The 57671-nt window shown below is 61.3% G+C and carries 46 protein-coding genes (2 of these 46 only partly in view); 27 read left to right on the forward strand and 19 right to left on the reverse strand.

Annotation, left to right across the window (positions count from 1 at the left end; all coding sequences use genetic code 11):
• Both AD665_RS20465 and AD665_RS20470 read left to right on the forward strand, forming a co-directional pair.
• Nucleotides 1–453, forward strand: the 3' portion of a protein-coding gene (locus tag AD665_RS20465) for a PilZ domain-containing protein (RefSeq protein ID WP_024778207.1). Its footprint begins 144 nt before the window's first position; 453 of the gene's 597 nt are visible here — the last part of the coding sequence; its start codon lies off the left edge, out of view; the stop codon is at nucleotides 451–453.
• On the forward strand, nucleotides 450–1172 hold the full coding sequence (locus AD665_RS20470; protein WP_024778206.1) for a glycerophosphodiester phosphodiesterase: 723 nt from the start codon (nucleotides 450–452) through the stop codon (nucleotides 1170–1172). Before AD665_RS20465 ends, AD665_RS20470 begins: the two co-directional genes overlap by 4 nt.
• Nucleotides 1173–1214: 42 nt before the next feature.
• Here AD665_RS20470 and sthA read toward each other — a convergent pair whose 3' ends face one another.
• A complete protein-coding gene (gene sthA / locus AD665_RS20475; protein WP_024778205.1) occupies nucleotides 1215–2609 on the reverse strand; it encodes a Si-specific NAD(P)(+) transhydrogenase in 1395 nt (464 codons plus the stop codon).
• 233 nt (nucleotides 2610–2842) lie between these two features.
• Nucleotides 2843–3892, reverse strand: coding sequence for an FAD:protein FMN transferase (locus AD665_RS20480; protein WP_053193446.1), 1050 nt, complete (start codon nucleotides 3890–3892; stop codon nucleotides 2843–2845).
• Between the two features lie 213 nt (nucleotides 3893–4105).
• On the opposite strand from AD665_RS20480, the gene tcuC reads away from it, so the two are divergent.
• Nucleotides 4106–5404: an MFS transporter gene (tcuC, locus tag AD665_RS20485; RefSeq protein ID WP_024778203.1), complete on the forward strand. Its 1299-nt coding sequence runs from the start codon at nucleotides 4106–4108 to the stop codon at nucleotides 5402–5404.
• 169 nt (nucleotides 5405–5573) lie between these two features.
• Here the strand turns inward: tcuC and AD665_RS20490 are convergent, their stop codons facing one another.
• Nucleotides 5574–7037 (reverse strand): glyceraldehyde-3-phosphate dehydrogenase, encoded by a 1464-nt coding sequence (locus AD665_RS20490; RefSeq protein WP_041020650.1) that lies wholly within the window; start codon nucleotides 7035–7037, stop codon nucleotides 5574–5576.
• A gap of 169 nt (nucleotides 7038–7206) precedes the next feature.
• Between AD665_RS20490 and mfd the strand changes: the two genes are divergently transcribed.
• Genes mfd through AD665_RS20505 form a run of 3 tightly spaced genes read left to right on the forward strand, consistent with a single transcriptional unit; the run spans nucleotide 7207 to nucleotide 13935 of the window.
• Nucleotides 7207–10656 carry a transcription-repair coupling factor gene (gene mfd, locus AD665_RS20495; RefSeq protein ID WP_024778201.1) on the forward strand — a complete coding sequence of 1150 codons (3450 nt, stop codon included), beginning with the start codon at nucleotides 7207–7209 and terminating at the stop codon, nucleotides 10654–10656.
• Between the two features lie 10 nt (nucleotides 10657–10666).
• Entirely contained in the window at nucleotides 10667–11233 is a 567-nt protein-coding gene (locus AD665_RS20500; protein ID WP_053193449.1) for a CsiV family protein, read from the forward strand.
• Between the two features lie 11 nt (nucleotides 11234–11244).
• Nucleotides 11245–13935, forward strand: coding sequence for a DEAD/DEAH box helicase (locus tag AD665_RS20505; RefSeq protein ID WP_053193452.1), 2691 nt, complete (start codon nucleotides 11245–11247; stop codon nucleotides 13933–13935).
• Between the two features lie 453 nt (nucleotides 13936–14388).
• Here AD665_RS20505 and AD665_RS20510 read toward each other — a convergent pair whose 3' ends face one another.
• The 3 genes from AD665_RS20510 to AD665_RS20520 form a co-directional block, all read right to left on the reverse strand.
• Nucleotides 14389–15123, reverse strand: coding sequence for an S-methyl-5'-thioinosine phosphorylase (locus tag AD665_RS20510; RefSeq protein ID WP_053193455.1), 735 nt, complete (start codon nucleotides 15121–15123; stop codon nucleotides 14389–14391).
• A gap of 12 nt (nucleotides 15124–15135) precedes the next feature.
• Nucleotides 15136–16134, reverse strand: a complete 999-nt coding sequence (gene nagZ, locus AD665_RS20515) for a beta-N-acetylhexosaminidase (protein WP_173668667.1) — start codon at nucleotides 16132–16134, stop codon at nucleotides 15136–15138.
• Nucleotides 16135–16313: 179 nt separating this feature from the next.
• Entirely contained in the window at nucleotides 16314–17021 is a 708-nt protein-coding gene (locus AD665_RS20520) for a TetR/AcrR family transcriptional regulator (protein WP_024777919.1), read from the reverse strand.
• 240 nt (nucleotides 17022–17261) lie between these two features.
• On the opposite strand from AD665_RS20520, the gene lexA reads away from it, so the two are divergent.
• Both lexA and sulA read left to right on the forward strand, forming a co-directional pair.
• Nucleotides 17262–17870, forward strand: a complete 609-nt coding sequence (gene lexA / locus AD665_RS20525; RefSeq protein WP_024777918.1) for a transcriptional repressor LexA — start codon at nucleotides 17262–17264, stop codon at nucleotides 17868–17870.
• Between the two features lie 10 nt (nucleotides 17871–17880).
• Nucleotides 17881–18354, forward strand: a complete 474-nt coding sequence (sulA, locus tag AD665_RS20530; protein WP_024777917.1) for an SOS-induced cell division inhibitor SulA — start codon at nucleotides 17881–17883, stop codon at nucleotides 18352–18354.
• 73 nt (nucleotides 18355–18427) lie between these two features.
• On the opposite strand, the gene AD665_RS20535 is transcribed toward sulA, so the two are convergent.
• From AD665_RS20535 to AD665_RS20565, 7 genes are all read right to left on the reverse strand, one after another.
• The gene (locus tag AD665_RS20535) at nucleotides 18428–18667 is read right to left on the reverse strand and encodes a hypothetical protein (protein ID WP_024777916.1); all 240 of its coding nucleotides are present in this window, start codon (nucleotides 18665–18667) and stop codon (nucleotides 18428–18430) included.
• Nucleotides 18668–18773: 106 nt separating this feature from the next.
• Nucleotides 18774–19298 carry a DUF6586 family protein gene (locus tag AD665_RS20540; protein ID WP_024777915.1) on the reverse strand — a complete coding sequence of 175 codons (525 nt, stop codon included), beginning with the start codon at nucleotides 19296–19298 and terminating at the stop codon, nucleotides 18774–18776.
• A gap of 245 nt (nucleotides 19299–19543) precedes the next feature.
• On the reverse strand, nucleotides 19544–22156 hold the full coding sequence (topA, locus tag AD665_RS20545; protein ID WP_053193458.1) for a type I DNA topoisomerase: 2613 nt from the start codon (nucleotides 22154–22156) through the stop codon (nucleotides 19544–19546).
• A 115-nt stretch (nucleotides 22157–22271) separates the two neighbouring features.
• Complete coding sequence (locus tag AD665_RS20550) at nucleotides 22272–22508, reverse strand: DUF1653 domain-containing protein (RefSeq protein ID WP_041020099.1); 237 nt, start codon at nucleotides 22506–22508, stop codon at nucleotides 22272–22274.
• Nucleotides 22509–22616: 108 nt separating this feature from the next.
• Nucleotides 22617–23792, reverse strand: coding sequence for an acetyl-CoA C-acyltransferase FadA (gene fadA / locus AD665_RS20555; RefSeq protein ID WP_053193460.1), 1176 nt, complete (start codon nucleotides 23790–23792; stop codon nucleotides 22617–22619).
• A 30-nt stretch (nucleotides 23793–23822) separates the two neighbouring features.
• A complete protein-coding gene (gene fadB, locus AD665_RS20560) occupies nucleotides 23823–25970 on the reverse strand; it encodes a fatty acid oxidation complex subunit alpha FadB (RefSeq protein WP_053193463.1) in 2148 nt (715 codons plus the stop codon).
• 486 nt (nucleotides 25971–26456) lie between these two features.
• Nucleotides 26457–26894, reverse strand: a complete 438-nt coding sequence (locus tag AD665_RS20565) for a hypothetical protein (protein WP_024777910.1) — start codon at nucleotides 26892–26894, stop codon at nucleotides 26457–26459.
• A 102-nt stretch (nucleotides 26895–26996) separates the two neighbouring features.
• Between AD665_RS20565 and AD665_RS20570 the strand changes: the two genes are divergently transcribed.
• A complete protein-coding gene (locus AD665_RS20570; RefSeq protein ID WP_024777909.1) occupies nucleotides 26997–27437 on the forward strand; it encodes a universal stress protein in 441 nt (146 codons plus the stop codon).
• Nucleotides 27438–27558: 121 nt separating this feature from the next.
• Here AD665_RS20570 and AD665_RS20575 read toward each other — a convergent pair whose 3' ends face one another.
• The gene (locus AD665_RS20575; protein ID WP_053193466.1) at nucleotides 27559–29475 is read right to left on the reverse strand and encodes an ATP-binding cassette domain-containing protein; all 1917 of its coding nucleotides are present in this window, start codon (nucleotides 29473–29475) and stop codon (nucleotides 27559–27561) included.
• A gap of 213 nt (nucleotides 29476–29688) precedes the next feature.
• Here AD665_RS20575 and AD665_RS20580 point away from each other — a divergent pair, with 213 nt between their 5' ends.
• Nucleotides 29689–31617, forward strand: a complete 1929-nt coding sequence (locus AD665_RS20580) for a transglycosylase SLT domain-containing protein (protein ID WP_024777907.1) — start codon at nucleotides 29689–29691, stop codon at nucleotides 31615–31617.
• Between the two features lie 191 nt (nucleotides 31618–31808).
• Here AD665_RS20580 and AD665_RS20585 read toward each other — a convergent pair whose 3' ends face one another.
• Nucleotides 31809–33581, reverse strand: coding sequence for an ABC transporter transmembrane domain-containing protein (locus AD665_RS20585; protein WP_053193469.1), 1773 nt, complete (start codon nucleotides 33579–33581; stop codon nucleotides 31809–31811).
• A gap of 292 nt (nucleotides 33582–33873) precedes the next feature.
• On the opposite strand from AD665_RS20585, the gene AD665_RS20590 reads away from it, so the two are divergent.
• Nucleotides 33874–34053: a PA1571 family protein gene (locus AD665_RS20590; protein WP_024777905.1), complete on the forward strand. Its 180-nt coding sequence runs from the start codon at nucleotides 33874–33876 to the stop codon at nucleotides 34051–34053.
• Nucleotides 34054–34201: 148 nt separating this feature from the next.
• On the opposite strand, the gene pdxB is transcribed toward AD665_RS20590, so the two are convergent.
• Complete coding sequence (gene pdxB, locus AD665_RS20595; protein WP_053193472.1) at nucleotides 34202–35344, reverse strand: 4-phosphoerythronate dehydrogenase PdxB; 1143 nt, start codon at nucleotides 35342–35344, stop codon at nucleotides 34202–34204.
• A gap of 374 nt (nucleotides 35345–35718) precedes the next feature.
• Here pdxB and AD665_RS20600 point away from each other — a divergent pair, with 374 nt between their 5' ends.
• Nucleotides 35719–37122 (forward strand): MATE family efflux transporter, encoded by a 1404-nt coding sequence (locus tag AD665_RS20600; protein WP_053193475.1) that lies wholly within the window; start codon nucleotides 35719–35721, stop codon nucleotides 37120–37122.
• Here AD665_RS20600 and tusA read toward each other — a convergent pair.
• On the reverse strand, nucleotides 37119–37370 hold the full coding sequence (gene tusA / locus AD665_RS20605; RefSeq protein WP_024777902.1) for a sulfurtransferase TusA: 252 nt from the start codon (nucleotides 37368–37370) through the stop codon (nucleotides 37119–37121). The genes AD665_RS20600 and tusA overlap by 4 nt on opposite strands.
• 143 nt (nucleotides 37371–37513) lie before the next feature.
• Nucleotides 37514–38617, reverse strand: coding sequence for a 23S rRNA (cytidine(2498)-2'-O)-methyltransferase RlmM (gene rlmM / locus AD665_RS20610; protein ID WP_024777901.1), 1104 nt, complete (start codon nucleotides 38615–38617; stop codon nucleotides 37514–37516).
• A 172-nt stretch (nucleotides 38618–38789) separates the two neighbouring features.
• Between rlmM and acnA the strand changes: the two genes are divergently transcribed.
• From acnA to AD665_RS20625, 3 genes are all read left to right on the forward strand, one after another.
• Nucleotides 38790–41531 (forward strand): aconitate hydratase AcnA, encoded by a 2742-nt coding sequence (acnA, locus tag AD665_RS20615; protein WP_024777900.1) that lies wholly within the window; start codon nucleotides 38790–38792, stop codon nucleotides 41529–41531.
• Nucleotides 41532–41857: 326 nt separating this feature from the next.
• Nucleotides 41858–42646 carry a CPBP family intramembrane glutamic endopeptidase gene (locus AD665_RS20620; protein WP_024777899.1) on the forward strand — a complete coding sequence of 263 codons (789 nt, stop codon included), beginning with the start codon at nucleotides 41858–41860 and terminating at the stop codon, nucleotides 42644–42646.
• 76 nt (nucleotides 42647–42722) lie between these two features.
• Nucleotides 42723–44288: a methyl-accepting chemotaxis protein gene (locus AD665_RS20625; RefSeq protein ID WP_024777898.1), complete on the forward strand. Its 1566-nt coding sequence runs from the start codon at nucleotides 42723–42725 to the stop codon at nucleotides 44286–44288.
• A 110-nt stretch (nucleotides 44289–44398) separates the two neighbouring features.
• On the opposite strand, the gene AD665_RS20630 is transcribed toward AD665_RS20625, so the two are convergent.
• Nucleotides 44399–45091 (reverse strand): alpha/beta family hydrolase, encoded by a 693-nt coding sequence (locus AD665_RS20630; RefSeq protein ID WP_053193478.1) that lies wholly within the window; start codon nucleotides 45089–45091, stop codon nucleotides 44399–44401.
• Nucleotides 45092–45186: 95 nt separating this feature from the next.
• Here AD665_RS20630 and ccoN (AD665_RS20635) point away from each other — a divergent pair, with 95 nt between their 5' ends.
• From ccoN (AD665_RS20635) to AD665_RS20690, 12 genes are all read left to right on the forward strand, one after another.
• Nucleotides 45187–46611 (forward strand): cytochrome-c oxidase, cbb3-type subunit I, encoded by a 1425-nt coding sequence (gene ccoN, locus AD665_RS20635; protein ID WP_024777896.1) that lies wholly within the window; start codon nucleotides 45187–45189, stop codon nucleotides 46609–46611.
• A gap of 10 nt (nucleotides 46612–46621) precedes the next feature.
• On the forward strand, nucleotides 46622–47230 hold the full coding sequence (ccoO, locus tag AD665_RS20640; RefSeq protein WP_024777895.1) for a cytochrome-c oxidase, cbb3-type subunit II: 609 nt from the start codon (nucleotides 46622–46624) through the stop codon (nucleotides 47228–47230).
• A 5-nt stretch (nucleotides 47231–47235) separates the two neighbouring features.
• Nucleotides 47236–47439, forward strand: a complete 204-nt coding sequence (locus AD665_RS20645; RefSeq protein ID WP_053193481.1) for a cbb3-type cytochrome oxidase subunit 3 — start codon at nucleotides 47236–47238, stop codon at nucleotides 47437–47439.
• Nucleotides 47436–48392: a cytochrome-c oxidase, cbb3-type subunit III gene (ccoP, locus tag AD665_RS20650; RefSeq protein WP_024777893.1), complete on the forward strand. Its 957-nt coding sequence runs from the start codon at nucleotides 47436–47438 to the stop codon at nucleotides 48390–48392. The genes AD665_RS20645 and ccoP (AD665_RS20650) overlap by 4 nt, the downstream gene beginning before the upstream one ends.
• A 488-nt stretch (nucleotides 48393–48880) precedes the next feature.
• Nucleotides 48881–50323 (forward strand): cytochrome-c oxidase, cbb3-type subunit I, encoded by a 1443-nt coding sequence (gene ccoN, locus AD665_RS20655; protein ID WP_024777892.1) that lies wholly within the window; start codon nucleotides 48881–48883, stop codon nucleotides 50321–50323.
• Nucleotides 50323–50931, forward strand: coding sequence for a cytochrome-c oxidase, cbb3-type subunit II (gene ccoO, locus AD665_RS20660; RefSeq protein WP_003199605.1), 609 nt, complete (start codon nucleotides 50323–50325; stop codon nucleotides 50929–50931). The genes ccoN (AD665_RS20655) and ccoO (AD665_RS20660) overlap by 1 nt, the downstream gene beginning before the upstream one ends.
• Nucleotides 50932–50937: 6 nt before the next feature.
• The gene (locus tag AD665_RS20665; RefSeq protein WP_024777891.1) at nucleotides 50938–51123 is read left to right on the forward strand and encodes a CcoQ/FixQ family Cbb3-type cytochrome c oxidase assembly chaperone; all 186 of its coding nucleotides are present in this window, start codon (nucleotides 50938–50940) and stop codon (nucleotides 51121–51123) included.
• Entirely contained in the window at nucleotides 51120–52103 is a 984-nt protein-coding gene (ccoP, locus tag AD665_RS20670; protein ID WP_024777890.1) for a cytochrome-c oxidase, cbb3-type subunit III, read from the forward strand. Before AD665_RS20665 ends, ccoP (AD665_RS20670) begins: the two co-directional genes overlap by 4 nt.
• A 149-nt stretch (nucleotides 52104–52252) precedes the next feature.
• Entirely contained in the window at nucleotides 52253–52507 is a 255-nt protein-coding gene (locus tag AD665_RS20675; RefSeq protein WP_024777889.1) for a type II toxin-antitoxin system Phd/YefM family antitoxin, read from the forward strand.
• The gene (locus AD665_RS20680) at nucleotides 52507–52917 is read left to right on the forward strand and encodes a type II toxin-antitoxin system VapC family toxin (RefSeq protein WP_024777888.1); all 411 of its coding nucleotides are present in this window, start codon (nucleotides 52507–52509) and stop codon (nucleotides 52915–52917) included. The genes AD665_RS20675 and AD665_RS20680 overlap by 1 nt, the downstream gene beginning before the upstream one ends.
• A gap of 180 nt (nucleotides 52918–53097) precedes the next feature.
• Entirely contained in the window at nucleotides 53098–57456 is a 4359-nt protein-coding gene (locus AD665_RS20685) for an RHS repeat-associated core domain-containing protein (RefSeq protein ID WP_080996604.1), read from the forward strand.
• A 1-nt stretch (nucleotide 57457) separates the two neighbouring features.
• Nucleotides 57458–57671, forward strand: the 5' portion of a protein-coding gene (locus tag AD665_RS20690) for a hypothetical protein (RefSeq protein WP_223194630.1). The gene runs 197 nt beyond the window's last position; 214 of the gene's 411 nt are visible here — the first part of the coding sequence; its start codon is at nucleotides 57458–57460; its stop codon lies off the right edge, out of view.

Genomic DNA, 57671 nt, shown 5'->3' on the forward strand with positions numbered 1-57671 from the left:
GAACTGCACTTGAGCGAGTTCGAGTCACAGCACCTGCTGCGCCAGATCAGCGAGCGCGAGCGCAGCATCGCGGCCTATCTCAAGGTCATGAACAGACGTATCGATCTGCTCAGTCAGGTCATTGCCCTGACCGTGCTCGGCGAAATCGGCGAACCGCAGCCGGTGATCATTTCCGAAGGCGGCATCGACTTCCAGTATGCAACCCCCATCGCCATCGGCGCGCACCTGTCGATCAAACTGGTGCTCATGCCCCAGGCCCTGGGGCTGTTGCTGCGAGCGCGGGTCACCCATTGCGACCCCAAGGGCGACGGCTACGACGTGGGCACCGAGTTCGAACGCCCGACCGACGCCCAGCGCCAACTGCTGGCACGCTACATCCTGCAGAAACAGGCGCAAGAACGCCGCCTGGCGCGGGAACTGAACGAATCAGGTATCAATAAGGAAGAACCGTGACCCTCATTTATGGCCACCGCGGCGCCAAGGGCGAAGCACCGGAAAACACCCTGACCGGTTTTCAGGAATGTCTCAAGCACGGTGTGCGCCGTTGCGAGCTGGACCTGCACCTGTCCATGGACGGCGAGTTGATGGTGATCCATGACCCTACCCTCAAGCGCACGACCGATCGCCGGGGCAAGGTGGTGGAGCACTCCGCCGCCGAACTGGTGACCTACGATGCGCGCAAGGGTGGACCGGGCTGGATCACGCCATGCCCGATCCCCCGCCTGGAAGAGTTATTCGAGAAGTGTGATTTCGAGCATTGGCAACTGGAGGTCAAGAGCGCTTCACGCACCCGGGCAGCGGCCACTGTGCTGGGAATCCGCGAGATGGCCCAGCGCTTCGGCCTGCTGGACAGGGTCACCATCACCTCCAGTTCCCGGGAAGTGCTCAAGGCCGCCCTGGAGTTGACGCCGGACATCTCCCGCGGGTTGGTAGCCGAGTACGCCTGGCTCGACCCGCTGAAGGTCGCCCAGAGTTACGGCTGTGAGATTCTGGCGTTGAACTGGACCTTATGCACGCCCGAGCGCCTGATCAAGGCGCAGCGCCAGGGGCTGCATGTGTCGGTGTGGACCGTCAACGAGCCTGCGCTGATGCGCAGACTCGCCGACTTTGGCGCTGACAGCCTGATTACAGACTTTCCCGGTTTGGCCACCGCCACGCTCGAGAATGGCTGAAATCGGTCTCCCCGGCCGGCTCAGGCCACCGGCCGGAGCCGCTCAAAAAAGCCGGTTGAGCCCATCATAGGCCGCTACCCGATAGGCTTCGGCCATGGTCGGGTAGTTGAACGTGGTGTTGACGAAGTACTTCAGCGTGTTCAGCTCACCCGGTTGATTCATGATCGCCTGGCCGATGTGGACGATCTCCGACGCCTGGTAACCGAAGCAGTGCACACCGAGGACTTCCAGCGTCTCGCGGTGGAACAGGATTTTCAACATGCCTTGCGGCTCGCCGGCGATCTGCGCCCGCGCCATGCCCTTGAAGAAGGCCTTGCCCACCTCATAAGGCACTTTGGCCTGGGTCAGTTCCTGCTCGTTCTTGCCGATCGAGCTGATCTCCGGAATGGTATAGATACCGGTCGGCACGTCGTTGACAAAGCGCCAGCTACCGTTGTCGACGATACTGCCGGCGGCCGAACGACCCTGGTCGTGGGCGGCACTGGCCAGGCTCGGCCAGCCGATCACGTCACCTGCACCGTAGATGTTCGGCACACAGGTGCGGTAGTTCTCGTCGACTTCGATCTGGCCGCGGCTGTTGACCTTCACGCCGATGTTTTCCAGGCCCAGGGCATCGGTGTTGCCAGTACGACCGTTGCACCAGAGCAAGGCGTCGGCCTTGATCTTCTTGCCGGACTTGAGGTGCAGGATCACGCCGTTATCCACGCCTTCGACGCGGTCATAATCTTCGTTGTGGCGCACCGTGATGTTGTTGTTGCTGAAGTGATAGCTCAAGGCCTGGGAGATTTCCGAGTCCAGGAAGCTCAGCAACTGGCCACGGTTATCCACCAGTTCCACCAGCACACCCAGACCACTGAAGATCGATGCGTATTCGCAACCGATCACCCCGGCGCCATAGACAATGAGCTTACGCGGGGTGTGCCCCAGGCTGAGGATGGTGTCGCTATCGTAGATACGCGCGTGGCTGAAATCGATGTCGGCAGGACGATAAGGGCGCGAGCCGGTGGCGATGATGATGTGCTTGGCCACCAGTTTTTCCACCACGCCATTGCCGCAAACCACTTCCACGGTCTGCTCGTCGGCAAAGCTGCCGGTCCCGAAGAATACGTCGACACGGTTGCGGGCATAGTAACCGGTGCGCGAGGCCACCTGCTTGGAGATCACCTTCTCGGCGCTCTTGAGCACGTCGGGGAAGGAGAACCAGCGCGGCTCGCCGATGGCCCGGAACATCGGGTTGGTGTTGAACTGCATGATCTGCCGGACCGAGTGACGCAAGGCTTTCGACGGAATGGTACCCAAGTGGGTGCAGTTGCCGCCGACCTGGCGACGACTGTCGACCATCGCCACCTTGCGTCCTGCCTTGGCGGCGTTCATTGCCGCGCCTTCTCCCGCCGGGCCGGAACCCAGTACCACCACGTCGTAGTTGTAGACAGCCATGCGTACTCCTCAGAACAGGCCGCGGCACCCGATATGGCACCGACGGCTAAATCACGCCGGGTTGCGGCATGAAGGAACAATTTTGGGCCGGCTCACGCGCCCGGCCGCAGTCTATCGAAGCGTCAACGCCGCGCACATTACCCCTTGGTCGCGTCGTAGGCTAGTTTTGCCTGCGCTATTTCGCCACACCTAGGCTTTCACCAGCCTGTCATCACTACCCGACATTGTTGTGTTCATTGGGTTTTCCCGCGGCTGATCCGTTCAAACGTCTCATTGCTGCGGGTGACAAAACGATCTTTGTCCCGCAGCACGAAAAACACGCCGATATCGTGTTTCTCGGCATAGTCCCACCCCTGTTCAGGCCCGAGAATCAGCAACAGCGTCGACAGTCCATCGGCCATCATCGCCGAAGGATGAATTACCGTGACTGACGCCAGGTTGTGCAGGACCGGTGCACCGGTCCGTGCGTCGAAGGCGTGGGAATAACGCGTGCCATCCTGTTCGAAATATCGGCGGTAGTCGCCGGATGTTGAAACGCCGTAGCCATCGACTTCGATGACGCGCTCGGCCACCTGCTGGTCATCCCGAGGCGCCTCCAGGGCGACACGCCACGCTGAACCATCAGGTTTGCGCCCGGCCGCCTTGAGTTCTCCGGTGGCTTCGGCCAGGTAACTGTCGATGCCCAAGGCCTGGAACCTCGCGGCGATCCGGTCGACGGCATCACCGGCGGCAATACTGTTGAAATCGACTTCCACCGCGGCGTCCTTGCACAGCCGGTCGCCGTCGATACGCAAATGACCATGGCCGACACGCTGACGCACCTGGGCCAGGGCTTCGACGCCTGGTACCTTCTCTTCCCGGGACTGGGGACCGAAGCCCCACAGGTTCAGCAGCGGTTCCACCGTCAGGTCAAAAGCACCGCCACTTTGCGAGGACAACTGTTCCCCCACGCGAATCAATTCCAGCACCGGATCAGGCATGACCTGACAGCTGTTGGCCGGCAACGCATTGAAACGTTCGATGTCCGAATCGCTGCGATAGGTGGAAAGCTGCCGATCCACGTCGGCAAGGATCTGTTCCACCTCTGCCCGCACCGCTTTCGGGCCGGGCGTGGCCGAATGCCTGACGTACTGAATGGAATAGTGACTGCCCATGGTCGGGCCGCCGAAATGCTCCAGGGTATCGCCGTTGCCGCAGCCAGACATAAGGCCCGCCAGGACCACAAGCACGCCCCATCGTCCAATTAACAAATCTTCACCCCCCCTCAAAACCGCGATGGCCATTATGGGCTTCAGTGTCCGCCAGTCCAGATGCAACAACCTGTGGGACCAGATCTATGGGAGCAGACCTGTGGGAGCAAAGCTTGCTCGCGACGCAAACGACTCGGTCCACCTGCAAGACCGTGCCTTCGTTCATCGCGAGCAAGCCTTGCTCCCACAGGCTCGTTCCCGCAGGCACTGCATTTCCAAAAAGTTCTACCAGAGCGAGTACATTAAATGTCTTCCAACACGAGCAACGGCAAGGCGATTTTTCGCGTTGTCAGCGGCAACTTCCTGGAGATGTTCGACTTCATGGTCTATGGCTTCTATGCCACGGCCATCGCCAAGACGTTCTTCCCCACCGGCAGTGCTTTCGCCTCGCTGATGCTGTCCCTGGCCACCTTCGGGGCCGGGTTCCTGATGCGCCCGCTGGGAGCGATCTTTCTCGGTGCCTACATCGACCGCCATGGTCGCCGCAAAGGTCTGATCATCACCTTGGCGATGATGGCCGCCGGTACCCTGCTGATCGCCTGCGTACCGGGCTACGCCGCCCTGGGTGTGGTGGCACCGCTGCTGGTGCTGCTGGGCCGGTTGCTGCAAGGCTTCTCCGCGGGGGTCGAGCTCGGTGGAGTGTCGGTGTACCTGGCGGAAATCTCCACACCCGGGCGCAAGGGCTTCTTTGTCAGTTGGCAATCCGCCAGCCAACAGGCTGCCGTGGTGTTCGCCGGGCTGCTGGGGGTGGGCCTCAATCATTGGCTGAGCCCGCAGGAAATGGGTGAATGGGGCTGGCGCGTGCCGTTCCTGGTGGGTTGCATGATCGTACCGGCGATCTTCGTGATTCGTCGTTCCTTGGAAGAAACACCTGAATTCCAGGCGAGAAAGCACCGCCCTACCCTGCCGGAAATCATCCGCTCCATCGGTCAGAACTTTGGCATCGTCTTGGCCGGCATGGCGCTAGTGGTGATGACAACGGTGTCGTTCTACCTGATCACTGCCTATACACCGACTTTCGGTAAATCCGAGTTGAACCTGTCGGATCTGGATGCGTTGCTGGTCACGGTGTGCATTGGCCTGTCGAATTTCTTCTGGCTGCCGGTGATGGGGGCATTTTCCGACAAGGTCGGACGCAAACCCCTACTGCTCGCCGCAACCATCCTGGCAATCCTGACGGCCTATCCGGCGCTGTCCTGGCTGGTGGCGAACCCCAGCTTCAACCATCTGCTGATCGTCGAGCTGTGGTTGTCGTTCCTGTATGGATCCTACAACGGCGCCATGGTGGTGGCCTTGACGGAAATCATGCCGGTGGAAGTGCGTACTACCGGATTCTCCCTGGCCTACAGCCTGGCGACCGCAACCTTCGGCGGATTCACACCTGCGGCATGCACTTATCTGATTCATGTACTGGGCAACAAGGCTGCGCCGGGGATATGGCTCAGCGGTGCGGCGGTGCTGGGGCTGATTGCTACCCTGGTGCTGTTCAAGGGCAATCGTCATCAACTGCGGACTGCGCAGGCTTCAGCCGTTAGCGGCGCCTGATCAACCGCTATCGCGAGCAGGCCCGCTCCCACAGAGTGTACGCGGTCAAAATGTGGGAGCGGGCTTGCTCCGGGCGGCGATCCGACGAAGAGGCCAGTTCAGGCACCATAAAACAACAGACAAAAAAACGCCCCGACAAGTCGGGGCGTTTTTTATGGGCGGCTAGCGCTTAGCGTGGGAACGCAGGTGGGTTCACACCGGCCATGTCTTCCATCACGCGAACCACCTGGCAGCTGTAACCGAACTCGTTGTCGTACCAGACGTACAGAACAACGCGGTTGTCTTGGCTGATGGTGGCTTCAGCATCCACGACACCGGCGTGGCGCGAGCCCACGAAGTCGGTGGACACCACTTCCTGGGAATTGACGAAGTCGATCTGCTTATGCAGATCGGAGTGCAGCGCCATGTAGCGCAGGTACTCGTTCATCTCTTCGCGGGTGGCGGCTTTCTCAAGGTTCAGGTTGAGAATGGCCATCGACACGTTAGGCGTCGGCACACGAATCGCATTGCCGGTCAGCTTGCCGGCCAGTTCAGGCAGGGCCTTGGCGGCGGCGGTGGCGGCACCGGTCTCGGTGATGACCATGTTCAGCGCGGCGCTGCGGCCACGACGATCGCCTTTGTGGAAGTTGTCGATCAGGTTCTGGTCGTTGGTGTACGAGTGAACTGTTTCGACGTGACCGTTGACGATGCCGAACTTGTCGTTCACTGCCTTGAGCACCGGCACGATGGCGTTGGTGGTGCAAGAGGCGGCGGAGACGATCTTGTCGTCCGCGGTGATGTCGCCGTGGTTGATGCCGTGAACGATGTTCTTCAGCTTGCCCTTGCCAGGCGCGGTCAGGACAACGCGGTCGACGCCCGGGCAGGCCAGGTGCTGGCCCAGGCCGTCGGCGTCACGCCATACACCGGTGTTGTCCACCAGCAGCGCATCCTTGATCCCATACTGGGTGTAGTCCACCTCGGTCGGGTTCTTCGCGTAGATCACCTGGATCAGGTTACCGTTGGCGGTGATGGTGTTGTTTTCTTCGTCGATGGTGATGGTGCCGTTGAACGAACCATGGACCGAGTCACGGCGCAGCAGGCTGGCACGCTTGGTCAGGTCGTTCTCGGCGCCCTTGCGCACCACGATGGCCCGCAGGCGCAGGCCGTCGCCACCACCGGTTTTCTCGATCAGGATGCGCGCCAGCAGACGGCCGATACGACCGAAGCCGTACAGGACCACATCAGTGCCTTTGCGAGCCGAAACGTTCTGCTGGCCAACCACATCAGCCATCTCTTCACGCACGAACTGCTCGGCGCTACGGCCATTGCCTTCGTTGCGGAATTTGAACGCCAACTTGCCCAGGTCCACCGAAGCCGCGCCGAGCTTGAGCTCGCTCATGGCTTTGAGCAGAGGGAATGTTTCGTGGACGGAGAGTTCGCTGTCGTCGGAAGAACGGTGGCGAGCAAAGCGGTGAGCCTTGAGAATCGCGATGACAGACTGGTTGATCAGGCTGCGGCCATAGATCGAGCTCACCACGTTGTTATTGCGGTAGAGCTGACCGATGAGAGGGATCATCGCTTCAGCGAGTGCTTCACGATCAATCCATTCACCAAGACACTGGTCGGGCTTCTGAGTCACGGGAACCTTCCACATGTAGGGGCTGAAAAAAGGGGCTACATTATGCCGCCGAGTCCACGCCGGAGCAATGCGCGCCTGTCGCGCCGTGGTTTTCCCCTCTGCCCGGGTAGTCTGCGACTGACAGCCGCCCCTTTACCCCGCTACAATTGTCGACTTTGTCGCAACGCTTGGAGCTCAACCTTCCGTGCCCGTTCTGCGTCTTCCGCTTCTCCCTGCCACGGCAGGTAAACAGCACTGGGGCAATCTGCCCGGTGCCGCCCTGAGCCTGGCCATTGCCGAGGCTGCCAGCGCTGCAAAGCGCTTCACCCTGCTGCTGACCGCCGACAGCCAGAGCGCCGAGCGGCTGGAGCAGGAGCTGGGTTTCTTTGCCCCGGATCTGCCGGTTCTGCATTTTCCGGACTGGGAAACCCTGCCCTACGATCTGTTCTCACCGCACCAGGACATCATTTCCCAGCGAATCGCCAGCCTCTATCGGTTGCCGGAGCTCAGTCATGGCGTTTTGGTAGTGCCGATCACCACTGCCCTACATCGCCTGGCGCCGACCCGGTTCCTGCTCGGCAGCAGCCTGGTGCTGGATATCGGCCAGAAGCTGGATGTGGAGCAGATGCGCACCCGCCTGGAGGCCAGCGGCTATCGTTGCGTCGACACCGTGTACGAGCACGGCGAGTTCGCGGTACGTGGCGCATTGATCGACCTGTTCCCGATGGGCAGCAAGCTGCCTTATCGCATCGACCTGTTCGATGACGAAATCGAAACCCTGCGTACCTTCGATCCGGAAAACCAGCGTTCCATCGACAAGGTTCAGTCGGTCCGCCTGTTGCCCGCCAAGGAATTCCCGCTGCAGAAGGACGCGGTAACCCGCTTCAAGGCGCGGTTTCGCGAACGCTTTGACGTGGATTTCCGGCGCTGCCCGATCTTCCAGGACCTGAGCAGCGGGATCACCCCTGCCGGCATCGAGTATTACCTGCCGCTGTTCTTCGAAGAGACCTCCACCCTGTTCGATTACCTGCCCCAGGACACCCAGGTGTTCTCGTTGCCAGGCATCGAACAGGCTGCGGAAAACTTCTGGAACGACGTGCGCAATCGCTACGAAGAGCGTCGCGTCGACCCCTCCCGGCCTTTATTGCCACCCGCCGAGTTGTTCCTGCCGGTAGAGGACTGCTTCGCCCGTCTCAAGAACTGGCCGCGCGTGGTGGCGAGCCAGCAGGACGTGGAGACCGGCGTCGGCCGTGAACGCTTCCCCGCCAAGGCCCTGCCGGACCTGGCGATCGAAGCCAAGGCCACGCAGCCGTTGGCGGCGCTGGCAGGTTTTCTCGACGAGTTTCCCGGCCGCGTGCTGTTTACCGCCGAATCCGCCGGGCGACGCGAAGTACTACTGGAATTGCTCGATCGGCTGAAGTTGCGACCAAAATCGGTCGAGAGCTGGCCGGATTTCGTCGCAAGCAAGGATCGACTGGCAATCACCATCGCACCGCTGGACGAGGGCCTGGTCCTCGACGATCCGGCGGTGGCGCTGGTGGCCGAAAGCCCGTTGTTCGGCCAGCGCGTCATGCAACGCCGACGTCGTGAGAAACGCGCCGATGCCGCCAACGACGCCGTCATCAAGAACCTCACCGAGCTGCGCGAAGGCGCGCCGGTGGTACACATCGACCACGGCGTGGGCCGCTACCTGGGCCTGGCGACACTGGAGATCGACAACCAGGCGGCGGAGTTCCTCACACTGGAATATGCCGAAGGCGCCAAACTCTACGTGCCCGTGGCGAACCTGCACCTGATCGCACGCTATACCGGCAGCGACGATGCCCTGGCCCCGCTGCATCGCCTGGGCTCGGAAACCTGGCAGAAGGCCAAGCGCAAGGCCGCCGAGCAGGTGCGCGACGTGGCCGCCGAACTGCTGGACATCTACGCCCGCCGCGCCGCACGCGAAGGGTATGCCTTCGCCGACCCGAAAGCCGACTACGAAACCTTCAGCGCCGGTTTCCCGTTCGAGGAAACCGTCGACCAGCAGACCACCATCGAAGCCGTGCGCGCCGACATGCTCGCACCCAAGCCAATGGACCGGCTGGTATGCGGCGATGTCGGTTTCGGCAAGACCGAAGTGGCGATGCGCGCCGCGTTCATTGCCGTGCACAGCGGCAAGCAGGTCGCGATTCTGGTGCCGACCACCCTGCTCGCCCAACAGCACTACAACAGCTTCCGCGACCGCTTCGCCGATTGGCCGGTCACCGTGGAAGTGATGAGCCGCTTCAAGTCCGCCAAGGAAGTGAACGCCGCCGTGGCCGACCTGGCCGAGGGCAAGATCGACATCGTCATCGGCACGCACAAGCTGCTGCAGGACGATGTGAAGATCAAGAACCTCGGGCTGGTGATCATCGACGAAGAACACCGCTTCGGTGTTCGCCAGAAAGAACAACTCAAGGCCCTGCGCAGCGAGGTCGACATCCTGACCCTGACCGCCACGCCGATTCCGCGCACGCTGAACATGGCGGTGTCGGGCATGCGCGACCTGTCGATCATTGCCACACCGCCGGCCCGTCGCCTGTCGGTGCGCACCTTCGTCATGGAGCAGAACAAGAGCACGGTCAAGGAAGCCTTGTTGCGTGAGCTGCTGCGCGGCGGCCAGGTCTATTACCTGCACAACGACGTCAAGACCATCGAGAAATGCGCCGCCGACCTGGCCGAGCTGGTACCGGAGGCGCGGATCGGCATTGGCCACGGACAGATGCGCGAACGCGAACTCGAACAGGTGATGAGCGACTTCTACCACAAGCGCTTCAACGTGCTGATCGCCTCGACCATCATCGAGACCGGCATCGACGTGCCGAGCGCCAACACCATCATCATCGAACGGGCCGACAAGTTCGGCCTGGCCCAGTTGCACCAGTTGCGCGGCCGGGTCGGGCGCAGTCACCACCAGGCCTACGCCTACCTGTTGACGCCACCGCGCCAGCAGATCACCCCCGACGCGGAAAAACGCCTGGAGGCCATCGCCAATACCCAGGACCTGGGGGCCGGTTTCGTGCTCGCCACCAACGACCTGGAAATCCGCGGTGCCGGCGAACTGCTGGGCGACGGCCAGAGCGGCCAGATCCAGGCCGTCGGCTTCACCCTGTACATGGAAATGCTCGAACGGGCGGTCAAGTCGATCCGCAAGGGTGAGCAGCCGAATCTCGACCAGCCCCTGGGCGGCGGGCCGGAAATCAACCTGCGGGTGCCGGCGCTGATCCCGGAGGATTACCTGCCGGATGTCCATGCACGGCTGATCCTCTACAAGCGTATTGCCTCGGCCACCAACGAGGAGGACCTCAAGGATTTGCAGGTGGAGATGATCGACCGCTTCGGCCTGCTGCCGGAACCGACCAAGAACCTGGTGCGAACCACGCTGCTCAAGCTCCAGGCCGAACAGTTGGGCATCAAGAAGGTCGACGGTGGCCCCAACGGTGGCCGGATCGAGTTCGAAGCCCAGACGCCGGTCGATCCGCTGGTACTGATCAAGCTGATCCAGGGCCAGCCAAAGCGCTACAAATTCGAAGGCGCCACGATGTTCAAATTCATGGTGCCCATGGAGCGCCCGGAAGAACGTTTCAACACCGTAGAAGCGCTGTTCGAGCGCCTTACCCAGACCACTGCTTGAAGGACGCCCCATGCGCCTGTTTCGCTCATTGACCTTGCTGATGACCCTGGTCGCTCCCCTGGCGTTTGCCGACGACCTGTATCAGGTAGAAATGATTCTGATACGCCAGAATGCCGAACCGGTGATTATCAGCCGCGCCGCGCCGGAAGACTGGGACGCCGGCGCGCAACACCTGCCCGCCGACAGCCAGCGCACCCCTGCACTGGGTAACATCGTGGAGAAGCTCAACGCCAGCGGCCAATACACGATATTGATGCACAAGGCCTGGCAGCAGAACCTCGGGGAACAGGGCAGCAAGGTGGCCATCAGCGACGGCACCGAACAGTTCGGTCAGTTTCCCATTGAAGGCACCCTGGAGCTGAAACTGGGACGCTTCACCGACGTGGATGCCGATTTCTGGATCAACCGGATCGATGCCAATGGCCTGGTCACCGCGAGCGAACGCCTGCAGCAGAAAAGCCATACCAAGAACGGCCAGCTCAACTATCTGGACAATGGCCAACTGGCCTTGCTGATCAAGATCACCTCGCTGACCGCGCCCGCTCCACGGCAGGCACCTGACGTCATTCCGGACTGATCGGCGCGCCTATGCCCTCGCCCCTGAGCAAACCCCTTGCACCTTCCTGGGTCAATCGATTCAAGGAGCAGAGCCTGGAGCGCGGACGCCGCTACGCACTGGAGAACCGCGTCAGGATCGTCGAGGCCGGAGAAAGCACCATCACCGCCAGTTGCGAAGGCTCCGGCGGCAATGTTTATCGTCAGACCATTCGCCTTAAAGAGTCAGCCAAGGGCACACTGATTCTGCTCGAAGCCGCGTGCTCCTGTCCGGTGCGCATCAACTGCAAGCACTGCGCGGCGGTGTTGCTGCAAGTCCAGGAAACCCTGGCCTATCCGGCTGCCGAAAAAGACGCCCAGTTGCTGGAGAAACTCCAGGCGGTGCTGGACAATCGCAACCCCAAGGCCCCGCCGCAGGTGCTGGTGGACAATGTTCAGCCGGTGCCGCGCCTATGGCTGGCGAGCATAGAGTTCAGCGCCTTCGAGCCGCGTAACGGCAAGATGCAGCGCTACATCCAACACCGCGCCGCCCTGTCGTTCAGCTACCTGGACGAGTACGTCAGCGGCCAACGCAATACTGATGTATTGATTCGCCAGGAAACACAAACGCTGCGGATAAAACGCCACACCGATGTGGAGCAGTCCTACCGCGAGCAGCTACGGATCCTCGGCTTCAAGATCGCTACCCGGCAAAGCAAGGCCCTACCGGAAAGTGCCGGCGAACTGTACGAGATGGTCAACGACAGCGCCTGGCTAACGTTCACGCTCAATGATCTGCCGAAACTGCGCAGCCAGGGCTGGGAGCTGCAGATCGATGAAGATTTCGGCTTCGACCTGACCGCCGTGGACGACTGGTACGCCACCGTCGAGGAAACGCCGGAGCGGGACTGGTTCGATCTGGAACTGGGGATCATCGTCAATGGCGAGCGATTGAGCCTGCTGCCGATCCTGTTGAACCTGATGCGCTCGCACATCGAACTGTTCAACCCGGAACGCCTGGCGAGGCGCCGCGATGACGAACTCATCCTGGTCAACTTGCCGAACCGTCCGAATTCGGAGTTCGGTCCGCAACAAGTGGCCCTGCCCTACGGCCGGCTGAAACCGGTGCTGGCAACCCTCGGCGAGTTTTACCTGAACGAGCCTGGCACCACCAAGCTGCGCCTGAACAGCGCGGATGCCTTGCGCCTCAATCCCCTGCAAGACATGCCACTGCGCTGGGAAGGCGGCGAACACATTCGTGGCCTGGCCCAACGCCTGCGGGACATCAAGGACTACACAGCCACCGTGCCAGAAGGCCTGAACGCGACGCTGCGGCCTTATCAACTCGAAGGCTTGAGCTGGATGCAGTCGCTGCGACAACTGGAAGTCGGCGGCATCCTCGCGGACGACATGGGCCTGGGCAAGACCCTGCAGACCCTGGCGCACATTCTCTGCGAGAAAAACGCCGGCCGCCTCGACCGCCCCTGCATGGTGGTGATGCCCACCAGCCTGATTCCCAACTGGCTCGACGAGGCGGCTCACTTCACGCCGCAACTGAAAGTGCTGGCCTTGTATGGCGCCGGGCGCAAGAAGCACTTCGAACGGTTGGCCGACTACGACCTGGTGCTCACCACTTATGCATTGCTGCCCAAGGATGTCGAACGCCTGAAAGCGCAGCCATTGCATGTGCTGATCCTCGATGAAGCCCAATACATCAAGAACCCCACCAGCAAGGCCGCCCAGGCCGCCCGCGAGCTCGATGCCCGGCAGCGACTGTGCCTTTCCGGTACGCCGCTGGAAAATCACCTGGGCGAGCTGTGGTCGCTTTTTCACTTCCTGCTGCCCGGGTGGCTCGGGGACGTGAAGAGCTTCAATCGCGATTACCGCGTGCCGATCGAAAAGCGCGGCAGCGACATCAGGCTGCAGCACCTCAATGGCCGGGTAAAGCCTTTCCTGTTGCGCAGGACCAAGGAGCAGGTCGCGACGGAATTGCCACCCAAGACCGAGATCGTCCACTGGGTCGAACTCAGCGATGCCCAGCGGGACGTCTACGAAACCATGCGCCTGGCCATGGACAAGAAGGTGCGCGACGAAATCACCCGCAAGGGCGTCGCCCGCAGCCAGATCATCATTCTCGAAGCGCTGCTCAAGCTGCGCCAGGTGTGTTGCGACCTGCGACTGATCAGCGATGCCCCACCTGCCCGAGGCAGCACCTCGGGCAAGCTCGACAGCCTGATGGAAATGCTGGGAGAGCTGTTCGAAGAGGGACGTCGGGTACTGCTGTTTTCCCAGTTCACGTCGATGTTGGCGCTCATCGAAGATGAGCTGAAAAACCGCGGTGTGGACTACGCCATCCTGACCGGCCAGACCCGGGATCGACGCACACCCGTCAAGGAATTCCAGAGTGGCAAGCGCCAGATTTTCCTGATCAGCCTGAAAGCTGGTGGCGTGGGCCTGAACCTGACCGAAGCCGATACGGTGATCCACTACGACCCATGGTGGAACCCTGCAACGGAAAACCAGGCGACCGACCGGGCTTATCGCATCGGCCAGGAGAAGCCGGTGTTCGTCTACAAGCTGATTGCCCGGGGCACCGTGGAAGAAAAAATCCAGCTGCTGCAGAAGGAAAAATCCGACCTCGCCGCCGGCGTGCTCGACGGCCGCGTGGCCGGAGACTGGAAGCTGCAGAGCGACGATATCGAGGCGTTGTTCGCGCCGTTGCCGGATAAGTTGGAGAAGCGCTGAGACCCGTTGGTGGCGGCCCGATACCTGTGGGAGCCGAGCTTGCTCGCGATAGCGGTGTGCCAGCCCACTGCGATGTTGAATGATCTGGCGCCATCGCGAGCAGGCTCGCTCCCACAGGTTTCGCGTCGTGCAGCCATAGCGAGTACATCGCAGTTTCAGTGTGGGAGCGAGCCTGCTCGCGATAGCGGCGTCTCAGGCTACTGCGATGTTGAATGATTTGGCGCCATCGCGAGCAGGCTCGCTCCCACAGGTTTCGTGTCGTGCAGCCATAGCGAGTACATCGCAGTTTCAGTGTGGGAGCGAGCCTGCTCGCGATAGCGGTGTCTCAGGCTACTGCGATGTTGAATGATTTGGCGCCATCGCGAGCAGGCTCGCTCCCACAGGTTTCGCGTCGTGCAGCCATAGCGAGTACATCGCAGTTTCAGTGTGGGAGCGAGCCTGCTCGCGATAGCGTTACATCAACACCCGCGCCAGGGTCGACTTCACCTTCCCCATTCCGTCATGCAGCGCCTGCTCGATCTCCGCCATGGTGATCACCGCCGCGGACTTGCCCGCCGCCGGGTTCACCACCAGGGCCAGGCAGGCATAGTCCAGCTCCAATTCACGGGCCAGGGCGGCCTCCGGCATGCCGGTCATGCCGACGATGTCACAACCGTCTCGCTCCAGACGGGCGATTTCGGCCACCGTTTCCAGTCGTGGCCCCTGAGTGCAGGCGTACACACCATGGCTGCTGTAGCTACAGCCTTCGGCGGCGAGGGCAGCGATCAGTTTCTGGCGCAGCGACTCGCTGTAGGGGTAGCTGAAATCAATGTGGGTGACCGCTTCCAGATCATCGGCGAAATAGGTGTGCTGGCGACCGCTGGTGTAGTCGATCAATTGATGAGGCACGCAGAAGTGCCCGGTACCCATCGCCGCATGAATCCCGCCCACGGCATTGACCGCCAGGATCGCCTCGGCGCCAGCCTGCTTCAGTGCCCAGAGATTGGCGCGATAGTTCACCTGATGGGGCGGCAACCGATGAGGGTGACCATGACGGGCCAGGAACAACACTTCGCGCCCGGCGTAGTCGCCGATCTGAACGTCGGCCGACGGTGCACCATAAGGTGTTTCTACCGCCAGGGACCGGCGGATGGTCAGGCCTTCGAGCTGGGTCAGGCCAGTGCCGCCTATAATTGCGTAAATGGTCATGACAAAACGTCCTTAATCAATCAATTGGGCGGCTTTCAGCGCGCCGATTGCCGTCAGCCAGCGTGGATCCTGGCGGTATTCGGTGGTGGCGAAGGCCTGGCCGCGCATGCGTGCGATCCGTGCCGACGGCTTGACCTTCAGGCGCTGGGCGGCACTCAAGGCCAACTCCGCAGCGGCGCGGTCGTTGCACACCAGGCCCATGTCGCAACCGGCCGACAACGCGGCCTCGATACGACTGGCGGCATCACCGACCACATGAGCACCGGCCATCGACAGGTCATCGCTGAAAATCACGCCATCGAATTGCAGTTCGCCACGCAGGATGTCCTGCAGCCAGCGCCGGGAAAAACCTGCCGGGTTGGCATCGACCTGGGGATAGATCACGTGGGCCGGCATCACTGCGGCCAGTTGCTTGCTCAATCGGGCAAAGGGCACCAGGTCATTGGCGCGGATCTGTTCGAGGCTGCGCTCGTCGTTGGGAATCGCCACGTGGGAGTCGGCCTCGGCCCAGCCATGACCAGGGAAATGCTTGCCCGTGGCGGCCATGCCGGCCGCTCGCATGCCGCGAATGAATGCCCCCGCCAACAGCGCGACGCGCTCCGGATCGCCTTCAAAGGCACGGCTGCCAACCACCGCGCTGCGCTGATAGTCGAGGTCCAGCACCGGGGCGAAACTCAGGTCGAGACCCACCGCCAGCACTTCGGTCGCCATGATCCAGCCGCACTGCTCGGCCAGGTATTCGGCATTCGGATTGTCGGCAATCGCCCGCATCGCCGGCAACCGCACAAACCCTTGGCGCAGACGCTGAACGCGCCCGCCTTCCTGATCGACCGCCAGCAAGAGGTCAGGACGAACGGCGCGGATCGACGCGCTCAGTTCCCGTACCTGGCGTGGGTGCTCGATGTTGCGGGCAAAGATGATCAGCCCACCCACTTCCGGCTGACGCAACAGGTGACGATCTTCGGCCGTCAGCCAGGTACCGGCGACGTCCACCATCAACGAGCCTTGCAGGCCAGCAGTCATAGCATTTCCTTAGTAACGATGAACCCGCACGGCAGTACAGACACGACCGCACCGTCAGGCGCCAGGCCCGGCAAGTCGTGGTCGTGCGGTGACATTTGAAACGGATTAGAAACGAGAGTCGGCATGGGCGGCTAGCTTAGCGGATGTAAGCTGCCGCGCCCACCCGTTCACGCCTTGGCGAGAGCCGGCGTGGATTTATTGCGCGGACGCAGTTGGGCGGCCGCCATGGCGACGTCGGTGACGCCACTTTCGGCGCGCATGCCGGCCGCCAGGAAAGGCACCATCAAGCGCATTACCTGCTCGATCGAAGTATTCACGCCAAAATCGGTTTCGGCGATCGCCCTCAAGGCCTTGATGCCGGACATACTGAACGCGGCGGCGCCGAGCATGAAATGCACGCGCCAGAACAGCTCGATCGGTGGGATCCGGGGAGCAGCCTCGTTGACCAGGAGCATATAGCGACGGAACACCTTGCCGTACATGTCTTCCAGGTAACGCCGCAGGTGCCCCTGGCTCTGGCTGAACGCCAGGCCCAACAAGCGCATGAAAATGGACAGATCGTTACCGCTGCGCGGCTGCACGGCGAGCGCTTGCTCGACCAGCATTTCCAGCAGCTCTTCCAGAGTAGGCTTGACGTCCGGCTTGGCCTGGCGCCGCTCCAGTTCACGGTCGAGGCTGAGACAGAAAGGCCCGAGGAATCGCGAGAACACCGCCTGGATCAACGCCTTCTTCGAACCGAAATGATAGTTCACCGCCGCCAGGTTGACCCCGGCCTTGCTGGTGATCAGGCGTAACGAGGTTTCGGCGAAACCTTTCTCCGCGAACAGCTGTTCCGCAGCATCGAGAATGCGCTCAACGGTTTCCGACTGGGCCATGGTTACTCCGCCTGACAAACACTTGTTTGAAACATACGTTTCGACCTTGGGGTTGTCAAGCCTGACGGGACGTTTTGCGAACGCCCGGTCAGCTATTTAACCACACCTTTGCCAGCCTGTAGCCCCAGCAGGCTGAACCACCCGACCGACCGTCCAGCGGCCCGCGAAAAAAGGAGGATTGCCAAGCGGCGCTCACTGTATATAATCCCAGTCACTGTATAAAAAGACAGAGCGATCAATATGCTAAAGCTGACGCCACGCCAAGCAGAGATTCTGGCCTTCATCAAGCGCTGCCTCGAGGACAACGGCTATCCGCCGACCCGCGCGGAAATCGCTCAGGAACTGGGTTTCAAGTCGCCCAATGCGGCTGAAGAACACCTCAAGGCACTGGCCCGCAAGGGTGCGATTGAAATGACCCCGGGTGCATCCCGAGGCATTCGCATTCCCGGCTTCGAAGCCAAGGCTGACGAAACCACCCTGCCGATCATCGGTCGTGTGGCGGCGGGTGCTCCGATCCTCGCTCAGCAACATGTCGAGGAGTCCTGCAACATCAACCCTGCCTTCTTCCATCCACGGGCCGATTATCTTCTTCGTGTACACGGCATGAGCATGAAGGACATCGGCATCTTCGACGGTGACCTGCTGGCGGTACACACCACTCGGGAAGCCCGCAACGGCCAGATCGTGGTGGCGCGTATCGGTGACGAAGTCACCGTAAAGCGCTTCAAGCGCGATGGCAGCAAGGTCTGGCTGATTGCCGAGAACCCCGAGTTCGCACCCATCGAAGTGGACCTGCAAGAACAGGATCTGGTCATCGAAGGCTTGAGTGTCGGCGTCATCCGCCGCTAAAGGAGGCTTTATGCAGTTCCCTCAAACACAACAGCATACGCAACTCCCGTTGTTCGAGGCCTTCATGGCCCAGCCACTGGCTCCAGTCCTGAAAGATGTGATCGAGGCCCCCTGGGGCGTAGAGCCCGAGGCCTTCAGTGAACTGTCACTGCGTGGTGCAGCCGGGAACTGCCTGAATCTACTGGCACCGATTCTGCGGGAGCTGAGCCAGGACCAGGAAGCCCGCTGGTTGACGCTGATCGCGCCTCCAGCCAGCGTCACCCAGGCCTGGTTGCGGGACGCAGGTCTTAATCGCGAGCGAATCCTGCTGCTGCAACCACGGGGCACCCAGAGCGCTCAACAGCTGACTTGCGAAGCCTTGCGCCTGGGTCGCAGTCATACGGTGGTCAGCTGGCTCAACCCGTTGAGCTCAACGGCTCGACAACAGTTGATCAGCGCCGCTCGCACCGGGGACGCACAGAGCCTGAACATTCGACTGGGCTAAGACAAACACAGGGGCTTCTCCAGGACAGAGAAGCCAGGCAGCAACACCACTTCCAGGAAACCGACAAACGGGATCAATGCAGAACCCGCGGTCCCTCTTCTTCCTTGTTATTGAATTCGCCTTCAACCAGGCGCCCTGCCATCTGGACACCCACGCTCAGCATCGCCTTGGCGACTTCGACGTGTTGGCCTTGCAGGAACGCCTTGGCATCTTCGGAGAAGCTCAGAGTCACCAGGGAACCCTCGTCCTCAGCCCTGCGCAGCTCGATACGGCCATCAGGAAGTTCGACAATTTCTAGAAAGGACGTTGGCATAAAAGTCTGTTCTCCACGAAAGGCGAGGATTATATAGTCATCGGCCAGGCTTCGCTCGGTAACTTGACCAAGCGTTATCAATGAGGGGCTTGGGCTGAAAGAAATTTCAGCACTCGTTCAACCCTTCACGGAAGCGCAACGCCAGGCTCTTGAGGTTCTGACGCCAGCTCTCCAGCTCTTCCCGACTGAGCTCCTGCTCCGGCTCTTCTTCATCCAGATTGACCGCCACGATCAATGGCTGGGTCACGTCACCCTTGGGCTTGCGAGGAGCCCGTGGTGGCTGGAACAGCGCCGCGTGGGCTGCCAGCAACTTGGCCAGCCAGGTTTCCGGGTTATGAGCCAGCTCGATCATTTCAGCCAATTCCGGGATGGCAATGTCCTGCAACACCTCCCGGGTCAGCAACAGTTCGGCCCGTGGGGCGCTCGCCAGGGGAAGCCGATAGAAACCGGCTATTTCATGGCACAAGCCCAGTAACGCACCGTACAGGTGAAACAGGGCCGACTCGCGTCCGGCCTGGAGCAGCGCCGGGGAGTTCATCGCGCGCCCATCCTCGGTCCTGGCGAGCGCTTCGAGCGACAGGCCGGCGAAGTAGATTTTCTGGTTGGTGCGGGTATAGAGCTCGTGGGCCATGACGGCATTCTCCCAACGACATGAAAGCTTCACGCAAGGGCGACAGTGTCATGGATCAACCAAGACCACTGCAAGCCAAATACAGTCAAAGGATCAAGCGATACCCTGTGGGAGCGAGCCTGCTCGCGATAGCGGCGCAACAATCAGCATCAATGTTGCCTGATTCACCGCTATCGCGAGCAGGCTCGCTCCCACAGTTGTTTGCTTGACTGACCGGCACAGGGGAAGCCCCCTGCCTCCATCAATCAGCGCTTGTCTTCCACCGTCCATTTGCCGCCGTCGTAGTACGCCTTCCAGCCCGTAGGCTTGCCGTCGACCTCGGTCTGCACGTACTGCTCCTTGGTCTTGCGGCTGTAGCGAATCACCGCCGGGCGGCCATCCGGATCCTTCTGCGGTGCTTCGCAGAGGAAATGGTACTTCGGATCGATCTCGTCCTTGTGCGGCACGATCTCCATCACCAAGGGTGCGCGGGTCTCGCGGTTCTTCGGGAACTGACTGGCCGCCAGGAACAGGCCGGACGCACCATCACGCAGGATGTAGGTGTCGTTGACCTTCTCGCACTTGAGCTCCGGCATCTTCACCGGGTCCATCTTCGGCGGCGCGGCGTCACCGCTCCTGAGCAGCTTGCGAGTGTTCTTGCAGGTCGGGTTGGTGCAGCCGAAGAACTTGCCGAAACGGCCGGTCTTGAGCTGCATCTCGCTGCCACACTTGTCGCATTCCAGGCTTGGTCCTTCGTAGCCCTTGATGCGATACGTGCCCTCTTCGATCTCGTAGCCCGCGCAATCCGGGTTGTTACCGCAGATGTGCAGCTTGCGCTTTTCGTCCAGCAGATAGGCATCCATCGCCGTGCTGCAGATCGGGCAGCGATGCTTGCCACGCAACACCAGGGATTCGGACTCACCCTCATCGTCCGCGGCGATTTCGTCGCCCGGCACCAGGTTGACCGTCGCCTTGCAGCGCTCTTTGGGCGGCAGGCTGTAGCCCGAGCAGCCCAGGAAGACGCCGGTGGACGCCGTACGGATCTGCATCGGACGACCACATGTCAGGCATGGAATATCGGTCATCACCGGCTGGTTGGCCCGCATGCCGCTGTCAGGGCTTTCAGCCACTTCGAGCTTTTTCTTGAAGTCGCCGTAGAACTCGTCGAGGACGTTCTTCCAGTCCCGCTCCCCTTGGGCCACATCGTCGAGATGCTCTTCCATGCCGGCGGTGAAACCGTAGTCCATCAGGTTCGAGAAGCTTTCGGACAATCGCTCGGTAACGATGTCACCCATCTTTTCCGAATAGAAGCGACGGTTGTGCAGCGCAACGTAGCCGCGATCCTGGATAGTCGAAATGATCGCCGCATAGGTCGAAGGACGACCGATACCGCGTTTTTCCATCTCCTTGACCAGGCTGGCTTCGGAGTAACGGGCCGGCGGCTTGGTGAAATGCTGGGTCGGATCAAGCTTGATCAGCTTCATCACGTCACCCTGGGCCATATCCGGCAAGACGTCGTCGTCCCCAGGCTTGGTAATCTGCGGCATGACGCGGGTATAACCGTCGAACTTCAGAATACGGCCTTTGGCGCGCAGCTCGAAATCTCCGGCACCGACGCTGACGGTGGTGGACAGGTACTGCGCCGGCAGCATCTGGCAAGCCAGAAACTGGCGCCAGATCAGCTCGTAGAGACGCTCGGCATCGCGCTCCATGCCCGACAACTTGCTTGGCTCGGTGTTGGCATCGGAAGGACGAATCGCTTCGTGAGCCTCTTGTGCGCCTTCCTTGCTGCTGTAGACGTTTGGCGTGTCCGGCAGGTACTTCTTGCCGAACTCGCTTTCTATATAAGTACGCGCCATCGCCACGGCATCGGCCGAGAGGTTGGTGGAGTCGGTACGCATATAGGTGATGTAGCCGGCTTCATACAGACGCTGGGCCATCATCATGGTTTTCTTCACACCGAAGCCCAGGCGGTTGCTCGCGGCCTGTTGCAGCGTGGACGTGATGAACGGTGCCGATGGCTTGCTGCTGGTCGGCTTGTCTTCGCGCTTGACGATGCTGTAGGTGGAAGCCTTGAGCTTCTCCAGGGCAGCCATGGCCTGGGCTTCGTTCAGTGGCTTGAAGGCTTCGCCCTTCTCCCGGGCCACTTCGAAGCGCACGCTGGCGCCTTTGGCAGTGCCAAGGTCCGCATGGACTTCCCAATACTCTTCAGGGATGAACGCACGGATCTCCCGCTCGCGCTCCACCACCAGCTTTACAGCCACCGACTGCACCCGCCCGGCCGACAGGCCACGGGCGATCTTGGCCCACAGCAATGGCGAGACCATGTAGCCCACCACGCGATCGAGGAAGCGACGCGCCTGCTGAGCATTGACCCGATCGATGTCCAGCTCACCCGGCTCGGAGAACGCCTCCTGAATGGCCTTCTTGGTGATTTCGTTGAACACCACGCGCTTGTAGCGGCTGTCATCGCCACCAATGGCTTCGCGCAGGTGCCAGGCAATGGCTTCCCCTTCGCGGTCCAAGTCCGTCGCGAGATAGATGGTGTCGGCATCCTTGGCGAGCCGGCGCAGCTCCTCGATGACCTTTTCCTTGCCCGGGAGGATCTCGTACTTGGCTTTCCAGCCATGTTCCGGATCGACACCCATGCGTGAGACCAGCTGCTTGCGCGCCTTTTCCTTTGGCGACAGCGCCGGCGCTTCACCAGCAGCCGCCTTGCCGCGCTTGGCGGCTGGCTCCTTGCTGGCGCTAGCCGAACCGCTGGTGGGCAGGTCTCGGATATGGCCGATACTCGACTTCACCACGTATTGGTTGCCCAGATACTTGTTGATGGTCTTGGCCTTAGCCGGGGATTCCACAATGACCAGCGATTTGCCCATGGATCAGAAAATTCCTGAATTCTAAAAAGTGAAAGGCGGTTGGCGCCTGACGCGGCACCGCTATATATAGTGGCTGCAAGGTGAGGTCAAGCGCAGGGTTGCCCGCAGGTTGGCCTCAAGGCTTGGGGAAAATGCTTTCTTCGGCCTGCACCAAAGCAAAGCGCGGCACTTGTTCGCCGTCAACCTCGACGGACTCCTGGAACATGCTCAAGGGACGCACCCAAAAGCCGTAATCACCATACAGGGCTTGATAAAAGACCACTTCTTCCTCGGTTTCGGAATGCCGCGCAATGCTGAATACGCGGTACTGCGGACCTTTGTAATGCTGGTAGAGCCCAGGTTGTATCGGCATGTTTTGGCCCTCACTGAAATCTTTTCAAAATAAAAACAAAATTTTTTTATTAAACCCGGAAAAACAAAAAACCGGGGCACTTGGCCCCGGCTTCCATCGACGCAACGCTTAGACGCGTTCGAAGACAGTGGCGATGCCCTGGCCGAGGCCAATGCACATGGTGGACACGCCAAAAGTGCCGCCGTTCTGTTTCATGACGTTCAGCAACGTGCCGGAGATACGCGCACCCGAGCAACCGAACGGGTGACCCAGGGCGATCGCGCCGCCGTGCAGGTTAACCTTCTCGTTCATCTTGTCGAGCACTTTCAGATCTTTCAGCACGGGCAGGGCCTGTGCGGCGAACGCTTCGTTGAGCTCGAAGAAGTCGATATCGGCAATGCTCAGGCCGGCACGCTTCAAGGCTTTCTGCGTCGCCGGTACTGGACCATAGCCCATGATCGCCGGGTCCACACCCGCCACGGCCATCGAACGGATCACCGCCATCGGCTGGATGCCCAGGTCCTGGGCACGCTGGGCCGACATCACAATCATGCACGAAGCACCGTCAGTGATCTGCGACGAAGTACCGGCTGTCACGGTGCCGCCCTTCGGGTTGAAGGCAGGCTTGAGGCTCGCCAGGCTTTCGAGGGTGGTTTCCGGACGAATGGTTTCGTCATAGTCGAACACCTTCAGGAAACCGTTCTCGTCATAACCCTGCATCGGGATGATTTCATCCTTGAACTTGCCTTCCACGGTCGCCTTGTGGGCGAGTTGGTGGGAGCGCACGCCGAAGGCGTCCTGCTGTTCACGGGTAATGCCGTGCATTTTGCCAAGCATTTCCGCGGTCAGGCCCATCATGCCCGAGGCTTTTGCCGCGTACAGCGACATATGCGGGTTCGGATCGACGCCATGCATCATGCTCACGTGGCCCATGTGCTCGACGCCGCCGACGACGAACACATCACCGTTACCGGTCATGATCGCCTGGGCGGCGGTGTGCAGCGCGCTCATGGACGAACCGCACAGGCGGCTGATGGTCTGACCGGCCGCAGTGTGAGGGATCTGAGTCATCAGCGAGGCCATGCGGGCGATGTTCCAGCCCTGCTCCAGAGTCTGGTTCACACAGCCCCAGATCACGTCCTCGACTTCATTCGGGTCGACTTTGACGTTGCGCTCGAGCAGTTTGCTGATCAGGTGCGCCGACATATCCTCGGCGCGAGTGTTACGGTGCATGCCGCCCTTGGAGCGGCCCATCGGCGTACGACCGAAGTCGACAATCACGACGTCTCTAGGATTCAAGCTCATAAATGTTCTCTCGCTCTAGTCGTTGGGCGCTTAACCGAAGAAGCTCTGGCCGTTCTTGGCCATTTCACGCAGCTTCGCGGTGGGGTGGTACAGCGCGCCCAGATCAGCGTACTGGTCAGCCAGGGCAACGAACTCGGCCACACCGATCGAATCGATGTAGCGCAGCGCACCGCCACGGAATGGAGGGAAACCGATACCGTAGACCAGACCCATGTCGGCTTCGGCGGCGGTTTCGACAATGCCGTCTTCCAGGCAACGCACGGTTTCGAGGCACAGCGGGATCATCATCCAGTTGATGATGTCCTCGTCGGTGACTTCGCGCTGCTCGTAAACGATCGGCTTGAGCACTTCCAGCACCGACGGATCGGCCACTTTCTTCTGCTTGCCGCGCTTGTCGGTCTCGTAGGCGTAGAAACCCTTGCCGTTCTTCTGACCCAGGCGCTTGGCTTCGTAGAGCACGTCGACAGCCGAACGACGGTCGTCCTTCATGCGGTCCGGGAAGCCTTCAGCCATGACGTCGCGACCGTGGTGACCGGTGTCGATACCGACCACGTCCATCAGGTACGCCGGGCCCATCGGCCAGCCGAATTTTTCCATGATCTTGTCGATGCGCACGAAGTCCACGCCAGCGCTGACCAATTTGGCGAAACCGCCGAAATACGGGAACAGCACGCGGTTGACCAGGAAGCCCGGGCAGTCGTTGACGACGATCGGGTTCTTGCCCATTTTCTTGGCGTAGGCAACAGTAGTGGCAACGGCCAGTTCGCTGGACTTCTCGCCACGGATCACTTCCACCAGCGGCATCATGTGCACCGGGTTGAAGAAGTGCATGCCGACGAAGTTTTCCGGACGCTTGAGGGCCTTGGCCAGCAGCGAAATGGAAATGGTCGAGGTGTTCGACGCGAGGATCGTGTCTTCCTTGACCTTGTCTTCGACTTCAGCCAATACCGCTTGCTTGACCTTAGGGTTCTCGACGACCGCTTCGACCACCAGGTCGACATGGCCGAAATCGCCATAGGACAGGGTCGGACGAATACCGTTGAGCACTTCGGCCATCTTCGCCGCGGTCATGCGGCCTTTATCGACGCGTCCTACCAGCAGCTTGGCGGCTTCGGCCAGGCCCTGTTCGATGCCGTGTTCGTTGATGTCCTTCATCAGGATCGGCGTGCCTTTGGATGCCGACTGATAGGCGATACCGCCACCCATGATGCCGGCGCCCAACACGGCGGCCTGCTTCACGTCACGGGCGATTTCGTCGTAGGCCTTGGCCTTTTTCTTCAGTTCCTGGTCATTGAGGAACAGACCGATCAGGCTCTGTGCCGCCGAGGTCTTGGCCAGTTTGACGAAACCGGCGGCTTCGACTTCCAGGGCCTTGTCACGACCGAAGTTCGCGGCTTTCTGGATGGTCTTGATCGCTTCGACCGGAGCCGGGTAATTCGGGCCCGCCTGACCGGCCACGAAACCCTTGGCAGTTTCGAAGGCCATCATCTGCTCGATGGCATTGAGCTTGAGCTTCTCCAGCTTCGGCTGACGCTTGGCCTTGTAGTCGAACTCGCCGCTGATGGCGCACTTGATCGTTTCAAGGGCCGCTTGCTGGAGCTTGCCAGGTTCGACCACCGCATCCACGGCGCCGACTTTCAGCGCGTCATCAGCACGGTTTTCCTTGCCGGCGGCAATCCATTCGATGGCGTTGTCGGCACCGATCAGGCGCGGCAGGCGCACGGTACCGCCGAAGCCCGGATAGATGCCCAGCTTGACTTCCGGCAGGCCGATCTTGGCGGCGGAAGACATCACGCGAAAGTCCGCTGCCAGGCACATTTCCAGGCCGCCACCCAGGGCAATGCCGTTGATGGCTGCGACGGTCGGTACGTTGAGATCTTCGAAGTCGCTGAAAATACGGTTGGCTTCGAGGTTGCCAGCGATCAGTTCGGCATCGGGCAGCTTGAAGTTGTCGACGAATTCGGTGATGTCGGCACCGACGATAAATACGTCCTTGCCGCTGCTGACGATCACACCCTTGATCGAAGCGTCTGCCTTGATAGTGTCCACAGCCTGACGCAATTCATTCAGGGTTAGACGATTGAACTTGTTGACGGACTCACCCTTGAGATCGAACTTCAGTTCGACGATGCCACTTTCAAGAGCCTTAACCGTGATGGCTTTACCTTCGTAAATCATCAACTGATCTCCACGATATGGAAGCTGAACAGTACACGTTGAACGCTGACCACTGGTTCGGCATTGACGTTACCGTCGATGCTACGCCAATCCGCCAGGCACACCCGTCAACGCGATAGTCGGGGTTCTGTAGGAACGTTCGGAAAATACAAACGCTCAATTCATACGCCCGTTTGATTTGGGTACGTCACCTTCACGGAATTTCCGACAATTGTCAATCGCCCTAAACAAGGCCTCGGACGCGACTTGACGGTCATTTCCATTACCCTGCAGATCCGCAACAAAACGCTGCATGTCGAGACATTCATAAGATCAATAATTAGAAAAGTCGCCCTAATTCCGGGCGTGGAGAATGCAACCGGCTACGCTGGCGGATAGGTGATCGAAGCGCTTGGCGCAAGGACGTTACGAACGAACGCCCGGATTTGAATGGTTTACGGCCTGCCTGGCCAACCCGCCCGACGAGACTGTCGGGCTTTTTTTGCGTCAGGCCAGGGCCTTGAGCACGGCGGCAATATCCTGCAAAACAACGGCTTCGCCCTTCTCGCCCCAGTACAAGGTGATCATTTGCCGGTCGGCTTCGATCTTGTAGACGTTGGCCGGCAATTTCCGAAAATGCTCGAGTAACGACTCATCCTGACAAACTTCCCGCCATTGGTTGACCCAGACGCCCGGCGCGCTCTGCCAGTAACTCCAACAGGCTGGCTGCTTGCCACGCCGGGGCCGATGGTACTGCGCGCAGGGGTTTGGAGGCTGGGGATCGAGCCAGTGCGGCCACTCCTGGGGGGCCAATTGCATGGCCAGGCCGAGGCGACGGGCCTCCATGCGAAGGGCCATGCGACCGCTCTGTACACGGGACGGACGCAACCATGCCAGGGGGCTCAATACCACCAACAGGATTGACACCACTATCCAGACCGTCATATCAGTACTCCCGAATTCTGATGAGCTATTGACCCCTGTCGCCGTCAATGCGCTTGAAACCAGCCATACTTAACCGTATCGCCATTCTCTGGAGTGCTTTTCATGTATTACGAACACATCCTGGTCGCCGTCGACCTCACTGAAGAATGCGATCCCGTCATCAAACGTGCTCGCGCCCTGTGCGATGGCCGAGAAACCAAGCTGTCACTGGTGCATATCGTCGAGCCGATGGCAATGGCCTTTGGTGGTGATGTCCCCATGGACCTTTCCCAACTGCAGCAACAGCAGTTCGATCAGGCCAAGGAACGCCTTGATCGCCTGATCGTGAAATACCCGGACTTGAAACGGGAGAACAGCCACTTGACCTATGGCCAGCCGCGCCAGGAGATCCATCATTTGGCCAAGGAGCAGGGCTGCGACCTGATCGTGGTCGGCAGTCACGGTCGCCATGGCCTGGCGTTGCTGCTGGGCTCCACCGCCAACGACGTGCTGCATGGCGCGCCTTGCGATGTACTGGCGGTGCACCTGGTCAAGCGCGCATAACCACCATGAGCCCCCGCGGGAGCGAGCCTGCTCGCGATGGCGCCAGCACAGTCGACACCGCTGTCAGCTGACACACCGCTATCGCGAGCAGGTTCGCTCCCACAAAGGGCCGCCTTTCAAATCAGGCATCCAGCTCGGCCCAACGCTCCACCAGCGCATCCAGCTCAGCCTGCAACTGCTCCAGGTGCGCAATCACCTTGGCGGTTTCCGCAGCCGGTCGCTGGTAGAAACCGGCATCGGCCATCTCGGCCTGCACTGCGGTGATCTGCGCTTCCTTGGCATCGATATCACCCGGCAACGCTTCCAGCTCGCGCTGCAGCTTGTAGCTGAGCTTCTTCTTGGCCGGGGCCTGGACTGCGGCAGCTACCGGAGCAGGCTCGGCCTTGACCACGGCCGAATTCAAGTCGGCCTTGCCGGACTTGCTCTCGGTAACGCCCAGAAGACGCGGCGAGCCGCCCTGGCGCAGCCAGTCCTGATACCCGCCGACGTATTCGCGAACCTGACCTTCACCTTCGAACACCAGGGTGCTGGTGACCACGTTATCGAGGAATGCCCGGTCGTGGCTGACCATCAGCACGGTGCCGTTGAAGGTCAGCAGCACCTCCTCCAGCAACTCGAGGGTTTCCACGTCCAGGTCGTTGGTTGGTTCATCGAGCACCAGCAGGTTCGCCGGCTTGCTGAACAGCTTCGCCAGCAGCAGACGGGCGCGCTCGCCGCCGGACAACGCCTTGACCGGGGTACGGGCACGCTGGGGGCTGAACAGGAAATCACCCAGGTAGCTCAATACATGGCGGCTCTGGCCATCAATATCGATGAAGTCGCGGCCTTCGGCCACGTTGTCGATCACGGTTTTTTCCAGGTCCAGTTGGTGACGCAACTGATCGAAGTAGGCGACGTCGATCTTCGTCCCCTCTTCCACCTTGCCGCTGCTCGGGACCAGGCCACCGAGCATCAGCTTGAGCAAGGTGGTCTTGCCGGTGCCATTGGCGCCCAGCAGGCCGATGCGGTCGCCGCGCTGCAGGACCATGGAGAAGTCCTTGACCAGGAACGGTCCGCCTGGATGGGCGAAGCTGACGTTTTCCAGCACCATCACCTGCTTACCGGATTTTTCAGCCGTTTCCAGCTGGATGTTGGCCTTGCCGGTGCGCTCGCGACGCTCGCTGCGCTCGACGCGCAGGGCCTTGAGGGCGCGTACGCGACCTTCGTTACGGGTACGACGGGCCTTGATGCCCTGGCGGATCCAGACTTCTTCCTGGGCCAGGCGCTTGTCGAACAAAGCGTTGGCGGTTTCTTCCGCCGCCAGCACCGCTTCCTTGTGCACCAGGAAACTGGCGTAGTCGCCGTTCCAGTCGATCAGGCCGCCACGGTCCAGTTCAAGGATGCGAGTCGCCAGGTTCTGCAGGAAGGAACGGTCGTGGGTGATGAACAGCACCGCCCCCTGGAAATCCTTCAAGGCTTCTTCAAGCCAGGCAATGGCGCCGATATCCAGGTGGTTGGTCGGTTCGTCGAGCAAGAGCAGGTCCGGCTCGGAGACCAGGGCCTGGGCCAGCAGGACGCGACGACGCCAGCCACCGGACAACTCGGCAAGGGTCTTGTCGGCCGGCAGTTGCAGGCGGCTCAGGGTGCTGTCGACCAGTTGCTGCAGACGCCAGCCATCGCGGGCTTCGAGGTCGTGCTGCACATGCATCAGTTTTTCCAGGTCGGCATCTGTGACGATGTTCTGGCTCAGGTGGTGATATTCGGCCAGCAGCGCGCCGACACCGTCCAGGCCCTCGGCAACCACATCGAACACTGTCCGCTCGTCGGCCAGCGGCAGTTCCTGGGGCAGCTCACCGATCTTCAGGCCGGGGGCACGCCAGACCGAGCCGTCGTCGGGCTTCTGGTCGCCCTTGACCAGCTTCATCATGCTGGACTTGCCGGTGCCGTTGCGACCGATGATGCACACCCGCTCACCACGGGCGATCTGCCAGGACACCTTGTCCAACAACGGCATCGCGCCGAAAGCAAGGGACACATCGCTGAATTTGAGCAGGGTCATGAGCTTCTCCAAAAACCGGGCGCGCATTCTACCTGAGATGAGACTTCAGGGGTCCGCCATTTTCGTCGTTGAATCACTCTGCATAACAAATGTTGCGAACTTGCGCCGACGGCCCCGCAAAGCTTTCGCCGGTTGCTGGCAAAAGGCTAAGCTACAGGCAGTTACCCTGGGTTCTCCCTTGGGCTTTTCATGTTTTTTCTGCCCGGATGTCTCATGCGCAGTCGCCTTATTACTGTTTTGTCTTGTTTTTTCATATGCGCCACTGCTGCCCAAGCCGCTCACGCAGTGGATATTTCCACCCAGCGCCAGTATTACGATGAAGCAAAGCGGGCTCTGGCCAAGGGTGATACCGGCCCTTATTTCCGTTACAGCCAGGCCCTGCGCGATTATCCACTGGAACCGTACCTGGCCTACGACGAACTGACCGCTCGCCTCAAGAGCGCGAGCAACGCCGAAATCGAGAAGTTTCTTGCCGAACATGGCGACCTGCCCCAGGCCAACTGGATGAAACTGCGCTGGCTGCGCTGGCTGGCCGAACGCGGCGACTGGGCAACCTTCGTCAAATACTACGACCCCAAGCTCAACTTCACCGAGCTGGACTGCCTTAACGCCCAATATCAGCTCAGCCATGGCCTCAAGGCCGAGGGCTACGCCAACACCGAAAAGCTCTGGCTCACCGGAAAATCCCAGCCGCAGGCCTGTGACGCGCTGTTCGGCCTGTGGGCCTCCCAAGGCCAGTTGACCGAGCAGAAACGCTGGGAGCGTGCCAAACTGGCGGCTCAGGCCCGCAACTATCCACTGGCCAACAGCCTGGTCAGCGGCCTGGTCACCCTCGCCCCTCGCGGCAAATTGCTGGTGGACGTGGCGCAGAAACCCGAACTGCTCAACCAGACCTCACGCTTCGTCCCGGCCGATGAGCCGATGTCGGACATCGTCAGCCTCGGCCTGCGTCGCCTCGCCCGCCAGGATCCGGATAAAGCCATGGCATTGCTGGATGGCTACGCCAGCACCATGCATTTTTCCCGCGACGAAAAAGTCGCCATCGCCCGGGAGATCGGCCTGACCCTGGCCAAGCGCTTCGACAGTCGCGCCCTCGACGTGATGACTCAATATGACCCGGAGCTGCGGGACGACACTGTTTCGGAGTGGCGCCTGCGCCTGCTCCTGCGCCTGGGCCGCTGGAACGACGCCTATCAATTGACCCGTCGCCTGCCCGAGTCACTGGCCAGCACCAACCGCTGGCGCTACTGGCAGGCTCGCAGCCTGGAACTGGCTCAACCGCAGAACCCCGAAGCGTTGACGCTTTACAAACATCTTGCCCGCGAGCGGGACTTCTACGGCTTTCTGGCCGCGGACCGCTCCCAATCGCCCTACTCACTCGCCAACAAGCCCCTGGTGCTGAGCCAGGCACTGATCAACAAAGTGCGCAACACGCCTGGCATTCGCCGCGCCCTGGAGTTCCATGCCCGTGGGCAGATCGTCGACGGGCGCCGCGAGTGGTATCACGTCAGCCGGCATTTCAACCGCGACGAAATGGTCGCCCAGGCGAAGCTGGCCTACGATCTGAAATGGTATTTCCCGGCCATCCGCACCATCAGTCAGGCCAAGTACTGGGACGATCTGGACATCCGCTTCCCGATGGCGCATCGCGATACCCTGGTGCGCGAAGCCAAGGCTCGTGGCCTGCATTCAAGCTGGGTGTTCGCGATCACCCGCCAGGAAAGCGCCTTCATGGACGACGCCCGCTCCGGCGTTGGTGCCACCGGCCTGATGCAACTGATGCCCGGCACTGCCAAGGAAACCGCGCGCAAGTTCAGCATTCCCCTGGCCTCGCCCAGACAGGTGCTGGATCCGGACAAGAATATCGAGATCGGCTCAGCGTACCTGAGCCAGGTCCACAGTCAGTTCAACGGCAACCGTGTCCTGGCCTCGGCCGCCTACAACGCCGGCCCGGGTCGCGTACGCCAGTGGCTGCGCGGCGCCGACCACCTGAGCTTCGACGTCTGGGTCGAAAGCATCCCCTTCGACGAAACCCGCCAGTACGTGCAGAACGTTTTGTCGTACTCGGTGATCTACGGCCAGAAACTCAACTCGCCGCAACCGCTGGTGGACTGGCATGAGCGGTATTTTGACGATCAGTGAGGCTCAAGCGACAAGCCATGCCTGAAAACAAAAATGCCCGCATCAAATGATACGGGCATTTTTTATGGTCTGCTTTATCCCCACAATCCCCTGTGGGAGCGAGCCTGCTCGCGATAGCGGCGGGTCAGCTTGCATCAATGTTGAATATGCCGCCGTCATCGCGAGCAGGTCGCGCCCACCGCTGTGCGTGTTCAGTCGGCTACCGCCGCATGCCCCACATTGAACTGCAACGCCGCCAACCGCGCGTACAGCTCATTGCTGGCCACCAGCTCCTGATGCGTACCCACCGCCACCACCCTGCCCTGGTCCATCACCGCGATCCGGTCGGCGTTCTTCACCGTGGCCAGGCGGTGGGCGATGACCAGGGTGGTGCGATTCTTCATCAGATTGGGCAGGGCTTGCTGGATCAGGTGTTCGCTCTGCGCGTCAAGGGCGCTGGTGGCTTCGTCCAACAGCAGGATCGGCGCGTCCACCAACAGCGCCCGGGCGATGGCCAGGCGTTGGCGTTGGCCACCGGATAACCCCAGCCCTGCGTCCCCCAGGTGGGTCTGGTAGCCATCGGGCATCTTTTCGATGAAGTCGTGGGCATGGGCAATCCGGGCCGCCTCGCGTACCTGCTCGACGGTCGCGTCGGGATTGCCGTAGCGGATGTTTTCTTCCACGGTGCCGAAAAACAGGGCCGGATTTTGCGAGACCAGGGCGAAATGACGGCGCAGGTCCAGGGGATCGAGTCGGGTCAGCGGCACATCATCGATGAGAATCCGGCCTTGCGCCGGGTCGTAGAAACGCAACAACAAGTCATACACCGTCGATTTGCCCGCACCGGATGGTCCGACGAGGGCGAGTGTTTCGCCGGCGTTGACAGTCAGGTCCAGGCCATCGAGCGCATAGCTTTCCGGTCGGGACGGATAAGAGAACCGCACGCCTTCGAGACGCAAATCGCCCCGGACCCGCTCCGGTAACGTTACAAGATCCGAGGTCGGTGGCTGGATGATGTTCTGCGATCGCAACAACTCAGCGATGCGCTCAGCCGCGCCGGCGGCCCGCTGCAGCTCGCCGATCACCTCGCTCAGTGTACCGAACGCACTGCCGACGATCAGGCTGTAGAACACGAAGGCCGCCAGCTCACCGCCGGAAATCCGCCCGGCGATCACGTCCATGCCGCCCACCCAGAGCATCACGCCCACCGCCCCCAGCACCAGCACGATCACCAGGGTGATCAGCCAGGCCCGCTGGGCGATGCGTTTGCGGGCAGTGTCGAACGCCTGCTCCACCGTGACGGCAAAACGACGCTCATCCTGGACCTGATGATTGTAGGCCTGCACGGTCTTGATCTGGCCCAGGGTTTCGGAAACGTAACTGCCGACATCGGCGATGCGGTCCTGGCTCTGGCGGGACAGGCTGCGCACCCGACGCCCGAACACCAGGATCGGCGCCAACACCAGCGGCAGGGCAATCGCCACGATGCTGGTGAGCTTGGGGTTGGTGATGAACAACAGCACGATGCCGCCGATCACCATCAGGGTATTGCGCAGGAACAGCGACAAGGACGAACCGATCACCGACTGCAACAAAGTGGTATCGGCGGTCAGCCGTGACTGGATCTCCGAGCTGCGGTTGTTTTCATAGAACCCCGGGTGCAGGTACACCAGGTGGTTGAAAACCTGTCGCCGGATATCGGCCACCACGCGCTCGCCAATCCACGACACCAGGTAGAACCGGGAAAAGGTTCCGATCGCCAGGCCTATCACCAGCACCATGAACAGGCCGATGGACTGGTTCAGCAGTTGAGGAGAGCGCGTCATGAACCCTTGGTCCACCAACAGCCGGATGCCCTGCCCCATGGACAAGGTGATGCCCGCCGTGACGATGAGCGCCAGCAATGCACCGGCGACCTGTTTGCGGTAAGGAGCGATAAAGCCAATGGCCAGGCCAATGGCCCGGCGATGTAAGGAAGAAAGCATCAGTAGCGTCCAGTAATGCAACAGGAAAAGGACCGGTCAACGGCACCGAAGCGCGGCGGAACCTTATTGAATCAGAATGAGTCAGGTTAAATATGACCGCGACGACTATCCGCTAGAGGGTATCGGTCTAAAGTCTGACTGGAAACGTATTGGCGTTTCTGTTTGAGTAGAACTGTCGTCATGGCCTTCAAGGAGTGTCATGGCTCGGTCACCTGACGACAATACATTAGTGGCCTGCGTGGCCGATTCGAATAAAGGCCACTAGGCACACAACCTGACGAGGAGACAGGCCATGTCCTTGCAACACAGCAGCGACGACAAGATTCAAGTGATCCGCACGCAACCGGACCAGTCCCTGGGCTGCTCGTTCATCGACGCGCAAGGGCGCGAAGTACCGATCACGGAAGAAATGATCCAGAAAGCTTGCAGCGAACTGGAAAAACGACTGGTCAAGCCTGCCGAACAAAAGTGATACAGCCCGTCTTCGATTGAACCCGACCTTGATGTCGGGTTTTTTGTGCCTTCGGTCTGTGCTGCCCTGTGGCGAGGGAACTTGCTCCCGCTCGGGTGCACCCTACAGGGTCAGCGGGAGCAGCCCTTCTTTCCCACAAAGGCCGTGCCTAGACAAGGGTGGCCCCCAGCGCGGTCACGATCTGCTGCAACGCCGCTGATTGCCCTTCAATGTGTACTTTCAAGCTGTCGACCTCCCGGCGTGGCGGGTAATGTTTGCGCAGGGCATCGAAGGCACTGCGCTGCTCGCTGGTCGTCCCCACCAGGCTACGGCGAAAGTCCGCATCATCACGACGGGGGTCGTATACGCCACGGCACAGCGCAGCCAGCGCCCAGGCAGGGTCGGTTGCTGCGTCCAGGGTGACGCCGCCCAGCCAGGGGCGAGGCAGCAGATCGCCGAGGCTGACCGCGACCGGTGCCGCCAGGAACGCGCACAAAGCCTCATAGATCTGCGCCGTGCCGCGCTGGCGGCCATCGAGGCTGTAACCGGCAATGTGCGGCGTGGCAATCACGCACAGGTCGGCCAGGTCCACATCCACCGTGGGCTCCTGCTCCCAGACATCCAGCACCGCTTGCAGGTCTTCGCGCTCCAGCAGCACGTTGCGCAACGCGGTGTTATCGATCACCGGCCCGCGAGCCGCATTGATCAGCCAGGTACCGGGTTTGAGGCTATTCAGGCGCTTCTCGTCGAACAGATGCCAGGTCGGCTGCTCGCCGTCACGCGTCAGGGGGGTGTGCAGACTGATCACGTCGCACTGTTCGATGATCTGCTCCAGGCTCACATAGTCGCCGCCCTCGGCCGCCTGACGGGGTGGGTCGCACACCTTCACGTCCCAGCCCAGGCCCTTGAGCACATTGACCAAGCGCCCGCCCACCTGGCCTGCGCCAACCACGCCGAAGGTGCGCTGGCCCAGGTCCGCGCCTTCGATTTCAGCCAGGGTCATCAGGCTGCCCAGCACATAGTCCACCACGCCCCGGGCATTGCAGCCCGGCGCACTGGCCCAGCGAATACCGGCCTCGGCGAAGTAATCCAGGTCCAGGTGATCGGTGCCTATGGTGCAAGTGCCGACAAAGCGCACGTTGCTGCCTTCCAGCAACTCACGATTGACCCGACTGACAGAGCGAACCAGCAACACATCGGCCTGCGCGACCATGTCCCGGTCGATGCCGCGCCCCGGCACCCGGCGGATCTCACCGAAATCCTTGAAAAAGGCATCGAGCAGGGGAATGTTTTCGTCGGCGACGATCAGCATGGCAAAGCTCCTTTGGCGGGGGGGGCAGTGTAGGCGTTCCGGTGTGTCTGCGCATTACCGGAAGTGAATGACGGTGAGCGGGCAGTCGCAGCTCTCTGTGGGAGCAAGGCTTATCCCAATGTCGGTCAGTTAAGCCGTGGGAGCAAAGCTTGCTCGCGATAGCGGCAGGCAGGCCAACATTATTGCTGGCTGACTTACCGCTATCGCGAGCAAGCTTTGCTCCCACGGGTTTTGCCGACAGTGGGATAAGCCTTGCTCCCACAGGTTGCGCACCCAAGGGACCGCTTACAAATCCCCAACACAGCTTTTTTCCTGACCACTGCGTCAACGCGTAGAATCCGCCGCCTTGCGCTTATTTTTCGGATGTTTCCCCTGTGAATCCCGTGATCGACACCCCCACCCTGCTCTCCCGCCCGGCCCGGGTTCGCCTGGAGATCAAGACACTGTTGGCCCTGGCGCTGCCGATCATGGTGGCGCAACTGGCGACCACCGCCATGGGCTTCGTCGATGCGGTGATGGCCGGACGTGTCGGCCCACGGGACCTGGCGGCAGTAGCGTTGGGCAACTCGATCTGGGTGCCGGTGTTCCTGTTGATGACCGGCACGCTGCTGGCCACTACGCCGAAAGTCGCCCAGCGCTTCGGTGCCGGAACCTTCGACGAGATCGGCCCGTTGGTGCGCCAGGCCCTGTGGCTGGCGCTGGTGGTAGGGTTGATCGCGACGCTGGCGCTGTTGAGTGCCGAGCCGATCCTACACATCATGAAAGTGGATCCGGAGCTGATCGGTCCCTGCATGGAATACCTGCGCGGGATCGGCACCGGCCTGCCGGCAGTGGCGCTGTACCATGTACTGCGCTGCTTCAGCGACGGCCTGGGCCGTACGCGACCGGCAATGGTGCTGGGGTTGTGCGGGTTGGCGCTGAACATTCCGCTCAACTACATCTTCATCTACGGGCACTTGGGCGTTCCGGCCATGGGTGGCGTCGGTTGCGGCTGGGCCACCGCTATCGTGATGTGGGTCATGGCCCTGGGCATGGCCGGCTGGACGCGCTGGGGTCTGGCCTATCGGTCGAGCCATTTGTTCAGCCGCTTCGATTGGCCGCAATGGGCAGTCATTCGACGCCTGCTCGGCATCGGCCTGCCGATAGGCATCGCGGTGTTTGCCGAGTCGAGCATTTTTGCGGTAATTGCGCTGCTGATCGGCAGCCTCGGCGCCACGGTGGTGGCCGGGCATCAGATCGCGCTGAACTTCAGTTCCCTGGTGTTCATGATTCCCTACTCCCTGGCCATGGCCGTGACGGTACGGGTCGGCCAGACGCTGGGACGTGACCAGCCTCGCGAGGCGCGTTTCGCCGCTGGCGTGGGCATGGGCGCGGCCCTGGCGTATGCCTGCCTGTCGGCGAGCCTGATGTTGGCGCTGCGCGGTTCCATCGCCGCGATCTACACCGCCGACCCAGTGGTGATCGAGGTTGCGTCGATGCTGATCGTATACTCGGCGCTGTTCCAGTTTTCCGATGCCATCCAGGTCACCGCCGCCGGCGCGTTGCGTGGTTACCAGGACACCCGGGTGACGATGATCCTGACCCTGTTCGCCTATTGGGGTATCGGCTTGCCGGTGGGTTATGCGTTGGGCCTGACCGATTGGTTCGGCGCAGCCAGCGGCCCGAGCGGGTTGTGGCAAGGCCTGATCGTGGGCTTGAGCTGCGCGGCGCTGATGCTGTCGATCCGCCTGGCCCGCAGCGCGCGCAAGCAGATCCGCATCAGCCGTTCGACGAGTTAAGCGAGCTTCTTGCGGATCCAGTAGCGGTAAGTACCGTCCACTTCGTCCTGGGCCACCAGTTCGTGGTCAAGAAACACACAGAACTTGGGGATGTCGCGGCGGGTCGAGGGGTCGGTGGCAATCACCTTCAACAGCCCGCCCGGCACCAGGTCACGGATGTGCTGGTGCAGCATCATCACCGGCTCCGGACAATTGAGGCCGGTGGCATCCAGCGTGCCGTCGACTGGCGTGTCGTGTATTTCACTCATGGTCTACTCCTGAAACTGGCCGGCATTGTCGCGCAATGTCGGGTTGGAACAAAGCCCGCATATTTCGGTTCTGTGGGAGCAAGGTTGTGGGAGCAAGGCTTGCCCGCGATGCGGGCGCCGCGATTCTGAAAGACCGCGTTGACTCATCGCGAGCAAGCTTTGCTCCCACCAGGCTTGGTTCCCACAGGCTTCTTGCTGTCCAGCCGCCGCAAATGGCACGTCACCTCTTCGCGGTCGTGGTACAGCTGCTTGCACCCGATCTCCACCTTGATCCCCCGGGCCTTGAAGCCCTCGGCAATGCGTTCGAGCAGGCGTTTCACTTCGGCATAGCGCTGCTTCATCGGCAATTTGAGGTTGACCACTGCCTCGCGACAATGGCCCTCGCCGATCCACTCTTCCAGCATCGCCGCATTACGCGCCGGCTTTTCGACGATGTCGCAGACCATCCAGTCCACCGGCTGCTTGGGTTTGAAGGTAAAGCCATCCGCCATCAGGTGTTGCACCAGACCGGTGTCCATCAGGCTTTCGGCCATCGGGCCGTTGTCGATGGCGGTCACCAGCATCCCGCGATTGACCAGTTGCCAGGTCCAACCGCCCGGCGCGGCCCCCAGGTCCACGCCGGTCATATCACTGTGCAAGCGCTCATCCCACTCATCCCGAGGAATAAAGTGGTGCCAGGCCTCTTCGAGCTTGAGGGTGGAGCGACTCGGCGCCTCCCGAGGGAACTTCAGACGTGGTATCCCCATGGGCCACATCGCCGAGTTGCTCGCCTCCGCCAGCCCCAGGAACACTTCACGGCCACTTTTGAAGGTCAGCAGCAGGCGCGGTTTGTGCGGATCGTCCACCAGCTTGCCGGCACCGGTCAGTGCCTTGCGTAGCGGGCCTTCGAATTTCTTGCAGAAGTTCGACAGTTCCTTGCCATCATTGGTGTCGACCACTTCCAGCCACACGCTGCCACAGGCCGGAAACTGCGCCATGTGGGACAGGATGACACTGATACGGTCGGTTTCCGGCAGATCAATGAAGGTACCACGCGCCCACTGGCGCGGAAAAATCAGGTCGGCGAAACGCTGACCGCGCATCAGCCGCTCGGCGCCGTCCGCTTCGGTGCAGACGAATTCGGCGCAGGCACTGGCCGGTTTGGCCTTGGCATAGCCGGCTACGTTGAGCCTGGCGGCGTGTTCGGCGATCTCGGAACAGACCTCGCCTTCGAAGCCCGGCCGGCAGTGCATGAAAAGCGTGTTCATTGAAACTCCGTAGCAAAGCCTGTCACGAAAATCGGCGCATGATAGCGGACTTCGGAACCCCGAACCTGCCCATAGAGTCCAGTGATTAGTCATACGCTCGAAACAGGGCTAGGTTAAAGGCTCTGTCCGTCCCGTCAGTCCGTAACCGTGCGGACTCAAAGGAGTGATTTCAATGCCATCCCTCGATAGCCTGAAAACCCTTAAAACACTGCAGGTCGACGCCAAGGTCTACCACTATTTCAGCCTGCCGGACGCCGCCCGCAGCCTCGGTGACCTGGACAAGCTGCCCATGTCCCTGAAAGTGCTGCTGGAAAACCTGCTGCGCTGGGAAGATGAAAAAACCGTCACCGGCGCCGACCTCAAGGCACTGGCCGGGTGGCTGAAAGAACGTCGTTCCGACCGCGAGATCCAATACCGCCCGGCACGGGTGTTGATGCAAGACTTCACCGGCGTCCCGGCCGTGGTCGACCTCGCCGCCATGCGCGCCGCCGTGGAGAAGGCCGGTGGCGATCCCCAGCGGATCAACCCGCTGTCGCCGGTGGACCTGGTGATCGACCACTCGGTGATGGTGGACAAGTTCGCCAGCCGCCAGGCGTTCGAGCAGAACGTCGACATCGAGATGCAGCGCAACGGCGAACGCTACGCCTTCCTGCGCTGGGGCCAGAGCGCCTTCGCCAACTTCAGCGTGGTGCCGCCGGGCACCGGGATCTGTCACCAGGTCAACCTCGAATACCTGGGGCGCACCGTGTGGACCAAGGAGGAAGACGGTCGCACCTATGCCTTCCCCGATACGCTGGTGGGCACTGACTCCCACACCACCATGATCAATGGCCTGGGTGTGCTGGGCTGGGGCGTCGGCGGGATCGAGGCCGAAGCGGCCATGCTCGGCCAGCCAGTGTCGATGCTGATTCCCGAGGTCATCGGTTTCAAACTCATCGGCAAGCTGCGCGAAGGCATCACCGCCACCGACCTGGTCCTCACCGTCACACAGATGCTGCGCAAGAAAGGCGTGGTGGGCAAATTCGTCGAGTTCTATGGCGATGGCCTCGCCGACCTGCCCCTGGCCGACCGCGCCACCATCGCCAATATGGCCCCGGAATACGGTGCCACGTGCGGCTTCTTCCCGGTGGACGACGTCACTCTGGATTACCTGCGCCTGTCCGGGCGCCCGGCGGACACGGTGAAACTGGTAGAAGCCTATTGCAAAGCCCAGGGCTTGTGGCGCTTGCCTGGCAAGGAACCGGTGTTCACCGACACTCTGGAACTGGACATGGGCAGCGTCGAAGCCAGCCTGGCCGGGCCGAAACGCCCTCAGGACCGGGTTTCGCTGCCGAATGTCGGCCAGGCTTTCAGCGACTTCCTGGGACTGCAGGTCAAACCCACCAGCAAGGAAGAAGGTCGCCTGGAAAGCGAAGGCGGCGGTGGCGTTGCGGTGGGCAATGCCGATCAGGTAGGTGAGGCCGAGTACGAGTTCGAAGGCCACACGCATCGCCTGAAAAACGGTGCGGTGGTGATCGCGGCCATTACCTCCTGCACCAACACCTCCAACCCCAGTGTGATGATGGCCGCCGGGCTGCTGGCGAAAAAAGCCGTGGAAAAAGGCCTGACCCGCAAGCCCTGGGTCAAGAGTTCCCTGGCACCGGGCTCGAAGGTTGTCACAGATTACTACCAGGCCGCCGGCCTGACCGAATATCTGGATCAACTGGGCTTTGCCCTGGTGGGCTACGGCTGCACCACCTGCATCGGCAACTCCGGCCCCCTGCCGGATCCAATCGAGAAAGCCATCCAGAAGGCCGACCTGACCGTGGCCTCGGTGCTGTCGGGCAACCGCAACTTTGAAGGCCGCGTACATCCGCTGGTCAAGACCAACTGGCTGGCCTCGCCGCCCCTGGTGGTGGCCTATGCCCTGGCCGGCACCGTGCGCATCGATATCAGCAGCGAACCGCTGGGCAACGACCGCGACGGCAATCCGGTGTACCTGCGAGACATCTGGCCCAGCAGCAAAGAAGTCGCCGAAGCCGTGGCCCGGGTGGACACCAGCATGTTCCACAAGGAATATGCCGCCGTGTTTGCCGGTGACGAGCAATGGCAAGCCATCGAGGTGCCGCAAGCGGCGACCTACGTCTGGCAGCCGGACTCGACCTATATCCAGCACCCGCCCTTCTTCGACGGCATTGACGGGCCGCCACCGGCCATTCGCAACATCGAAGGCGCCCGGGTACTGGCCCTGCTCGGCGATTCGGTCACCACCGACCACATCTCCCCGGCCGGCAATATCAAGGCCGACAGTCCGGCTGGCCGCTACCTGCGTGAACAGGGCGTCGAGCCCCGGGATTTCAACTCCTACGGCTCAAGGCGCGGTAATCATCAGGTGATGATGCGCGGCACGTTTGCCAACATCCGGATCCGCAACGAAATGCTCGGCGGCGAGGAAGGCGGCAACACGATCTACATTCCCAGCGGCGAAAGAATGCCGATCTACGATGCCGCCATGTTGTATCAGGCCAAGGGCACGCCGCTGGTGGTGATCGCGGGACAGGAATATGGCACCGGCTCCAGTCGGGACTGGGCAGCCAAGGGTACGAACCTGCTGGGGGTCAAAGCAGTGATCGCCGAAAGCTTCGAGCGCATCCATCGTTCCAACCTAGTGGGCATGGGCGTACTGCCGTTGCAGTTCAAGCTCGACCAGAACCGCAAGCGCCTGAACCTGACCGGCAAGGAAACCGTGGACATCCTTGGCCTGAACGACGTCGAACTGACGCCACGGATGAACCTGCCACTGGTGATCACCCGCGAGGACGGTAGCCAGGAGCAGATCGAGGTGTTGTGTCGGATCGATACCTTGAATGAAGTGGAGTATTTCAAGGCGGGCGGGATCCTGCACTACGTCCTGCGGCAATTGATTGCCGGTTAAAGCGCAATCCCTGTAGAAGCGGGCTTGCTCGCGAAGGCAGTCGTTCTGTTGCTGCATTGACTGGCCCGGCGCTTTCGCGAGCAAGCCCGCTCCCACAGCCCTGTCCTTGGCTGAAAAGTATCAATCACCAGATCAATCACCGCTTTTTGTATCGCTCCGCTTATACTCCCCCCGCCGGCACTCAAGGATCTGAGTCAGCCGGCGATTTTTCCACACCTACGCATGAATCTGCATGGATACAAATATGTGTTCTTTGCGCGACATGGCAACGTCGTAGGCGCTGCGACCATTTTCGCCAAAGCTTCACAGCCCTAAAAGGATGTTATATGCCCGCTCTACCCTGGCCCTACCTGGCCCTCCTTTCAGTCGGCTACTGCCTGGCCCTGGCCTATGGAACACTGGCCTGGACCGCCGCCATCTCAATCGCACTGTTGCTACTCGCCGGCTATGCGGTTCGCCAGCAGCAGATACCGGTCGGCAGGTTTCTCGGCCATGCCCTTTTCCTCGTCCTGGCCCTGGCCCTGGCCCTGCACTGGATGCCGGGCTTTTTCAACGGCCGGGCAATCCCGGCCCATCGCTTGACCGACGATGCCGTAGCCTTTGCCATGTATTTCAATCAGGACAAGCCACTGATCGGTTTCTGGTTGTTGCTGGCGTGTCCATGGATCGTCGGCCGGCGCACGCTTGGCCTGTCGGTCCTGGCCACAGCCCTGGGCCTGACGCTGAGCGCGATATTGGCCCTGGGGGGGGCGGTCATGCTGGGCATGATCCACTGGGCTCCGAAGTGGCCGGACCAGGCATGGATCTGGGTCGCCAACAATCTTCTACTGGTGACAGTGGTGGAGGAAGCGCTGTTTCGTGGCTACATTCAAGGCGGCCTGAGCCGGCGCTTCAGTCATCTGGCCCAGGGCGACAACCTGGCGTTGCTCCTGGCCTCGCTGCTGTTCGGCCTGGTCCATGCTGGCGCGGGTTGGCAATGGGTGTTGCTGTCGGGCCTGGCGGGAGTCGGCTACGGCCTTGCCTATCGCTTTGGCGGCCTGGGCTCGGCAATAGCCACCCACTTCGGTCTTAATCTGCTTCATTTCGCCCTATTTACCTACCCGATGCTGGCGTGATACCGACGGGAAAAATAACTTCAACAAACACCGGACGTTGCCGACAACCTTTCAAAGCCTTGCGGATTATCACACCATGCGTAACAACCAACCTATCACACAACGCGAAAGGACCTTTGCGGCCCAGCAACGGTTGATCTCCACCACCAATGCCAAGGGCGTGATCACCTACTGCAACGACGCGTTCGTTGACATCAGCGGGTTCTCCAAGGAAGAACTGATTGGTTCGCCCCACAATCTGGTGCGCCACCCCGACGTCCCGTCGGCCGTGTTCGCCCATATGTGGAATACCCTGAAACAAGGCTTGCCATGGATGGGCATCGTCAAGAATCGCTGCAAGAACGGCGATCACTATTGGGTCAACGCCTACGTCACCCCCGTGTTCGAAGGCAACCAGGTGGTGGGCTACGAATCGGTCCGGATCAAGCCCAGCGCCGAGCAGATCGGCCGGGCTGAAGCCCTCTACCAACGCATCAACCAAGGCAAGTCAGCGGTCCCGCGTAGCGACAAATGGGTGCCGATGATCCAGGACTGGCTGCCATTCATCCTGGTCAGCCAGTTGAGCTTCGTCGTTGGTGCGTTCCTCAATTCCTCCTGGGGGTTTGCCCTGGCAGCCTTGCTGTCGGTGCCCCTGGGGCTGATGGGCCTGCAATGGCAGCAACGCGGGATCAAGCGCCTGCTGCGCCTGGCCGAACAGACCACGTCCGACCCGCTGATCGCCCGGATGTACACCGACAGCCGTGGCGTCCAGGCACGCCTGGAGATGTCGATCCTCAGCCAGGAGGCTCGCCTGAAAACCTGCCTGACCCGTCTGCAGGACACCGCCGAGCACCTCAACGAGCAGGCGCGGCAGTCCAACACCCTGGCCCACAACAGCTCCAGCGGCCTGGAACGCCAGCGCGTGGAAACCGAACAGGTGGCCACGGCGGTCAACCAGATGGCCGCGACCACCCAGGAAGTCGCCAGCCACGTGCAACGCACCGCCGACGCCACCCAGGAAGCCAACCGCCTGACCGGTCGCGGACGCGACATCGCCGGGGAAACCCGCGAGGCCATCGAACGCCTGTCCGTGGTGGTGGGCGAAACCGGCCAGACCGTGACCCAACTGGCCAAAGACAGCGACGAGATCGGCGGCGTGGTGGATGTGATCAAAGGCATCGCCGACCAGACCAACCTGCTGGCGCTCAACGCCGCCATCGAAGCGGCCCGTGCCGGCGAAATGGGCCGCGGCTTTGCCGTGGTGGCCGATGAAGTCCGGCAACTGGCGCAACGCACCAGCGAATCCACCGGGCAGATCCACGCTTTGATCGCCAAGCTCCAGCAAACCGCCACCAATGCCGTGCAAACCATGGACGCCGGTCATCGCCAGGCCGAAGAAGGCGTGGCACGGGTGATGGAAGCGGACGCAGCGCTGGTGGGCATCAGCGAAGCGGTGGCCAACATCACCGACATGACCACCCAGATCGCTGCCGCCACAGAGGAACAGAGCTCGGTGGCCGAGGAGATCAGCCGCAACATCAGCAACATCTCGGAACTGGCCGATCAGACCTCGGGGCAGGCGCACAGCTCGGCGTTACTGAGCGAAGAACTGACCCGTACGGCCAACACCCAGTACTCCTTGGTGGAGCGGTTCAACCGCTGACTGTTGGCTTTGTTCTGTCAGACCGCCATCGCGAGCAGGCTCGCTCCCACATTTGGAATGCAATTCCCTGTGGGAGCGAGCCTGTTCGCGATGAGGCCCGCCCAATCACCTCACACCTGAAGAAGAAACCCCGCCACGCCCAGCGCCGCTGCCTCCAGATGCTGCTCATGACTGACCCCCGAGGCCTTCAGCGGCTTCAAATCATGATCCCCCGCCGCCAACCACATCACCTCGATGACAGGTGACAAGACATACCCTCGCACGGTCTCACGATTACCCAATGCATCGCGCTCGCCCTGGACGATCAAGGTCCGGGTCTTCAACCCGGCCAAATGCTCGACCCGTGGTTTCTCCGGCTTGCCCGCTGCATAAAACGGATAGCCCAGGCACACCAACGCGTCACCCCCCAATTCATCGGCCAACAGACTCGCCATCCGCCCGCCCATGGACTTGCCACCGATGGCCAGTCGTCCAGCGACATAAGGCCGCACCGTGGCGTACACCTCACGCCAGCATTCCAGCAACTTGGGGGCCGGGTTGGGAGGACGTTTGCCGCCGTCCAGGCGCCGTTGGGCCATGTAGGGAAATTCGAAGCGCAGCACGTTGACCCCATGGGCAGCAAGGCGCGCGGCCATTTCGTTCATGAATCCGCTGTCCATAGGCGCGCCAGCCCCATGGGCAAGGATCAGGGTGGGCGCCTCGGCAGCGGCACCCGATTGCGCGGCCGTCCATAGCCAACCCTGTTGTGCCACGCACCGCGCCCATTGATCCCCGTCAATACTGGCCTTGTGCTGTTTGTCCATGCTTGCCTCGCTTTCAGTCTGCCTATAACTCCAGACGAAGATGCCGCGCTGCCTTGCGCAGGCGCGCTCTTCGGCTGAACCGTGGATGGGGAACCATGAACACTTCTATCAGTACCGCCTACAACTACAAGGTGGTCCGCCAATTCGCCATTATGACGGTGGTGTGGGGCATCGTCGGCATGGGGCTCGGGGTTTTTCTCGCTGCCCAATTGGTCTGGCCGCAGCTCAACTTCGATTTGCCCTGGACCAGCTTCGGTCGTCTGCGTCCGTTGCACACCAATGCGGTGATTTTCGCCTTCGGTGGCTGTGCCCTGTTTGCCAGCTCGTTCTATTCGGTACAGCGCACCTGCCAGACCCAGTTGTTTGCACCGAAAATCGCTGCGTTCTGCTTCTGGGGCTGGCAACTGGTAATCCTGCTGGCAGCCATCAGCCTGCCATTGGGCTACACCAGCTCCAAGGAGTACGCCGAGCTGGAGTGGCCGATCGACATCCTGATCACCATCGTCTGGGTCGCCTACGCCATCGTGTTCTTCGGCACCGTGGCCAAGCGCAACACCAAGCACATCTACGTGGGCAACTGGTTCTTCGGCGGCTTCATCCTGACCGTGGCGATCCTGCACATCGTCAACAACCTGGAACTGCCGGTGAGCTTCACCAAATCCTACTCGGTGTACGCCGGGGCCACGGACGCGATGGTGCAATGGTGGTACGGGCACAACGCCGTGGGCTTTTTCCTCACCGCAGGCTTTTTGGGGATGATGTACTACTTCGTGCCCAAACAGGCCGAGCGTCCGGTGTATTCCTATCGCCTGTCCATCGTGCATTTCTGGGCACTGATCACCTTGTACATCTGGGCCGGCCCCCACCACCTGCACTACACCGCGCTGCCGGACTGGGCGCAGTCCCTGGGCATGGTGATGTCGCTGATCCTGCTGGCACCCAGCTGGGGCGGCATGATCAACGGCATGATGACCCTCTCGGGCGCCTGGCATAAGTTGCGCAGCGACCCGATCCTGCGCTTCCTGGTGGTGTCCCTGGCGTTCTACGGCATGTCGACCTTCGAAGGTCCGATGATGGCGATCAAGACCGTCAACGCCCTCTCCCACTACACCGACTGGACCATCGGCCACGTCCACGCCGGCGCGCTCGGCTGGGTGGCGATGATTTCCATCGGCGCGCTGTATCACATGATCCCGAAAGTCTTCGGCCGGCCACAGATGCACAGCATCGGCCTGATCAACGCGCACTTCTGGCTCGCGACCATCGGCACCGTGCTCTACATCGCTTCGATGTGGGTCAACGGTATCGCCCAGGGCCTGATGTGGCGCGCGGTGAACGAGGACGGCACCTTGACCTACTCCTTCGTCGAAACCCTGGCGGCCAGCCACCCCGGCTTCATCGTACGGTTGGTGGGCGGGGCGGTCTTCCTCAGCGGCATGCTGCTGATGGCCTACAACACCTGGCGCACCGTGCGGGCCTATCAGCCTGCCGAAGCCGCCGCTGCCGCGCAGATGGCTTGAGGAGTCCGCCATGAAACACGAAACAATCGAAAAAAACGTCGGTCTGCTGATGCTGTTGATGGTCCTGGCCGTGAGCATTGGCGGCCTGACCCAGATCGTGCCGCTGTTCTTCCAGGACGTGACCAACAAACCGGTGGACGGCATGAAGCCCTACACCGCCCTGCAACTGGAAGGCCGCGACATCTACATCCGCGAAGGTTGCGTCGGCTGCCATTCGCAGATGATCCGCCCGTTCCGCGCCGAGACCGAACGCTACGGCCACTACTCGGTGGCAGGCGAAAGTGTCTGGGACCACCCTTTCCTGTGGGGCTCCAAGCGCACCGGGCCGGACCTGGCCCGGGTTGGCGCGCGCTACTCCGACGACTGGCACCGCGCGCACTTGTACAACCCGCGCAACGTCGTGCCTGAGTCGAAGATGCCAGCCTACCCGTGGCTGGTGACCCAGGCGGTGGACAGCAGCCACACCGAGACCAAGCTGCGTGCCATGCGCACCCTCGGCGTGCCTTACACCGACGACGACATCGCCGGCAGCGTGGCCTCGCTCAAGGGCAAGACCGAAATGGACGCACTGGTGGCCTATCTGCAAGTGCTCGGCACTGCCATCAAGAGCAAGAGGTGAGTCCCATGTTTTTTGAGATGAGCACTGGAATGATCCGCGGCCTGGGCACGGTCGTGGTGTTCGTGGCCTTCATCGGTCTGATCCTGTGGGCATTCAGCAGCAAGCGCGGCCCGGAATTCGCCCAGGCGCGCCTGCTGCCATTCGCCGACGAACCACCCGCCGACATCGCCCATCCCCAAGACCCTGCAACAAGGAGTACCCGGCCATGACCACCTTCTGGAGTACGTGGATCTGCGTACTGACCCTCGGCAGCCTGATCGGCCTGACCTGGCTGTTGATCGGTACCCGCAAGGGCGAGACCAAGGGCAGCGTCGACCAGACCATGGGCCACAGCTTCGACGGCATCGAGGAGTACGACAACCCACTGCCGCAGTGGTGGTTCCTGTTGTTCGCCGGCACCCTGGTGTTTTCCGTCGGCTACCTGATCCTCTATCCGGGCCTGGGTAACTGGAAAGGCATCCTGCCTGGCTATGAGAACGGCTGGACCGGTGCCCATGAGTGGGAAAAGGAAATGGCCAAGGCCGATGCCCGGTTCGGGCCGATCTTTGCCAAATTCGCGGCGATGCCCCTGGAACAAGTCGCCAAGGATCCGCAGGCCTTGAAAATGGGCGGCCGCCTGTTCGCTTCCAACTGCTCCGTCTGCCACGGCTCGGATGCCAAGGGCGCCTTCGGCTTCCCCAACCTGACCGACAACAACTGGCGCTGGGGCGGCGCGGCCGACACCATCAAGACCACCATCATGGGGGGACGCATGGCGGCGATGCCGGCCTGGGGCGAAATACTGGGGGATGCCGGAGTCAAGAACGTAGCAGCGTATGTACGTCATGACCTGGCCGGCCTGTCGCTGCCAGCCGACAGCGGCGCCGACCTGGAAGCCGGCAAACAGACGTTCAGCACCACCTGCACCGCCTGTCACGGCGCCAACGGCCAAGGCACCGAAGCCATGGGCGCGCCGAACCTGACACAACCGGCGGGCTTCATCTACGGCACCAGCCTGGCCCAGTTGCAACAGACCATCCGCCACGGCCGCCAAGGCCATATGCCGGCGCAGAACGAAATGCTCGGCAATGACAAGGTGCAACTGCTCGCGGCTTATGTTTATAGCCTTTCGAAGGGGAATGAGCAGTTGAGCGGCGAGCCGCAAGCTTCAAACGTCAAGTAAGGCAAAAGCTGGAGCTGCAAGCGACGAGTACCTACTTGACGCTTGCAGCTTGCAGCTCGTAGCTGCTTCTATTTGTCGCACCCTCCCAAGGTCTTTCTTTCGGTTCCACGGAATCGGGTCTAAGCTTGCCTCTGCGTGCACTGGCGACTGCTGGTTTCAGGTCGATCCGACCCGATGTGTTCGACAATCGTTCGACAAAACGCCGTAAAGACAGGCAGATACCGGCTGTGACGACAATGTCCCGGTGTCACCCGAACGCCGTGTTTGAACACACCCCGTTACAACCGACCTGCCCCCCTCGCCTCTTTCCTTCGGCGCGACACTTTGTCGAGGGCTCATTTTGTCCTTACGCGGCGCATGGAAAGGCCGCAGAATCAGCTTTTGAAAGCATTGACCCAGGTCATGGCGCGTTGCAATGACCCCCCGCTTTCTCCATACTTGCGGCCGATTTTTATCCTAATAAAACACCCAAACCGTGGAACCTTAGAATGAGCACAGCAATCAGTCCGACTGCTTATAACTATAAGGTAGTCCGCCAGTTCGCCATCATGACGGTGGTCTGGGGGATCCTTGGCATGGGGCTCGGTGTCTTCATCGCCTCGCAACTGGTCTGGCCGGAGTTGAACTTCGATCTGCCATGGACGACGTTTGGACGCCTGCGCCCGCTGCACACCAACCTGGTGATCTTCGCCTTCGGTGGTTGTGCGTTGTTTGCCACTTCCTACTATGTCGTGCAGCGAACCTGCCAGACGCGACTGATCTCCGACAGCCTCGCGGCCTTTACCTTCTGGGGTTGGCAAGCGGTCATCGTCGGCGCGATCATTACCTTGCCCATGGGTTTTACCACCACCAAGGAATACGCGGAACTGGAATGGCCCCTGGCTATTCTGCTGGCCATTGTCTGGGTGACCTACGGCCTGGTGTTCTTCGGCACCATCGTCAAGCGCAAGACCAAGCACATCTATGTCGGTAACTGGTTCTACGGTGCCTTCATCGTCGTGACGGCCATGCTGCACATCGTCAACCACATGTCGCTGCCGGTCAGTCTGTTCAAGTCGTACTCGGCCTATTCGGGCGCGACCGACGCGATGATCCAGTGGTGGTACGGCCACAACGCCGTGGGCTTCTTCCTGACCACCGGCTTCCTGGGGATGATGTACTACTTCGTGCCGAAACAGGCCGAGCGTCCGATCTACTCCTATCGCCTGTCCATCGTCCACTTCTGGGCACTGATCACCCTGTACATCTGGGCCGGTCCGCACCACCTGCACTACACCGCGCTGCCGGACTGGGCGCAGTCCCTGGGCATGGCCATGTCGATCATCCTGCTGGCGCCAAGCTGGGGCGGCATGATCAACGGCATGATGACCCTTTCGGGCGCCTGGCATAAGCTGCGCACCGACCCGATCCTGCGCTTCCTGGTGGTATCCCTGGCGTTCTACGGCATGTCGACCTTCGAAGGCCCGATGATGGCCATCAAGACCGTCAACTCCCTGAGCCACTACACCGACTGGACCATCGGCCACGTACACGCCGGCGCGCTCGGCTGGGTCGCGATGATTTCCATCGGCGCCATCTACCACATGATCCCGAAACTGTTCGGTCGTGCGCAGATGCACAGTACTCCCCTGATCAACGCGCACTTCTGGCTCGCCACCATCGGTACGGTGCTCTACATCGCCTCGATGTGGGTCAACGGCATTACCCAGGGCCTGATGTGGCGTGCGATCAACGATGACGGCACCCTGACCTACTCGTTCGTCGAGGCGCTGCAAGCCAGCCACCCTGGTTACATCGTCCGTGCTCTGGGCGGCGCGTTCTTCGCCAGCGGCATGCTGTTCATGGCCTACAACGTGTACCGCACCGTTCGTGCTTCTGACCCGGCTGAAGCTGAAGCCGCCGCCAAGATCGCCGTAGTTGGAGCTCACTGATGAAGCACGAAGCAGTAGAGAAGAATATCGGCCTGCTGGCCTTCTTCATGGTCATCGCCGTGAGCATCGGCGGCCTGACCCAGATCGTCCCGCTGTTCTTCCAGGACGTGACCAACAAGCCGGTCGAAGGCATGAAGCCACGTACCGCCCTTGAACTGGAAGGCCGCGACATCTACATCGCCAACGGCTGTGTCGGCTGCCACTCGCAGATGATCCGTCCGTTCCGCGCCGAGACCGAACGCTACGGCCACTACTCGGTCGCTGGCGAAAGCGTCTGGGACCACCCGTTCCTGTGGGGTTCCAAGCGTACCGGTCCGGACCTGGCCCGCGTTGGCGGTCGTTACTCCGATGACTGGCACCGTGCGCACTTGTACAACCCGCGCAACGTTGTGCCCGAGTCGAAAATGCCGGCCTACCCGTTCCTCGTGGAAAACAAGCTCGACGGCAAAGACACCGCGAAAAAAATGGAAGTCCTGCGCACCCTGGGCGTGCCTTACACCGACGAAGACATCGCCGGTGCCAAGGATGCCGTGAAGGGCAAGACCGAAATGGACGCGCTGGTGGCCTATCTGCAAGGCCTGGGCACCATCATCAAAAGCAAACGGTGATTCTTAATGGATATCGGGATGATTCGCGGCCTGGGCACCGTCGTCGTGATGGTGGCTTTTATCGGTCTGGCCCTGTGGGTGTTCAGCCCCAAGCGCAAGTCGGAGTTTGACGACGCGACCTTGCTGCCGTTCGCGGATGATCCCGAAGCCGTCAAGCACGTCGAGCAAGCTTCTAGGAGTAACAAAGAATGACAACGTTCTGGAGTCTGTACGTCACAGTCCTCAGCCTGGGAACGATCTTCTCCCTGACCTGGCTGCTGCTGTCGACCCGCAAGGGCCAGCGCAGCGAGGCCACCGAAGAGACGGTTGGCCATTCCTTCGACGGGATCGAGGAATACGACAACCCGCTGCCAAAATGGTGGTTCATGCTGTTCGTGGGCACCATCGTGTTCGCCCTCGGTTACCTGGTGCTCTACCCTGGCCTGGGCAACTGGAAAGGCCTGCTGCCAGGCTATAATTACCTGGACAACGAAAAGCAGACCGCCTTCGCCAACGGCCAGACCGGCTGGACCGGCGTGCATGAGTGGGAAAAGGAAATGGCGCGCTCGGATGCCAAGTTCGGTCCGATCTTCGCCAAGTTCGCCTCCATGCCGATCGAAGAAGTTGCCAAGGACCCGCAAGCCTTGAAGATGGGTGGCCGTCTGTTCGCCTCCAACTGCTCGGTCTGCCACGGTTCCGACGCCAAGGGTGCCTACGGCTTCCCTAACCTGACCGACGCCGACTGGCGCTGGGGCGGCGAGCCGGAAACCATCAAGACCACCATCATGGGCGGTCGTCATGCCGTGATGCCGGGCTGGGCCGCCGTGGTCGGCGAGCAAGGTGTCGCCGACGTGGCGTCGTACCTGGTGACCAGCCTGCACGGTCGCAAACTGCCGGAAGGCGCCAAGGCCGATCCGGCCAACGGCCAGAAAATCTTCGCTGCCAACTGCGTGGCCTGCCACGGTCCGGCAGGCCAGGGTACTCCCGCCATGGGCGCACCTAACCTGACGCACCCGGCCGCGTTCATCTACGGTTCGAGCTTCGCTCAACTGCAGCAGACCATCCGCTACGGTCGCCAGGGCCAGATGCCTGCCCAGGCCGACCTGCAAGGCAACGACAAGGTCCACCTGCTGGCCGCCTATGTCTACAGCCTGTCCCACGGCGAAAAGGCCCCGGCCGCTGACGCCCAGTAAGGCTTACGCCTGATACACGAAAGGCCCCGTCAATGCACATTGACGGGGCCTTTTTCATAGCCAGCCCCGATAGAGCACAGCCGTTTCTCTTGCCGCTCATCAGCCCAAGTAGTAACGTGCCTACATTAGAGTTTAATGAGGGCACGCCCATGTCCATCACTACCATGTCCAGCCGCGAATTCAACCACGACACAAGTGGTGCCAAAAAAGCGACCCGCGAAGGGCCCGTCATCATCACCGACCGTGGCAAGCCGGCCCATGTGCTGCTAAGCATTGAGGAGTATCAGAAACTGACCGGTATCGGCGCCAGCATTGTCGAGCTGCTGGTCATGCCCGATGCGCCGGATATCGATTTCGACACCGAGCGCGCCGTCATCACTCCTCGAGCGGTAGACCTGTCCTGATGTATTTACTCGACACCAACGTCATTTCGGAATTGCGCAAACCCCAGGCCGATAGAAACGTGCAGGCCTGGGCCCGCAGCGTAGCCGCGCCCAGCCTGTATGTTTCGGCGATTACCGTATTGGAACTGGAAACCGGTGTGTTGCGCTTCGAACGCAAGGACCCGAGCCAGGGCAGCCGCCTGCGTGCCTGGCTGGACAACCACGTCTTGCCCGCCTTTGCCGGCAGGATCCTGGCGGTGGACCGCGCCGTGGCGCTGCGCTGCGCCCGGCTGCACGTGCCCGATCGCAGCAATGAATGCGACGCGCTGATCGCTGCCACGGCACTGATCCATGGCCTGACCGTGGTCACTCGCAACGTAGCGGACTTCGAGGCCAGCGGGGTTACGCTGCTCAACCCGTGGGTGGCCTGACTACGCGGTGCGGCTGGCCGAGATGAAAAACCGGCCGATTGCCTGATGGGGCCGAAGCTGATCCAATGCCCGGTGCGCACGGAGACGCAGGCCATGACTGACAAGGAGAAGATGCAATGGAAGGCATCACCACGCTTGAACCGATAGAAGCCGGCGGCTCCCACTGCACGGGCAACGTGCATGTCTGACGCGCTCTGGGCCGCTCGCCTGGGCGATGCGCTGGATCACACCTCGATGATGGCCGACATCCTCGGCGGTGTGCTGGAAGTGGCGGCCAACATCGCGATCACGGCCGTCGCCACCGCTGCCGTGGTTGCGGCCACCGGCATCACGGTCGCGACCGGCGGCCTGGGCTGCTTCCTGCTCGGCGCCGTGGTCGGCGCGGTCGTTGGTCTCGCCATGAGCAAGACCGGCGCCGACAAGGGCCTGAGCAATCTCTGCGAGGGCATCGGCAACGCCCTCTTTCCGCCCACGGTGCAGGCCAACATCCTCACCGGCTCCACCGACACCCTGACCAACAACATTCCCGCCGCCCGCGCCGCCGGGGCCATCGAGTCCCATGTCGCACCGGCCGGCACCGAGCTGGAAGCGCCCGAGCCCAGCTACCTGGACATGGCCGAGAGTTTCTTCTCGCAGATGTGGCGGCCCACCGTCGCCACACCCGCCCCCGGTGCCGTGCCCAAGCCGCTGGACATGATCACCTGCCTGAAGCACCCGCCGATGCCGCCGCAGTTCCTGGCTGAAGGTTCGGACAAGGTCACCATCAACGGCCAGCCCGCCGTGCGCAGCGGCGACCGCAGTACCTGCGAAGCCAAGGTGGTGTCGTCCGGGCTGATTTCCCCCGATGTGACCATCGGCGGCGGCACCGTGGTGGTGCGCGAGATCCGCAGCGGCAAGACGCCGGGCGTGGGCCTGGCAGTAACGGCCCTCTTGATGCTCAAGGGCAGCAAGGGCAAATTCTTCAGCAAGCTGCCATGCATGCTGGCCGGCGCAGCGGCGTCGATGGCGGTCAGCAGTGCCATGGGCGCGGCGGCCAACGCGGCCATGGGCTCGTCGAACCCGGTGCATGCCGCCACCGGGGCCAAGGTCCTGGGCGGCGATGAAGAGCTGGATTTCGTACTGCCGGGGATTCAGCCGATCGATTGGCAGCGCTTCTATAACAGCCGTGACGAGCGCGGCGAAGGGCTGTTCGGCGTCGGCTGGAGCGTGCCCTACGAAATACACGTAGAGATCCTGCCCCACCCCGAGGGCGGCGAGACCCTGGTCTACACCGACGAACAGGGCCGCCCCATCGACATGGGCTCAATCCCCTTGGGCGGTGCGGTGTTCAGCGCCGGCGAAGGCCTCGCCGTGCGGCGCCATGCCAACGGGCAATTGCTGATCGAAAGCGCGGACGGCCTGTATCGTCTGTTCGAACCGGCACCGGGGAACGCGGCGTTGCTGCGCCTCAGCCAACTGGGCGACCGCAACGACAACCGTATCTACCTCGACTACGACGAAACCGGGCGCCTGGTACGACTGCGCGACGCTTTCGACCTGGTACAGGTCGAGCTGGCTTACGAACGTGAACGTGTCAGCCAGATCGAACGCCTGTACCCCGACCAGCAACGGGAAGTGCTGGTCAGCTACGGCTATGATGCGACGGGCAACCTGACCGAAGTACGCGACGCCACCGGCCAGGTGCAACGACGCTTCGCCTACGACGCGGGCCGGCGCATGGTGGAGCACCAATTGCCCACGGGCCTGCAGTGCTTCTACGACTGGGCCTTGCTCGAGGACCAGGAATGGCGCGTGGTCCGTCACTGGACCGACGAGGGCGATGCCTACCAGTTCGACTATGACCTAATGGCTGGCATCACCCGCATCAGCGATAGCTTGCAGCGGGTCAGCACCCGCCATTGGAACAGCCAGCACCAGATCACCCAATTCACCGACACGCTCGGCCAGACCTGGTCGTTCGAGTGGAACGACGAGCGCCAGATGCTGGCCGCCACCGATCCACAGGGCGGGCACTACACCTACAGCTACGACGAAGCCGGCAACCTGATCAGCGAAACCGACCCGCTGGGTCGCAGCGAATCCACCCTCTGGCTCGAACACTGGGCCCTGCCGCAGGTGGACACCGACGCCGCCGGCCACAGCTGGACGTACCGCTACGATCAGCGCGGCAACTGCATCGCCGAAACCGATCCGCTGGGCCATGTCACCCGCTACCGCTACGACGCCCACGGCCAGGTCATCGAAATCATCGACGCCACCGGCAAGAGCAAGAAGCTGCGCTGGAACCCGTTCGGACAACTGGTGGAGCATGTCGACTGCTCGGGTTACCCGACGCGGTTCAGCTACGACCATCGCGGCTACCTGCACACCATCACCGACGCCCTCGGCGAGCGCACCCAGTTCAGCTACGACGCCCAAGGTCGCTTGCTCGGCAGTCAATTGCCGGACGGCCGCAGCGAGCTTTACCAGCGTGACGTCGCCGGCCAATTGACCGGCTATACGGACCCGGCCGGGCACACAACTCTTTACCAACACAACCGCCGCGGCCAGGTCCGCCAGCGCACCGACGCCCAGGGCCGGCAGGTGCAGTTTGCGTATGACAGCTATGGACGACTGCAGGCGCTGGTCAATGAGAATGGTGAACGCTATCGGTTTGCCTGGGATGCTGGCGACCGATTGGCCGAACAGCAGGATCTGGATGGCAGCGCCAAGCGCTACGCCTACGACCGACTGAACAACCTCGCGGCGGTGACGGCCGTTCCGGCCCCTCACGGCACCGGCCTGGCAGTCGTCTCCGAAGCGCCTCCGCCGCCCATCGTCCATCGACTGGAGCGCGACGCCGTGGGTCGGCTGATCGCCAAAATCACCGACGATGGCCGCACTGAGTACGCTTACGACCCGCGGGACCAGCTCACCGCCGTCACCTTCACCGACCACCAGGGCAACGCCCAAAGCCTGAGCTTCGCCTACGACGCCCTCGGCCAGTTGCTGACCGAAAACAGCGCCGCCGACAGCTTGCAACACCGCTACGACGAACTCGGCAACCTGATCCAGACCCAACTGCCCGATGGCCGCTGGCTCAACCGGCTGTACTACGGCAGCGGCCACCTGCACCAGATCAACCTCGACGGCCAGGTCATCAGCGACTTCGAACGCGACCGCCTGCACCGTGAAGTGCTGCGCACCCAAGGGCAGATCAGCACCCGCAGCGAGTATGACCGCAGCGGCCGCCTTCGCTCGCGCCAACGCCGCCACACCAGCCAACCGTCGCTCCTGCCGGCAACGGTGCAAAAACACTTCGAGTACGACCCCGCCGGCAACCTGATCGGCAAACTCGACCAGCAACCGGCCGCACAGCACCGCCAATTGCTGCACTACGACACCACCGGCCGCATTATCGCCAGCCAGGACAGCCTTCACGGCCAACGCGAAACCTTTGTCTACGACGCCGCCGCTAACCTGCTGGACGGCACGCAAGCCGGTGCCGGCCGGGTGGTGCATAACAAATTGCTGACGTATGAGGACAAGCGGTACCGCTACGACGCCTTTGGCCGGATGATCGAAAAACGCAGCGCAAAACGCGGCCTGCAACGCTTTGCCTACGATGCCGAAAGTCGCCTGATCGAAGTGCGCAACGAAAACGGCAGCATTGTGCGCATGACCTACGACCCCCTGGGCCGACGTATCGTCAAGAACGAGCATGACAATAACGGTTATCCGCTCGGTGAAACCCGCTTCACCTGGGACGGCCTGCGCCTGTGGCAGGAGCATCGCCACCAGCAGAGCAGCCTGTACCTCTACGACGATAACAGCTACGAACCCCTGGCCCGCGTCGATGGCACCGGCCCACTGCAAAAGGTCCGCTACTACCACATCGACCTCAACGGCCTGCCGGAACAGCTCACCGAGGCCGACGGGCACAGCGTCTGGCAGGCGACCTATCGTGTCTGGGGCAACACGCTGGAAGAGGTGCGCGAGCCGTATTACATCGAAGAGCAGAACCTGCGGTTCCAGGGGCAGTACCTGGACCGGGAGACGGGGCTGCATTTCAATACGTTCAGGTTTTATGATCCGGATGTCGGAAGGTTTACGACGCCGGATCCGATTGGGTTGGAAGGTGGTCTCAATCTTTATCAGTACGCCCCTAATACTTTCAGCTGGATCGACCCCAAAGGCTTGGCGTGCAGCGCGTACAAGGGAAAATTGAACCAAAAAGCATCACAGATGCGACCTTTGGCCAAAGGCTCAAAAGAATGGAAACAGGCCGTCATAGATAGCAGGACGGCTATGACCAAAGGAGAAAAATTTCAAGTAAAGGTAAAATCCAGCTCAGATGCCAAAGCGTTCCTGAAAGAATCACAAGGCAACATGAACCGCTACAAAGCTCATACCCAAAGCGCTCGGGCCGATGGTGCGGCAAAATACCCTAAAGGCTACGAACAACATATGGCTCCCGAGGGTGGCTTTGGGGACACACCTCATATTAAGTGGTACAACAATGGAGCGGATGGTCATATTTTCTATGACATTCCGAACTGACATGAAAAGCGATTATCGTCTGGAAGGACTCAAAAAGCTTGACTTAGGTCCAAATGAAAACAGCGAGGCGATTTTTTCGCTGATGCTACAGCCCACCTTGTCAGGCGACTTCATTCAAGTACTTGACTCGCTTGAAGATCTGGAGGCTCATCTGACCTCAGACTACTACTATGTGGCGCACAAACTCATTGCCACCAAAGGCAAAAAAATAATAT

The sequence above is a fragment of the Pseudomonas corrugata genome (assembly GCF_001269905.1).
Classification (GTDB): domain Bacteria; phylum Pseudomonadota; class Gammaproteobacteria; order Pseudomonadales; family Pseudomonadaceae; genus Aquipseudomonas; species Aquipseudomonas corrugata.

Excerpts from the sequence above, each read along its gene's own strand:
- sthA (WP_024778205.1), bottom strand. The coding sequence starts at position 2,609 with ATGGCTGTCTACAACTACGACGTGGTGGTACTGGGTTCCGGCCCGGCG.
- AD665_RS20480 (WP_053193446.1), bottom strand. The coding sequence starts at position 3,892 with ATGGCCATCGCGGTTTTGAGGGGGGGTGAAGATTTGTTAATTGGACGA.
- tcuC (WP_024778203.1), top strand. The coding sequence starts at position 4,106 with ATGTCTTCCAACACGAGCAACGGCAAGGCGATTTTTCGCGTTGTCAGC.
- AD665_RS20490 (WP_041020650.1), bottom strand. The coding sequence starts at position 7,037 with ATGTGGAAGGTTCCCGTGACTCAGAAGCCCGACCAGTGTCTTGGTGAA.
- AD665_RS20500 (WP_053193449.1), top strand. The coding sequence starts at position 10,667 with ATGCGCCTGTTTCGCTCATTGACCTTGCTGATGACCCTGGTCGCTCCC.
- AD665_RS20505 (WP_053193452.1), top strand. The coding sequence starts at position 11,245 with ATGCCCTCGCCCCTGAGCAAACCCCTTGCACCTTCCTGGGTCAATCGA.
- AD665_RS20510 (WP_053193455.1), bottom strand. The coding sequence starts at position 15,123 with ATGACCATTTACGCAATTATAGGCGGCACTGGCCTGACCCAGCTCGAA.
- AD665_RS20520 (WP_024777919.1), bottom strand. The coding sequence starts at position 17,021 with ATGGCCCAGTCGGAAACCGTTGAGCGCATTCTCGATGCTGCGGAACAG.
- lexA (WP_024777918.1), top strand. The coding sequence starts at position 17,262 with ATGCTAAAGCTGACGCCACGCCAAGCAGAGATTCTGGCCTTCATCAAG.
- sulA (WP_024777917.1), top strand. The coding sequence starts at position 17,881 with ATGCAGTTCCCTCAAACACAACAGCATACGCAACTCCCGTTGTTCGAG.
- AD665_RS20535 (WP_024777916.1), bottom strand. The coding sequence starts at position 18,667 with ATGCCAACGTCCTTTCTAGAAATTGTCGAACTTCCTGATGGCCGTATC.
- AD665_RS20540 (WP_024777915.1), bottom strand. The coding sequence starts at position 19,298 with ATGGCCCACGAGCTCTATACCCGCACCAACCAGAAAATCTACTTCGCC.
- topA (WP_053193458.1), bottom strand. The coding sequence starts at position 22,156 with ATGGGCAAATCGCTGGTCATTGTGGAATCCCCGGCTAAGGCCAAGACC.
- AD665_RS20550 (WP_041020099.1), bottom strand. The coding sequence starts at position 22,508 with ATGCCGATACAACCTGGGCTCTACCAGCATTACAAAGGTCCGCAGTAC.
- fadA (WP_053193460.1), bottom strand. The coding sequence starts at position 23,792 with ATGAGCTTGAATCCTAGAGACGTCGTGATTGTCGACTTCGGTCGTACG.
- fadB (WP_053193463.1), bottom strand. The coding sequence starts at position 25,970 with ATGATTTACGAAGGTAAAGCCATCACGGTTAAGGCTCTTGAAAGTGGC.
- AD665_RS20565 (WP_024777910.1), bottom strand. The coding sequence starts at position 26,894 with ATGACGGTCTGGATAGTGGTGTCAATCCTGTTGGTGGTATTGAGCCCC.
- AD665_RS20570 (WP_024777909.1), top strand. The coding sequence starts at position 26,997 with ATGTATTACGAACACATCCTGGTCGCCGTCGACCTCACTGAAGAATGC.
- AD665_RS20575 (WP_053193466.1), bottom strand. The coding sequence starts at position 29,475 with ATGACCCTGCTCAAATTCAGCGATGTGTCCCTTGCTTTCGGCGCGATG.
- AD665_RS20580 (WP_024777907.1), top strand. The coding sequence starts at position 29,689 with ATGCGCAGTCGCCTTATTACTGTTTTGTCTTGTTTTTTCATATGCGCC.
- AD665_RS20585 (WP_053193469.1), bottom strand. The coding sequence starts at position 33,581 with ATGCTTTCTTCCTTACATCGCCGGGCCATTGGCCTGGCCATTGGCTTT.
- AD665_RS20590 (WP_024777905.1), top strand. The coding sequence starts at position 33,874 with ATGTCCTTGCAACACAGCAGCGACGACAAGATTCAAGTGATCCGCACG.
- pdxB (WP_053193472.1), bottom strand. The coding sequence starts at position 35,344 with ATGCTGATCGTCGCCGACGAAAACATTCCCCTGCTCGATGCCTTTTTC.
- tusA (WP_024777902.1), bottom strand. The coding sequence starts at position 37,370 with ATGAGTGAAATACACGACACGCCAGTCGACGGCACGCTGGATGCCACC.
- rlmM (WP_024777901.1), bottom strand. The coding sequence starts at position 38,617 with ATGAACACGCTTTTCATGCACTGCCGGCCGGGCTTCGAAGGCGAGGTC.
- acnA (WP_024777900.1), top strand. The coding sequence starts at position 38,790 with ATGCCATCCCTCGATAGCCTGAAAACCCTTAAAACACTGCAGGTCGAC.
- AD665_RS20620 (WP_024777899.1), top strand. The coding sequence starts at position 41,858 with ATGCCCGCTCTACCCTGGCCCTACCTGGCCCTCCTTTCAGTCGGCTAC.
- AD665_RS20625 (WP_024777898.1), top strand. The coding sequence starts at position 42,723 with ATGCGTAACAACCAACCTATCACACAACGCGAAAGGACCTTTGCGGCC.
- AD665_RS20630 (WP_053193478.1), bottom strand. The coding sequence starts at position 45,091 with ATGGACAAACAGCACAAGGCCAGTATTGACGGGGATCAATGGGCGCGG.
- ccoN (WP_024777896.1), top strand. The coding sequence starts at position 45,187 with ATGAACACTTCTATCAGTACCGCCTACAACTACAAGGTGGTCCGCCAA.
- ccoO (WP_024777895.1), top strand. The coding sequence starts at position 46,622 with ATGAAACACGAAACAATCGAAAAAAACGTCGGTCTGCTGATGCTGTTG.
- AD665_RS20645 (WP_053193481.1), top strand. The coding sequence starts at position 47,236 with ATGTTTTTTGAGATGAGCACTGGAATGATCCGCGGCCTGGGCACGGTC.
- ccoP (WP_024777893.1), top strand. The coding sequence starts at position 47,436 with ATGACCACCTTCTGGAGTACGTGGATCTGCGTACTGACCCTCGGCAGC.
- ccoN (WP_024777892.1), top strand. The coding sequence starts at position 48,881 with ATGAGCACAGCAATCAGTCCGACTGCTTATAACTATAAGGTAGTCCGC.
- ccoO (WP_003199605.1), top strand. The coding sequence starts at position 50,323 with ATGAAGCACGAAGCAGTAGAGAAGAATATCGGCCTGCTGGCCTTCTTC.
- AD665_RS20665 (WP_024777891.1), top strand. The coding sequence starts at position 50,938 with ATGGATATCGGGATGATTCGCGGCCTGGGCACCGTCGTCGTGATGGTG.
- ccoP (WP_024777890.1), top strand. The coding sequence starts at position 51,120 with ATGACAACGTTCTGGAGTCTGTACGTCACAGTCCTCAGCCTGGGAACG.
- AD665_RS20675 (WP_024777889.1), top strand. The coding sequence starts at position 52,253 with ATGTCCATCACTACCATGTCCAGCCGCGAATTCAACCACGACACAAGT.
- AD665_RS20680 (WP_024777888.1), top strand. The coding sequence starts at position 52,507 with ATGTATTTACTCGACACCAACGTCATTTCGGAATTGCGCAAACCCCAG.
- AD665_RS20685 (WP_080996604.1), top strand. The coding sequence starts at position 53,098 with ATGTCTGACGCGCTCTGGGCCGCTCGCCTGGGCGATGCGCTGGATCAC.